We start from the raw sequence: 57,671 nt of genomic DNA on the forward strand, positions 1-57,671 counted from the left end.
AGGCCGAGGGTTTGCGAATCAGCCCACTGTAGAAAGACTGCGGCCTGCGGCGAAGCAAGCATTTCGACCTTGCTTATGCGCAAAACGAATGCCTGCCGACGAGACAGCAGCAGCAGCAGCAAGCGTCGTTCAAGACACCGCAGCACAGCGGCGAAATCAGGGCGCCGGCAACTCGCGTAGGTCGGCTTCGCGCAGCAGGACCGGCGGCCGCGAGCCCAGGGCAAGACGGCGGTGCACGGCGGCCTGCAGCTCGGGAATGTGGCTCAGATAGGTGGCCAGGGGCTCGTCATCGACCCGATGGGCCTGGTAGCGGTGATGCAAGGCCTCGCGGCTGACGCTGGCACCCACCTCGACGCCGGCAACCTCGACCCAGAAGCGCACGCAGCCGGAGTCGCTATGGAAAAACGCAGTTGTGCTCATGGGCTCAGCTTGGCGGCGGCCCGGGCGGACGTCTGTACGCCAGCGCACCAGGCACGGAGAGACTGAAGACGCTGCGCCCTGTCATCAATCGAGCCCACAATCCAGCCATCTTCCCAAGGAGGCTGCGATGACCGAATCTGACCCGAACGTCCACTCTGCAACGGCCCACCCCTTCGCCAGCACGGTGCGCCATTTCCAGTTCGGCAAGGCGCGCAGCGGCCGGCTCTACTCCCTGCCGGCCCTGGCCGAGCAATTCCCACAGATCGATCGCCTGCCGGTGAGCCTGCGCATCATGCTGGAGTCCTTGCTGCGCCACTGCGGCGAGCCGGGCGTGACGCCCGAGCATGTCGCCCAGTTGGCGCAGTGGCAGCCGGTGTCGACCGAGCCGCGCAGCCTGGAGATTCCCTTCCCTGTCGCCCGCGTGGTGCTGCAAGACTTCACCGGCGTGCCCTTGCTGGCCGACCTGGCCGCCATGCGCGATGTCGCCACTGGCCTCGGCCTGCCGGCCAAGAACATCGAGCCCCTGGTGCCGGTCGACCTGGTGGTGGACCACTCGGTCATGATCGACCACTACGGCAGCGCCGATTCGCTGGACCTGAACATGAAGCTGGAATTCCAGCGCAACCGCGAGCGCTACCAGTTCATGAAGTGGGGCATGCAGGCCTTTGACACCTTCCGGGTCGTGCCGCCGGGCTTTGGCATCGTCCACCAGGTGAATTTGGAGTACCTGGCACGCGGCGTGCACACGAGCGGCCCCAAGGACGCCGATGGCGCCAAGCTCTACTACCCCGACAGCCTGGTCGGCACCGACAGCCACACCACCATGATCAACGGCATCGGCGTGGTCGGCTGGGGCGTGGGCGGCATCGAGGCAGAAGCCGCCATGCTGGGCCAACCGGTCTATGTGCTAACGCCCGATGTGGTCGGCTTCGAGCTGCGCGGCGAGCTGCGCGAGGGCGTCACCGCCACCGACCTGGTGCTCAGCGTCACCGAGATCCTGCGGCGCGAGAAAGTGGTCGGACAGTTCGTCGAGTTCTACGGCCCCGGCGTGGCCCGCCTGAGCGTGCCTGACCGCGCCACCATCGCCAATATGGCGCCCGAGTACGGCGCCACCATGGGCTTCTTCCCGGTGGACGACAAGACCCTGGACTACTTCCGCGGCACCGGCCGAACCGGCCGCGAGATCGCCGCCTTCGAGGCTTACTTCCGCGCCCAGGGCCTGTTCGGCATCCCGGGCACGCCCGAGGCCTCGCCGCAGCTGCAGCAGATCGAATACACCCGTCGCATCGAGCTCGATCTGGGCCAGGTCACGCCCTCGCTGGCCGGCCCCAAGCGGCCGCAGGATCGCATCGAAATCACCCATCTGAGCCAGCGCTTTGCCGAACTCTTCAGCTCGACGGACAGCGCCAGCGGCTTCAACCAGCCGGCCGAGAAACTCACGCAGAGCTTCCCCACCCGCAGTGGCCTGGCCCTGCGCAACGGCGATGTGCTGATCGCCGCCATCACCTCCTGCACCAACACCTCCAACCCCAGCGTCATGCTGGCCGCCGGTCTGCTGGCCAAGAAGGCCGTGGAAGCCGGCCTGCGCGTGCCGGCCCATATCAAGACCTCGCTGGCGCCGGGCTCCCGCATCGTCACCGAGTACCTGCAAGTGACCGGTCTGCTGCCCTATCTGGAGCAGTTGGGCTTCAATGTGGCGGCCTATGGCTGCACCACCTGCATCGGCAATGCCGGCGACCTGACGGCCGAGATCAACGACACCATCATCGCCAATCAGCTGATCTGCGCCGCCGTGCTCTCGGGCAACCGCAATTTCGAGGCCCGCATCCACCCCAACCTCAAGGCCAACTTCCTGGCCTCGCCGCCCCTGGTGCTGGCCTATGCCTTGGCCGGCAATGTGCAGGTCGACCTGATGACCGAGCCGGTGGGCCGCAACGCCGAAGGCCGCGACATCTTCCTGGGCGACATCTGGCCGCACAGCGAGGAGGTGCAAGCCCTGCTCAGCCAGGCCATGAATCCCAAGGCCTTCCGTCGCAACTACGAACAGGTCCAGAGCAAGCCGGGCAAGCTCTGGAAGCAGATCGAAGGCGTCGTGGGCGACAGCTACGACTGGCCGGCCAGCAGCTATATCGCGCGGCCGCCTTTCTTCACCGGCTTCGCCCTGCCGGCGCCCGAGGTGTCTGACGGGCAGGCCAGCATCCAGGGCGCCCGCATCATGGCCTTGTTCGGCGACTCCATCACCACCGACCACATCTCGCCTGCGGGTTCCATCAAGGCCAGTTCACCGGCCGGGCTCTATCTGCAGGAGCAAGGTATCAAGGCCGTGGACTTCAACAGTTACGGAAGTCGGCGCGGGCACCATGAGGTGATGATGCGCGGCACCTTTGCCAATGTGCGCATCAAGAACCTGATGCTGCCGCCAGGGCCTGACGGCCAGCGCGTCGAAGGCGGCCTGACCCTGCTGCAACCCAGTGGCGAAACACACCCTATCTACGACGCGGCCATGAGCTATCTGAAGGCCGGCGTGCCCACGGTGGTCTTCGCCGGCGAGGAGTACGGCACCGGCTCCAGCCGCGATTGGGCCGCCAAGGGCACGGCCCTGCTGGGCATCAAGGCCGTAGTGGCGCGCTCCTTCGAACGCATCCACCGCGCCAATCTCGTCGGCATGGGCGTGCTGCCCCTGCAGTTCATGCCCGGCGACAGCTGGCAAAGCCTGGGCCTGCGCGGCGACGAGTTGATCGACCTCGTGATCGAAGGCGAGCTGGTTCCCCAGCGGCCGGTGCAGCTGCGCATTCACAGCAGCAGCGGTGATGTGTGCATATGCACAGTGCTGCTTCGCATCGACACGCCGATCGAGGTCAGCTACTACCGCCATGGCGGCATTCTTCCCTATGTACTGAGGGGTTTGCTGGCTGGCTGAGGGGCCTATCGAGATCGCACCAGCGAAGCCGAAAGGAGGCTCTCACCCTGCGCTTCGCAATAGCTTACAGATTGACCCCAGGTCAGTGCAGGCCATAGCATCAGCCGGCTCTTGCAACACGCCTCTGACCAGGGAACCGGAAATGACGCATCTCGCCACGGCCACCTGCCCGACTCCGTTCTGTCCCAGGGTGACAGAGCTGGCACGTCATCTCCATGATGAGCTGTCGCAATCTTTGGCCTTTGCCTTGCTTCGCCTCGACGAGGCTCAAGGCCGCGGCGATCTCAGCGCGCTCAGCAGCGCACGCAGCGCGGTGCGCCTCGCTCTGCAGGCCTCGCGGCAGCTGCTCCAAGGCCTGCCCACCGCAGGCGCAGGGCAGGACTTGGCCGCTGCCCTGCGCGTGGCCATGGACACACTGAGGCAAGAGCAAGAAGGCAGTCGCGAGCTGCACTTTGTGAACGAGGGCGTGGTACCTGAACTGAAGCCCGAAACCCATCAGGTGCTGCTGAGCGCCACGCGCGAGCTGCTGGTCAATGCCTGCAAGCATGGCGGCGACGGGGCGATCGAGGCGCGTGTGTCTGCCTGCGCGAACCGCCTGGCGATCACCGTCAGCAATGCCAGCGGCAGCGGCGGCGAACGAGCCGAGACCTGGATGTCCTCCGGCCGTGGCCTGAGCCTCACGCACACCCGCTTGCACAGCATCGGTGCACGCCTGCGCTGGCGCCAGGCGGCCAGCCAGGTGCAAGCCCGCATCACCTGGAGCTCATCATGAGAGTTCGCGTGATCATTGCCGACGACCATCACCTGGTTCGCGAAGGCTTGGTGGCACTGCTGGAACGCGAAGTCGACATTGAGGTCGTGGCGCAAGCTCGCGACGGCATGGAGCTGGTCCGGCTGGCTCGCACGCACAACCCCGATGTGGTGATTCTGGATGTCGCCATGCCGCGCATGAATGGCATCGAGGCGATCCGTCGCATTCGCGCCGAACCTTTGTCCTGCAAGCTGATCTGCTTGTCCGTGCATGCCGAGACCCAGCAGGTGGCGGCCGCCCTCGAAGCCGGCGCCAACGGCTATGTGCTCAAGGAAAACTCTTTTGACGAGCTCGCGCGTGGCGTCAGGCGCGTGATGGCCAATCAGCTCTTCCTCAGCGGTGAGCTGGTGGGCGAGATGCTTCAGCACCGCGCCGCCTCTGAGGCTGAGCCTGAGTCAGCCGGCCACAGCCACTCGATCTCCGCCCGGCTGACACCGCGCGAGCGCGAAATGGTGCAGCTGTTTTCCGAAGGCTACTCCGCCCAGGAGATTGCCTCCCAGCTGCACCTCAGCGCCAAGACTGTGGCCACCCATCGCGAGCATGTGTTTGCCAAGCTGCAAATCCAGGGCATCGCCGAGCTGACGCGCTTTGCGCTGCGCGAAGGGCTGAGCACGCTCGATGTGATGCGCAGCCGGGCTTGACGCAACGGGTCGGGGCGGGTCAGAACCCACCATTCGTCCGCTCCAACGGCTGCGCTCGCAGCCTGATGCTCAGCAAAATTCCTAGGAACAAACCCGCAGCAGGCAAGACCTGACCCCATGGCTGCCCGCCTGCCCGCATCCAGGCCAGGGTTTGCCCGATCGGCAAAAATCTGATGGCAAATCAGCTGCGCTCCGATGGTGGCGCCGCAGCCGCGGCACTACCCTTCTTCGAACCGGTGCCATGAGGGCGCCGCCTGGCCTGGACGCACCATGATCGATGCCGCACTGACACAGATTGCCGGTCAGCTGAACCAGCATCTGCGCCAGCGTTTCCAGGTCAGCGAGGACCTGGCGGTGCTGTCGAATCTGCATGAGCAGAACGGCAGTGCGGTGCCCATCGTCGCCAACAAGCTGGTGATCTTTCTGGCCGGCGTGGAACGCGACACCATGGCCCATCGCGCCACGCCCACGCGTGGCATGAGCAGCGAGCTGCGCCAGCAGGAGCCGGTGTTCCTGAACCTGCTGATGATGTGCGCGGCCAATTTCAGCGGCGCCAACTACCCCGAGGCGCTGAAGTTCCTGTCCGGCGCCATCGGCTACTTTCAGGCCACACCGGTCATCGATCACCACAATGCGCCCAACCTCGATGCCCGGCTGGAACGGCTGATTCTCAACATCGAGAACCTCAGCAGCTCGGAGATGCACAGCCTTTGGGGCATCCACAGCGGCCGCTACCTGCCCTCGGTGCTCTACCGGGTGCGCATGGTCAGCGTCGACGGCGAGCAGATCGTCGGCCGCGACACGCCGATCCGCGTCAGCGATGTGCGGGGTCTGTCATGAGCCTCAGCTTGAGCAGCGTCGCCGCCACCGATCATGGCCGCCAGCGCCTGCGCGAGCCGCGTGCTGCGGAGCAGTTCCAGCTGCTGCTGAGCGTCGGCCTGCAACATGACTACGGCGCCAGCGCCTTGAGGGGTCTGAGCCTGACGCCCAGCCAGGCCACCCGCGATCTGTGCAAGCAGCATGGCCTGCTCTTGCGCAGCGACGCCGGCGGCCTCAGCTTGATCGGCGCTCAAAGCGCCCTGCCCCAGCTCTGGCAGGCGCAGCGCGACGAGGGCTGCGACTACCTGCTCTCTTGGCGCCTGGACGGCAGCGCGCCGCTGTTCGCGCTGGCAAGCGACGAACACGCAGCACGCCACCTGCTTCTGCCGCTGACACCCCATTCGGCCCTGGACCAGGACTGCGAGACCTGGTGCGCCGGCCTGGGTCGTCGCGAACTGCTGCGCATCGCCACACGGCGCTGCCCATGGAAATACCTGCTGCTGGGCGACTGGGCCGAGCTCTGTGCCAGCGGCCAGATCGATGACCTGATGCTGAGCATGAGTCCGGCCCTGTCCTCCCTCTCCGAAGGCGGCGCCCCCCTGCGCTTCGAGCGCGACGCCGCCCAGGAAACCCTGCCGGACGGACGCCTCGCCTGGGTGTTCCGCAGCCCCGAGGCCTTGCCGCTGGCCGAGCGCAGCAGCCGCCGGGTCGCCTTGAGCGACGCCGGCAGCACCCCCGCGCGTGTCCTGATGGACGCGCTTCCCCATGGTGCCCCAGGCAGCCTTCGACGCGAAGTACGCGCCGGCAGCACGCAATGGGTGACCGAAATCTTCCTCACCCGATGACGACTCAACCAGGAGAATCGAGATGGCTGTAATGAAGACGCCGGGCGTCTATATCGTCGAGAAGAACGCCTTTCCCAACTCCGTGGTCGAGGTGGCCACGGCGGTGCCGGCCTTTGTCGGCCACACCGAGTTTGCCGACAACCACAACACGCCCTTGTCGCTGCGGCCCTGGCCGATCAGCTCCATGGCCGAGTACCACCAGTACTTCGGTGGCCCGCCGAAGCCACGCTTCGAGCTGAGCGAGGAAAGCGACCCGCTGAATGCGCAGTTCCAGGCCTTGAGTGAGCCCGACACGCCGACCAGCAAGAAGGGCTACAAGCTGGCCCAGGTCAAAGGTGTCAAGGGCGGAGACTTCGGCCTCTACAGCGCCCTGCGGCACTTCTTCCAGAACGGCGGCGGCCGCTGCTATGTGGTGTCCATCGGCAGCTACAAGCAGGAGCTCGACCCGGAGCTGTTTCAAAAAGGCATCGATGCCTTGAAGAAGGAGCAGGAGCCCACCATGGTGCTGGCCCCTGAGGCCGTGCGCTTCGAGGACGCCAACACCTGCAAGGACATTCAGCAGGCCATGCTGAACCACTGCGGCTACGAGATGAAGAACCGCGTGGCCATTCTTGACGTCTACAACGGCGACAAGCCGCGCGAGTACCCGCCTGGCGATCCGGTCGCGAAATTCCGCGACAGCCTGGGCATCAACTTCCTCGACTTCGCCAGCGCCTACTACCCCTGGCTCAACACCTCGGTGGTGAGCGAGAAAGAGATCGATTACCAGAACATCGACAGCAACAGCCTGGACCTGCTCATCACCCTGCTGCGTGCCGAACTCAATCTGCCCACGGCGCGCCCGGACGACAGCAAGCCCAAGCAGCAATCGTTGTGGGACGAAGTGGCCAAGCTGAAGACCGACTTCACACCCGTCGTCATCGACGAGGCTCGCAAGCAGCGTGACGAGGCGGCGGCCAAGGTGGCGGCCGCTGCGGCGGCCAAGGCCAAGGCGTCGGCCGAGGCCGCAGCCAAAGCCCGAACCGAGGCGCGCGCCAAGGTCGAGGCCGATGCCAAGGCCGCGAACAAGACCGCCGAAGAGATCAAGGAGGCCTTGGCCACTTTTGACAAGGCCAACCCCGCACCCCAGGCCGCACCAGCACCAGCACCAGCACCAGCGCCAGCGCCCGCCGACGCTGCTGCCGCCAAGGCAGAGAAAGAGCGCAGCGAGGCACGCGCCAAAGTGGAGGCCGATGCCAAGGCGGCCGGCAAGAGCGACGAGGAAGTCGGCGAAGCGTTGAAAGCCTTTGACGAGGCCAACCCCGCGCCCGCGCCCAAGCCAGCCGGCGATGCCGACGCCAAGAAAGCCGTCGACAACCCGCTCGGCAGCGAGGCCCTGGAAGCCGGCGTGAAGGCGCGCCGCGATCTACTGAACAAGACCTTGCTCAGCGTCAGCAATGTCTACAAGGCGGTGCTGACCGAGGTGCGCCGCCAGCTCAATGTGCTGCCGCCCAGCAGCGCCATGGCTGGCATCTACACCATGGTGGACAACACCCGGGGCGTCTGGAAGGCACCGGCCAATGTCAGCCTCAATGGCGTGATCTCACCGACCGTGAGCATCTCGCACGAGCAGCAGGAAGACCTGAACGTCAGTGCCCAGGGCAAGTCCATCAATGCCATCCGCAGCTTCATCGGCGAAGGCGTGCTGGTCTGGGGTGCTCGCACGCTGGACGGCAACAGCCTCGATTGGCGCTACATCAATGTCCGGCGCACCATGATCATGCTGGAGGAGAGCTGCCGCCTGGCCGCCAAGGCCATGGTCTTCGAGCCCAACACCGCCAACACCTGGGTCACCATCAAGAGCATGGTGGCCAACTTCCTGACCAGTGTCTGGAAGCGCGGCGGTTTGATGGGTGCGGTGCCCGAAGACGCGTTCAGCGTTCATGTGGGGCTGGGTGAAACCATGACGCCCAACGATGTGCTCGAAGGCATCTTGCGCGTCACCGTGCTGGTCGCCATGGTGCGCCCGGCCGAGTTCATCGAGATCACTTTCCAACAGCAAATGCCTAAATCTTGAGAGGCAGTGTCCTTTCTACTGCGCGACCGCCATGCATCGTTGGCCGGATGCTCGGAATCCTCACGTACAGCTCGTACGTTCCGGTTCCTGCGCTCCGTCCGCCTCGCCTGGCAGCCGCTCGCTACGAAAGTACCCAGCCTCTTGGCGGAACTACACGCACAGCAATTGAGTTAACGGAGAAACACCATGGCTGACGACGGCTCCAAGCAATCCACCAATGTCTGGCCACTGCCCAAATTCCACTTCCAGGTGAAGTGGGATTCGGCGGTGATGTCCTTCGAAGAGATCTCCGGCCTCGATGTCGAAGCCCAACCGATCGAGTACCGCCACGGCGACAGCCCGGTGTTCTCGGCGATCAAGATGCCGGGCTTGAAGAAGTACGGCAATGTCACGATGAAGAAAGGCGTCTTCAAGTCGGACAACAAGTTCTGGGACTGGTTCAACCAGATCAAGATGAACACCATCAAGCGTGTGCCGGTGACCATCAGCCTGCTCGACGAAGAAGGCAAGCCCACCATGGTGTGGACGCTGACCAATGCCTGGCCGACCAAGGTCACCGGCACCGACCTGAAGTCCGAGGGCAATGAAGTGGCGGTCGAGACCATCGAAATCGCCCATGAAGGCCTGACCATCGCCAACGGCTGAGGCCCATGAGCGCCCTTGCATCGACCCTGAACCAGGCGCTCGAAATGCTGCAGGCGCCACCTGTGGCCTTTCATTTCTCGGTCATTGTGGGCACCCAGCCCCAGTCCGTCGACAGCTCCTTCCAGGAGGTGTCGGGGCTGACGCAAAGCATGGAGACCGAGGAGCTGCGCGAAGGCGGTGAGAACCGCTTTTGCCACCAGCTGCCCCAGGGCATCAAGCAGGGCCGCTTGAGCCTGAAGCGCGGCGTCGCGCCGGACACCTCGCCGCTGATGCTGTGGTGCAAGGAAACACTGGAAGGCGGCTTGACACGCCCCATCCTGACCATGCCGGTGCTGGTGCGCTTGAAAGGTGCCGATGGTCTGCCCCTGCGGGCCTGGCTGCTCGACAACGCCTACCCGGTCAGCTGGGAGATCGAAGCGTTTTCCTCTACCAAGAACGAGCTGGCCATCGAGCAGATCGAGCTGGCCTACACCACGAGCATGCGACTGCTATGACGCTGGAAGTCCGACAACTGCTGCTCAAGTCCACCGTCAGCGACGATGAGGCGGACGACGAGGCCAGCCCTTCCAGCTCTGCGGCCAAGTCCGCGGCCGGCGGCTGCGGTGGTGGCGGCGCGGGCGAGGATTGCGAAGACCGCGAGCAGTTGAAGGAGGAGATCCTGGCCGAATGCCGGGTCTGGCTGCTGGCGCAGTTGCAAGCGCTGCGCGAGCGCTGAAACCGAGGCGCAGACCCACCATGTCCGTACCCTCTTCTGCGCTGTCCCTGTCCGGCACCAAGCAGGCCCTGTCCATCACCCGCTGCGAGATCGATGACAAGACCGGCATCGTCACGGTCGACTCGGGCAGCCAGTACAAGCTGGTGATCAATCCGTCCGAATTCAGCCACGAGCGCACGATTTGCTACAACACCAAGCGCAGCCTCGGTCAGTCCAGCAATCCGGTCAAATTCAGCGCCATCAACCCCGACAAGATCAGCTTCTCGGTGGTCTTCGACGGCACCGGTGTGGTACCTCTGCCCCTGGGCTCCAGCGCCCCGCGCGAGGTGGCCGACCAGCTCGATGCCCTGGGCAAGATCATCTACACCTACAACGGCGGCAAGCACGAACCCAACCATGTGCAGCTGCTTTGGGGCACCCTGATCTTCTACGGGCGGCTGCAGAGCATCTCGACCGCCTACAACTTGTTCAAGCCCAGCGGTGCGCCGCTGCGGGCCAAATCCGAGCTGGTCTTGCTGGGCTTTGTCTCGCAGCAGCTGGGGCGCTTGGCGGCCAATCGCTCCAGCCCCGACCTGAGCCATTCGGTCGAGGTGCGGGAGGGCGACACCCTGCCCCTGCTGTGCCAGCGCATCTATGGCGACAGCCGCTACTACACCGAGGTGGCCCGCTTCAATGGTCTGCGCGAGTTCCGCCGACTGAAGCCCGGCCTGCGCCTGCACTTTCCGCCGCTGGGCTGATGGGGGCGCCATGAGTGACAGTGACTCGAACGACGGCGTGCTGCGCCTGATCGTCAGCTGCGACGGCCAGGATCAGGAAGACCTGGCCATCATCAGCTGCAGCATTCGCCATGCGCTCAATGCCGTGCCCTGGGCCCGCCTCGTGATCGCCGACGGCGACATGCCCGAAAACAAAAGCCCGCTCAGCGACGGTGCCCTGTTCAAGCCCGGCGCCCAGATCGAGATCCGCGCCGGCTATGCCAATGATGATGCGCTGGTGTTCAGCGGCATCGTCGTGCGCCATGGCTACAAGATCACCGGCAACAACTACAGCCGGCTGCTGGTCGAATGCCGCGACAAGGCCTGCAAGCTGACCCTGGGCCGCAAGAGCGCGAACTATGTCGACCAGACCGACAGCGCCATCATCTCCAGCCTGATCAGCAATGCCGGGCTGACGGCCGATGTCGACAGCACCTCCATCACCCACAAGGAGCTGGTGCAGTACTACTGCAGCGACTGGGACTTCATGCTGGCGCGCGCCGAGCTGCTGGGTCTGGTCGTGAACGCGGCGGCCGGCAGCGTCGGCGTCAAGGCGCCTGAAGTGAGCGGGTCACCGGTGCTGACCCTGACCTGGGGCGACAACCTGTTCGAGCTGCATGCTGACATCGACGCCCGCAGCCAGTGGACGGCCGTCCAGGCTCAGGGCTGGGATCCGGCCCAGCAGGCCTTGATTCAAGGGGCATCGGCCGCACCGCCTACGCTGAACAGCCAAGGCGATCTGGACAGTGCCAGCTTGGCCGCCGTGGCCTCGCCCGAGACCTTGCTGCTGCAAAGCCCCGCCAGCAGCGACAGCGCCCTGCTCGACAGCTGGGCCAAGGCCGTGCAGCTCAAAGCCGGCCTGGCGCGCGTGCGCGGCCGCATGAGTTTTCAAGGCACGGCCGCCGCTCTGCCCGGCACGCTGATCACCTTGGCCGGCGTGGGCACGCGCTTCAACGGCGATGTCTACGTCAGCGCCGTGCAGCACGAGATGGTCGACGGCAACTGGGTCAGCGAAGCCGAGTTCGGGCTCGACCCGAGCTGGCATGTCGAGCGCCCCGATGTCGTGGCCCCCTTGGCCAGCGGCCAGCTGCCCGGTGTCAGCGGCCTGCAGATCGGCGTGGTCATGAAGCTCGACGCCGACCCCGCCGGCGAAAGCCGCATCCAGATCAAGCTGCCCAGCCTGAGGAATGCCACGGAAGGCATCTGGGCTCGTCTGCTGCAGTTCCACGCCTCCAACAGCTTCGGCGCCTTCTTCCTGCCCGAGGTGGGCGACGAGGTCCTGGTCGGTTATCTGAACGGCGACCCCAGCAGCCCGGTCGTTCTGGGCAGCCTCTACAGCAGCAAGCAAGTCAGCCCCTATGTGCTGGAGGCGGCCAATAACACCAAGGCCATCGTCACCCGCTGCAAGCACAAGATCGAGTTCAACGAAGAAGACAAGATCATCACCGTCACCACGCCGGCCAACAACAAGCTGGTGCTGGACGACAAGGACAAGAGCATCCTGATCCAGGACCAGAACGGCAACAGCATCAAGCTCAGTGAGAGTGGCATCGCCCTGGACAGCCCCAAGGACATCAAGCTGACGGCCAAGGGCGGCATCACCTTGGACGCCGTCAATGCGATCTCCATCACGTCCAAGGCCGACGTCAAGGCCGCCGGCCTGAACATTGCCTGCGAGGCCCAGGTCGGCTTCAGCGGCAAAGGCAGCGCCACGGCCGAACTCAGCGCCTCGGGCCAGACCACGGTCAAGGGCGCGATGGTGATGATCAACTGACCCGGAGCCACACCGACCATGCCGCCCGCCGCCCGCCTCACCGACATGCACACCTGCCCCATGGTCACACCGGGCTTGCCGCCGATTCCTCATGTCGGCGGCCCGGTCATCGGCCCCGGCGTGCCGACGGTGCTGATCGGCAAGCTGCCGGCCGCCGTGGTCGGCGACAACGCGGTCTGTGTCGGCCCACCGGACGCCATCGTCAAAGGCTCGGCCACCGTGCTGATCGGCGGCAAGCCGGCGGCCCGCATCGGCGACACGACCGCACACGGCGGCGCCATCGTGCTCGGTTGTTTCACCGTCATCATCGGAGGCTAGCCATGAGTTTTCTCGGTCGAGGCTGGAGCTTCCCGCCGCGCTTTGATGGCAGCAAGCGCCTGCTCATGGTGGAGAACGAGATCGACATCGAGGAGAGCTTGCGCCTGCTGCTGGCGACCCGCTGCGGCGAACGCGTGATGCAAGCCGCTTATGGCACCACCCTGCACCGCCTGGTCTTCGAAGGCGCCAGCGAGCAACTGCTGACGGAGCTCAAGGACATGCTCAAGAAGGCCGTCCTGTTCTTCGAACCGCGCGTCGAGGTGCTGCAGGTCGAGGCCCATATCTCCAGCGAGGACTGGGGCTGCTTGCAAGTGCTGCTGGACTACCGCATCCGCAGCACCAACACCCGCCACAACCTGGTCTACCCGCTCTATCTCGATCAAGCCAGCCACCCGGTCAGCGCAGGCTGAGCAGCAAGGCCCCACCATGCACCCCGGAACCCAACAGAACGAACGCCTGGCGCCGCCGCTCGATCCGGCGCTGTCGCCGCCGTTCCTGCGCCCCGACGAGCTGGACCTGGCGACCCGGCTGCGCCTGACCCTGGAGCTGGCGCGCCAGCTGCGCTTTGTCGACGACATGGCCCTGCACCAAGGTCATTGGGGCGAGGTGCTGGATCAGGATCTGAGCCTGCTCTTGGCCGAACTGGCCAGCACGCCCGGGCTTGCCGAGGAGGCCCGGGTGATGGGCGTCTGGCCGCGTCTGTCGGAGCGGCAGCAATGGCACTACTGCCGCCGCCTGGCCGAGCAGCTGGAGCGCTGGTGCGCGCGCATGGAGCTGCACGCCAAGGCCCAGGCCACCGAGCCCGGTGCCAGCCCGGCGGCAGCCCGCTTGTTGCAGCTCTTGCAATCCCAGCTCGACGGCGATCTGGGCCGCCTGCAGGTCCAGCTGCAACCCCATTTCAGCGTCGGAAGCGAGGCCCCGCTGCCGCTATTGGGCGCGCGGATTGGCCCCAGCACCACGGCCGCCAGCCCCACCTTGAGCGCCAGCGCCCTGGCCCGCGCCCTGCGCCAATTCTGGTTGGGCCTGTGCCGGACGCGCCGCCAGCTGGCCCTGCTGGCCGCCGAGCTGCTGCCGACCAGCTTGCAGCAAGGCGACCATGACCCGGCCATGGGTGCACTGCTGGCCTTCATCCAGCTCCTTCAGCTCAGCCGCTCGCCGCTGGACCGCTTCACCGACCGCCTGACTCAGTTCTACTACCGCGACAGCCTGGGCTTCCAGCCGGCCGTGGCCCGCGCCGATCGCGTCCATGTGCTGCTCGAGCGGGACCCGCGCCACGCACGGCCCGTCCTGCTGCCGCTAGGCTGCCTGCTGATTGGCGGCAAGAACGAGCGCGGCCAGGCCCTGCACTACCGCGCCGAACAGGAGCTGCTGCTGAGCACGCTGAAGGTCGAGCAGCTGCTGTCGCTGCGCCTGCACAGCGACGCCCGCATCTCACCCGAGCACCAGTTCGCCTTCGCCACCGAGGCCCATGCGCTGCAGCTGCCCGCCCCCACGCCCGAGCAGGCCGCGCTGCCGCGCGCACGGGCCTGGCCCCTGCTGGGCGGCGGCCCTTGCATCGGTTTCGGCGAGGCCCGCCAGGGCCTGGCCCTGGCCTCGCCGCTGCTGCAGCTGCGCGAAGGCGAGCGCGAGATCACGCTGGAGCTGCAGCTGAGCCATCCCCTGGGGCAGGACAGCCTCTTGCAGCAGGCCGTCGGCGCAGCGATCGCCGCGGACGCGACACTGGAGATTCATCAGGCGCACTGGCAGCGCATCTTTGAACGCCTGGCCCACTTCGAAGGCCTGCCCCTGCCCAGCGCCCCCAGCCAGGCCGAGCAAGCCGACTTGCACGCACAGCGCCTGCGCCAGCTCGGCCGCCGAACCGCCCGCCATGGCCGGCGCCAGGCCGCCTTGAACGCACGTCGCGAGAAGCCCGAGACCGTCACCGGCGCCTGGCTCAGCTTTTTGCTGGCCCTGTGCCTGGAAACCCACAAACCCGATACCTTGCGGCCCCGCATCGGCCGGCTGTTCGTCGTCTGGCTCAGTGTGGGCCAGGAGGATCTGAGCGCGCTGGACCTGCGGGCGCTGCGCCGCCATGCCCAGCGCGTGCTGGGCGACAACGCCGGCCCCACGGTGCAGGTCGACAACCCCTTGTCCCTGATCTACGGCAGCCAACCCATGGAACGCTCGCTGATCTTTGACCGCGTGTTTCGCGGACTGTGGTTGGCCCAGCTGAGCAGCCAGCAAGGCTGGCTGGCCATCCACGAGGTCTATGCCCAACGCAGCGACACGCGCAGCGATCAGGCCAAGGATGCAGGCGGCCGGCTGCAGCTGCGCATCTCGCTCGGCGCGGGCGCGCCGCCGGTGCAGGCCTGCACGCCGGCCCTGCACGGTGCCGGCTGGCCGGCCCTACCGGTGCTGCAGCTGCGCATGTCGGGCCAGACCCGGGTGTTCGGCTGCAGCCTGCTGCAACAGCTGGCACTGGAGTCCGCCCGGCTGCAGGTGCGTGTCAGCGGCGTGCGCGAAATGACGCTCTACAACCAGCTCGGGCGGCTGGACGCCAGCAAGCCGTTCCTGCCCTTCGGCCCCCTGCCCGACCGCTCCTCCTACCTGATGTTCTCCAACGCCGAACTGAGTGCCAAGCCCATCAGCGAACTGAGCCTGCAGCTGCAATGGGCCGGCCTGCCCAGCCAGGGCATGGCGGCACATTACGCGGTGTACGCGGCCTATGCGGACGCCGCCGGCAGCGGCAGCGTCAAGGAGCAGGGCGCGCGCGCGCAGCGCCGCTGGGACGAAAGCAGCTATGTGGTCCGGCCTGCCCTGCTGTCCGGCGGCCACTGGCAGGAGGGCGGCGAACTGCTGCGCTTGTTCGCCGAGCGCGGCCCTGAGCAAACCCTGAGCCTGGACGGCAAGGAGCTGCAGAGGCTGCACCAGCCGCTCAGCGTGCCTGGGGCCGCAGCCGACTACACCCTGAGCAGCCGCCAGGGCTTCTTCCGCCTGCAGCTGCAGGGTGCCGAAAGCGCCTTCGGCCACGCCCTCTATCCGCGCCTGCTCAGCGAACGCCTGACCCAGAACAGCCGCATCAAGCGGGCCGAGGACCAGCTGGCGCTGCCCCAGGAGCCCTACACACCGCGCCTGGAAAAGATCAGCCTCAGCTATGCCGCCGAGGAGCACATCGCCGCGCGCCAGGACCGCGGCACCTTGCCGGGTCAGAGCCATGCCAGCCAGCTGCTGCAGCTCTGCCCCTTTGGCTTGCAAGCGCTGCAGCGCGGCGGCGCCGATCAGCGCTACCACCTGCTCGGGCATTGGCCCTGCGGCGCCCAGCTCTACATCGGCCTGAGTGGCACGGCGAGCGCGGGCAGCCTGAGCCTGCTGTTCCAGCTGCAGGCGGAAAGCGCCGCCGAATCGCTGGGGCGCCCGCGGCCTCAGCTGAGCTGGGCGGCCTGGTGCGGCCAGCAATGGCGTGAACTGGAACCCTACCGCCTGCTGCTGGACGAGACCCAAGGCCTGCTGCGCACCGGCATCATGGTGCTGGACCTGCCCGAGGGCATGAGCGCCGACTGCCCGGAGCTGTCGGCGGCACCGGGCGGCCCTCTGCTGTGGCTGCGCCTCACAGCGAGCGGCGAGCTGGACCGGCTCGCCCCCTTGCAAGGCCTGTGGGCCCAGGCCATCAGCGCCCGCCGGGTGACCAGCCATGCGGCCGGCATGGCCGTGGAGCTGCCCGCCCAAAGCATCCACGCCACCCAGCCGGCCATTGCTGGCCTGGCCAGCGTGCGCCAGCCCCTGCCCTCCTTCGACCTGCGCGAGGCCGAGGACGAAGCCCAGCTGCGCACCCGCGTGGCCGAGCGCCTGCGCCACCGCGACCGCGCGCTGACGCCCTGGGACATCGAGCGCCTGGTGCTGCAGGAGTTTCCCCAGGTGCAGAAACTGAAATGCCTGCCCTTGGGCGCCCAGGGGCAAGGTCGGCAGCAGGTGCTGGTGGTGGTCGTACCGGCGCTGCCGCCGGGGCGCGAGATCGACGGCACCGAAGCGCCGCGCCTGGATGCCGCCATCCTGGATGAGATCACCGCCTTCCTGCGCCAGCGCGCCGTGCCGGACCTGCCCCTGCTGGTGCGCAATGCCGTCTACGACCGCATCCAAGTGCGCTGCCGGCTCAAGCTCAAAGCCGGCGTGGCGGCCGGCGAACGCCTGCGCCAGCTGCATCAGGCCTTGCGCGACTACCTCTCTCCCTGGCGCCCCGGCGGCATCACCACGCGCTTTGACTGGCAGGTCCGCGCCGACGAGATCGAAGCCCATCTGCGCGCCCAGGCCGGGGTCGACAGCGTCGGCGAGGTCTCGCTGCTGCACATCATTCGCAACGACCGCGGCCGCTACCGCCTGGCGGACAGCGCGCGCGGCTCGAACCCGAATTTGATCCGGCCCTCCAAGCCCTGGAGCCTGGCCCTGCCGACACGCAAGCACCTGCTTGAACTCAGCGACAGCGTGCCACGCACGGCGCCACGAACCACCGGCTTGGCGCGGCTGGCGCTCGGCAGCAGCTTCATCATTGGCGGGGCACAGGCATGAAGCAGCTGGAAAACCGCAAGACCCTGAAGAAGCTGTTCAGTGACGGCGCCCTGCCGACCGAGCATGACTTCGCGGCGCTGATTGACTCCATGCTCAATATGAGCGACGAGGGCTTCCGCAAGACGCCGGCCAATGGCGAGGAAATCTATGCGCCGGTTGGCCACCATGCCCTGCTGAGCTTCTATCGCGATCAGTTCCCGGAGACTGCACTCTGGCGCGTCGCCCTGAGCCCCGCCACCGACCGCCTGCAATTCAGCAGCGGCGACCAGGCCAAGCCCTTGCTCGGGCTGACGGCGCCCGAGTCGCCCAAGCCCGGCCTGCGCCAGCCCAAGGACGGCGAGGTGGACCTGGACAACCGCCGGGGTCGCGTCGGCATTGCCTGTGGGGACCCGCGCGACACGCTCGAGGTGGCCGGTGTCATCGCCAGCACCGGGCGGCGTGGTCGGCACGCCACCGCCAAACGCATCGCCGCCGATGGCGAATGGCATGAGGTGATCGGCGGCCTGCAAGGCTGCCAGGGCTTTGAAGTCGTCGCCGGAGCGGGCGGCTCGCAGGGCAAGGGCCACTTCGGCCTGCTGCACGCGATCGCGCTGAGCGCCTTCAACCCCAGCTTCGGCCTGCTGGCCTGGTGGCGCCGGCGCCGCGGCATCCGCCAGACGCAGGCCTGGTGGGGCCGGCGCTGCGACCGTCTGGAGCTGCGTTGGCATGGCGGCAGCGGCCGTGGCGGCAGCTACAGCCTGCAGATCCGCACCGGCTGCGATTTCGGCCCGGATCAGGTCATCCAGGTGCAGCTGACGCAACTCTGGTTCGATCAAGAAATGGCCCAGTGCCGGCAGCCCAAAGACAGTGGCGACGCTGAGGCGGACACAGCACAGGACAAGCCATGAGCATGCCGGCACCTCTGCTGCAAGCCCTGACCCCGCTGGCCCAGGGCGTATTGCCGCAAGAGCGGGCCCTGGAGGCACCGCAGCGCCTGCCGCGCCTGCCCAGCAGCCGTGAGCAGCGCGACCCTTTGGGTTTTGATGCCCTGCGCGAGGCGGTGATCCAGCTGGCCCAGGGCGCCAGCCGCTCGCAATGGACCGACTTCAATCTGCACGACCCCGGCGTGACCCTGCTCGAGGCTTTCTGCTTCGGACTCAGCGAAGACATCTACGCCAGCCGGCAAAGCGTGCCCGAACTGCTCGGTCTGCTGCCGGACATGGACCCGGGCAGCAACAAGGAACCGGGCCGCCCCGCCGATCTGTCGGCCATCAGCCCGAACGCGCTGGCCCGCCATGCGCTCTACGGCCCGCGCGAGGCCCTGCCATGCCGGCCGACCAGCGCCAGCGACTACCAGCGCTGGCTCTACGACCTCTGGCCCGAAGCCCGCCATCTGCGCATGACGCCGCTGCGCGACCGGCACGGTCGCCGTAGCGGGCTCTGGCATCTCTCGCGCCAGGCCCAAGTGGCCGATCAAGACGACCGCGAGCAAGCCATGGCGCAAACGCGCAGCTACTGGGCCCAGCGCAATCTGGGCGAGGACCTGCTGGACGCCCAGCAATTGCTCAAGCCGCGTTGGGTCCGGCTGCGCTGCCGCGTGCGCAGCGACGGCCGGCGCGATCTGGCCGAGCTGCTGGCCGAGCTGCTGGCCCGCTGCGACGACTACATCGCCGCCCGGCCGCTGCGCCACGCGCTCGATGAGCTGCCCGACGCCGAGCACAGCGGCCCACTGATGAGCCAGGGCTGGGTCAACAGCGTGGAACTCGAACGCTGCCAGGCCGAGGAGCTGAAGTTCAATGACCTGACCCTCTGCCTGCGCGAGATTCCCGGCCTAGCCGACATCGATGAGCTGCGCCTGGAAGAAAGCGCCGAGCTGCGCGAGCACAGCGCACTCAGCAGCCAGGACTTCGGCCTGGCGGACGGAGCCCCGCTGCCGGCGCTGCTGCAGGACCCCGACAGCCTGCCCATGCGTGGCCCGGGCTGGGCGCTGCGCCTGGCCTGGCCGGCCTCGGCCCAGGACCTGGAAGGCTGGAACGTCAGCGGTCAGGGCAGCAGCGATCAGCTGCCTTTGCAGCAGCTGTGGCAACAGCTGGAGGACGTGCGCCGCACGCCGCGCCGCCAAGCCCTGCCCGGCCTCCCGGCCGCGCCGACCCGGGCCGCGCGTGAGCCCAGTGAAGCCGAAGCCGCCGCCTATGTGCCCGCCAGCAGCCACCTGCCCGAGGTTTACCGCCAGCCGGGTCGGCAGGGCGCCAGCCTGGAGCTGCAGGCTGGAGGCAGCGGCCAACAGCAGCAATGGCAGGCCTATCTGAGCCTGATGGAGCAGTGGCTGGCGCACAGCCGGGCGCAGCGCCAGCATCTCGGCGAACTGTTCGACATCGGTCGCGCCAAGGGGCCCAGCTACTGGTGGGACCTGCCGGGCAATGCCCAGCTGTCCGCACTCGAAGCCGTCGCCCTCGATCCGCACGCCACCGCCGCGCGGCCGCAATCGCCGGCAGCTCAAGAGGGCCTGTACCTGCAGCCACGCGAACAGATCGAACGCGATGTGTTCGCCGCGGCCGATGAGGCCGTCGAGCGGCGCTCCCGCGTGCTCGATCAATTGCTCGCCCTGCACGGGGAGCAGCTGGACTTCCAGCCACTGCAAGGCCTGCCCTGCTACTGGTCGGGGCCCAGTTGGCAGCGCCACCTGCTGCGCTGCAAGCAGCGCTATGCCCGCCAGCTGCTGGCTCGAACCCGCGACCGCCAGGCGGCCTTCGACTACAGCCAAGCCCTGCTCGGCCAGCGCAAGAACCGCTGCGCCCTGGCGGAGCGCCTGGCCTTGCAGCTGGGCATGGCGCACCCATTCCCGCGGCGCCTGACGCAGACGCTGCGCGCGCTCGAACTGCAGCTGCTGCCCGAAGACCGGCGGCCCGAGGGCGAGGTGCCCGCTCTGGCGGCTGACGGCGAATACCAGGCGCTGCATCTGCTGCCGGGCAGCCGGCCACCGCGCCGGGGTGCCGAGCTGCGCGAGTTGTGGCAAATGCTGCGCAGCCGCCTGCCCGGCTTGCGCCAGGCCCTGCCGCCGGCCCTGCTGCGCAGCGCCGTTCAAGCCGATCGCTTCATCTTGCGACGCCAGCCGTCTCAACTCTGCCTCTGCCTGGGTGGCGAGCGGCGTGACCAGCGCTGGACCTTGGCCCGGGTCGCCTCGGAGGCGCAAGCGCTGCAGCTGGCCACCGATCTCCATCTGCTGGCCTGCGCGCTGCAGCGCCACGCCGAAGGCCTGCATCTGGTCGAACACCTGCTGCTGCGGCCCCCGGGCCAAGCGGCCGCCACCTTGGCCGCCTTTCACCGCCAGAAGATCAGCCTGATCCTGCCCGGCTGGACGGCTCGCGGCGCCGACCCGCGCTTTCAATCGCTCTGTCAGGAGGCCTTGCTGATGGCGGCCCCGGCCCATCTCGAAAGTCGCAGCCTGTTTCTTGACGCCCAGGAGATGGAGCGCTTTGAGCAGCTTTACGAAGAGTGGCTGGACGCGCGCCGGGCGCATTGCGAGGCGCAGACGAAGCCAGGCCAGAACCTTGACCGCGGCCACGAGAACAAGACCACAGGCACCCAGCTCAGCGCCTGTGCCGCGGCCCTGAGCGGTTTTCTGCAGCCCTTCTGGGTCAGCCACTGAAGCGACACGGGCCCGCCATGAACCACAGCCATCGCATCGAGACGCTCAGCTGGGAGGCCCGATTCAGCCATGCCCGCTTGGCCCATGCGCAGCAAGATCGCCTGAGCGAGTTCATCCACAAGCACGCCCTGCCGCGCATGGCGGAGCGCTTCGATGCCCTCAGCCCGCCGGGCGAGGTCTGGGCCCTGGAGCGGTTGGAGGTCGACATCGGCCGCCTTCGCATCCAAGACAGCCCCAGCCAATGGCTGCGCCAATTCGACCTGGCGCTGCAGCGCAGCCTGGCCAGGCTGAGCGAGCAAATCCCGCCCAGGGCCGCGCTCGCACCGTGGGCCGACAGCAGCCTGGACAGCGAGCCGACCCGCCGGCTGAGCAGCGCCGGCCATGAGCTCGGGCAGTTCCTCCATTTTCTGCAGCATGGGCTGCTGCCCTGGGGCATGCCGCTGCGCTCGGCGCGCGACCTCGCCGGCTGGCTGGAGCGCCTGGCCTTGCACCATGGGCCACGGCTGTGGCAAGCCTTGCAGCAGCTGATGCCGCCCGAGCCTGTGCTGGCCCGACTGAGCCTGATCGCGCCGCATGCCGGCCTGCAGGCCTTGCTGAGCGTGCGCCACCGCGAGCTGGCCGAGGCCATGCTGCTTTTGGACGACAACTGGCTGCTGCCGCTGCAGCGGCGCGGCCGGCTCAGTGCCTACCAGGTGCAAAGCCTGCAACAGCGCCTGCGCGTCGCCGGCCTGCATGCGCTCTGGGGCTTGAGTGGCGGTGCCCTCGGCGGCGCCCGCCAGCGTCGCCTGCTGGCCGCCTTGCAAGCCAGCCATGCCGAACTCTTGGGCCCCGGCTGGATGTCGCTGCGACGGGCGCTGCGGGGTCAGGTCTTGCCCCGCCCGGCAGGCTCGGAGCTCGCAGCTGCCATGCTCGCGGCCCTGTTGGGCGCCCCGGATCAGGCCGACGCACAGACGCAGGCGGACGCTGACTCCGTCGACTCAGCCAGCGGGCCGGGCCGGCCGCCCTCGCGCCTGGGCCTGGCCGCCTTGCGCCGCATGCAAGAGCAGGTCCAGGCCTGGGCCACAGGGCGGCCGTCGGCAGGCAGCTCGGCCCATATCGGCCGCAGCCTGGCCGAGCTGCACCGCCTGGCCCCTGCCGCCCTGCGCCAGGCCTTGCTGGAACAGCTGCGCCCACGCAGCGGCCGGCGCGCCTGGAGCCTGGCCCTGCCGGTCGAGCACAGCTGGCCCTTGCTGGCTTTGCTGGCCGGCCCAACAGGAGCAATTAGGCCGACGAGCAGGCCCCGCGCTGACGAGGCACTCGCGGGCCCGGAGCCACTTACGCGGCCAGCCCCGCCGCAATGGGCCGACTCTTTGCGCCAGACCGCACTGCAGCTGCTCAAGGCCTGCCCGGCGGCCGAACGACCGGGGCTCAGCGCCATGCAATCGCTGTTGATGGAAGCCAGCCTGGCCCACCTGCTGGAGCATGGACGCCTGCCGGCCACGCACAGCGCCTGGCTGAGCCTCTGGCAAGGCGCCTGGGCGCGCTGGCAAGGTTCGGGTGACGCTGACACGCCAGCACCTCAAGCGCGCGATCGGTTCAAGCGCGCGGCCGGGCCGGCCTTGCAAGCCGCGGCCAGCTTGCCCCTGGCTTCCGATGGCCCTAACTCCACAACACCGCTGAGCCGTCTGCAGGCCCTGCCCTGGCTGCCGACGCTGATCGCGCGCTGGCAAGCACCCAAGACCCAGCCTTCAGACGAAGCGGCGGCACCGCCCTGGCCGGCTGCGGCCTTGCGCCGTTGGCTCTGGCAGGAGGCCGAGGCGCTGAGCGCGGCAGCATCGCCCCAAGCCACTGTGGCCCCCATCCAGCCCGCCAGCCTGGAAGCCCATTGGCGCCGCCGCTGGCAGCAGTTGCATGACAGCTGCCTCCAGACGAACGCAGCGAAGGAAGCGGCCGCCACGGCCCACTCGAAACCCGGGCTTGAAAACCAGCTGCAGCAGCTCTGGCTGCAATGCCAGAGCAAGGCCTATGGCACGGCGCAGCGCCTGCGTCTGGCTGAATTGCTGGAGCAGCCGGCGGCCTGCCAGCAATGGTGTGCCCAGTTCGAGCCCGCTCAGCGCTGGCAATGGCTGGCGGCCCAATTCGGTTCTGGAGCGGCGACGTCCTTGAAGGACTGCATGGCGACGATGCGCACAGAGGCGGCAGCACCGGCGCCAGAGCTGGCTCGCGACGCTGTTCCAGCAATGGCTCCAAGCGCCACAGCAGCACCGGCCGCGGAACCGCTCTGGCCGCTGCTTTGTGAGCATCTGTTCGTGCTCGCCGGGGCTCCGAACGCGGCAGGCTTTCGCCGCCATGTGCAAGAGGCCAGTCGGGCCGCTCCCGAGCAGCAGCGCACTCAGCGCCCCAGCGAAGCACTCCCTGCGCTTCATCCAGACCACGCAGGCCAGGCCGGAGCGGCGAACAAGACTCAGAGCTCAAGCGCCCCGGCCACCAGCACCAAGGCGACCACACCAGCGCCTGTACGCCCAGCCCCGCCAGCAAGGCCTGCGCCTGCCACGGCGCCGCCCGGCCCCTTGGCCGCGCCGATCTGGGTCGAGGACGCCGGCCAGGTGCTGCTCGCCGCCTATGCCGAGCGGCTGTTCAAACACCTGGGTTTGACCGAAGGCGGGCAGTTCGTCGATGCCCCGGCCCAAGCGCGTGCGGTCCTGTGCCTGCAAGCCTTGGTGCGCGGTGATGCGCCCAGCAGCGAGCCGCTGTGGCCGCTGTCCAAGCTGCTTTGCGGCCTCGCGCCCACCGACTTGCTGCCGGCCTGCGATCCGCTGACGGCCCAAGAGCGGGCGCTGCTGAACGACTTGCTGACCGCGGTCATCAGCCATTGGAAGGCCATCGGCAACACCTCGGTCGCCGGCCTGCGCGAGAGCTTTCTGCAGCGCGAGGGTCGGCTCGAGCGCCAGCGCGCCGAGCACGGCGAACCCGCCCCCTGGCGGCTGAAGGTGCAGCCGCGTGCTTTCGATATGCTGCTCGACCGCCTGCCCTGGGGCTTTTCGATCATCAAACTGCCCTGGATGCAAGGAGTGCTGCATGTGGAATGGCGCTGACACCGCCCATGCTCAAGCTCTGAGCATGGAACTGGACTGGCTGGACACGCTGCTCGCGCAGCGCTTGGACCAGTTCTTCAAGCAGACCCCGCTGGAGCTCGGCGAGCCCGCGCCGACCCTGCCGGCGGACAGCGAGCTGGCCCGCGTGCACGCCGAGTTGGCCGCGCTGCAAGGCCTGCCGTCCCTGAGCCGCGAGGAGCGGCTGCTGCTCGCCCTGGCCCTGGTGCCCCATCTGCGCCCGGCTGCACTCGACCTGCTGTACATGCGCAACCAGAACCTGGAGCGCGGCTTCACCGAGTTCGGCGGCATCAAGAGCCAGAACCATGGCGGCTTCATGCCCACCGGCGAGACGGCGGCCTTCCTGATCGCGGGCGAATCGCTGGCCCGGCGCTTTGCCCTGCTGGCCCTCTTCGACCCCGGCCACGGCTTTGCCCGCCGCGGCCTGCTGCGCCTGGAGCCGCCCCCAGCCGGCGAGCCCCAGCTCAGCGGCTTGCTGGCCGCCAGCCCCGAGGCCCTGCAAAGGCTCAGCACCGGCGTCTGGCACAAGCCGGACTACAACGCCCAGTTCCCGGCCAAGCTGATCCACAGCAGCCTGACTTGGGACGATCTGGTGCTGGCGCCCGAGGTGCTCGATGACATCCGCCAGCTCAGCGCCTGGCTGACGCATGGCCGCACGCTGATGCAGGACTGGGGCCTGGCGCGCAGCCTCAAGCCCGGCTACCGCACCCTGTTCTATGGGCCACCGGGCACCGGTAAGACACTCACCGCCACGCTGATCGGCCTGCAGGCGAAGCTCGACGTCTACCGCATCGACCTGTCCATGGTGGTGTCCAAGTACATCGGCGAGACCGAGAAGAACTTGGCCCGGGTGTTCGACCAGGCCGAGACCCGCAACTGGGTGCTGTTCTTCGACGAAGCCGACGCCTTGTTCGGCAAACGCAGCGCCGCGAGCAATGCCAACGACCACCACGCCAACCAGGAAATCGCCTACCTGCTGCAGCGGGTGGAAGACTTTCCCGGCGTCGTCATCCTGGCCAGCAATCTGCGTGGCAACCTCGACGAAGCCTTCTCGCGACGCTTTCAGTCCATGGTCTATTTCCCCATGCCCGACCCCGAGCAACGCTTGCGCCTGTGGCGCGGCATGCTGGCCGGGCAACACCTGGCCCCCGATGTGCGCCTGGACGAGATCGCCCAGCGCTATGAACTCTCCGGCGGCTCGATCGCCAATGTGATCCGCCACGCCGCCTTGAGCGCCATGCGACAAGGCCGCCAGCAGGTGCGGGCCAGCGAGCTGCGCACCGGTCTGGCCAAGGAACTTCGCAAGGAAGGAAGAACGCTGTGAACCCCGCCCACCTGAATGCCCCGGCCAAGGCCACGTTCCCGGCCACGGCACGCCGCGGCCTGCGCCTGCTCGGGGCGGCACTGCTGGGCCTGTGCTGCCTGGGCAGCGCTGCACGCTTGGCCACCGAGGCCGATAGCAACACCCCGGCCGCTGCCGCCAAGCCGGCCAGCGCCGCCGACAGCGCCGCCACCAGCAGCCCGGTCAGCCCGCAAGCCGAGAGCCACAGCCAGCCACTGCCCGCCGTGGCCAGCGCCCAGTGCAAGGCCAGCAGCCCGGACGCGAACTGCTGCTGCGCCGGACAGCCGGCACTGCAGCTGGACCTGCCCCCAGTGCGCCTGCCCGCCGCCGTCGTCGGCAAGACCTACAAGCACGTCTTGAAAGCCAGCGGCGGCCAGCTGCCCTACCGCTACCGGCTCACGGGCGGCACGCTGCCCGAGGGCATCAAGCTGGACGAACAAGGCCTGCTGTCCGGCACCGCCCTCAGCGCACAGCGCCATCCCCTGAACATCAGCGTCAGCGACGCCCAGCAGCGCCAGGGTCAGCAAAGCTACATCCTGAGCGTCATCACCGCGCCCACGCACGCAAGCAAGCCGGCAGCGGCCGCCTCAGCTGCTTCCGCGTCCAGCCCCGCCGCCTTGAAGGCACTCTCGCTCAACGATGCCCAGGCCAAGGTGCCCGCGCCGCGCCGGCCCCAGGTCGAGGTCTTCAAGCTGGCCCAAGCGACGCTGGACCTGCTGCTGCCCACACCCGGCCCGGAGGAAGAGGAACTGCTGAAGCTGGAGGCCGCCAAGCCCAGCGAAGACGGAGGGGGCGACGGCATGCGGGTAGAAGCCGCAGCCGCGCCGGCAGCAGCGGCCGCCTCCGAGCCAGCCGCCGACACGGGCCCGCCGGCCCCCGGGCCGCTCACCGAATCGCAAATTGAGCAGCTCAAGCAGCTGCTGACGCCCCTGATCCAGGTCGAATTCCCGAATCGGCAGCTGTTCGAGGCGGCGCTCGATGCCCAGCTCTGCCAGTTTGTGGCGGAGCTGACGCGCGTCAGTGCCAGCAAGCAGGGCATCAAGCCGCCACCCACGGCCGACTTCGCCCGGGCCTGCCCGCCCAACAACTGGCCGCAACGGCTGGAAGAAGCTCAGAAACACCGGGCCTGGGTGGCCGCCGAACCGGCCAAAGCCCTGGCCGCCGCCAGCCGCAAAGCCGCCACCTCCGACATCAGCTGGCAGGAGCTGGCCCCGACCATCATGCCGCCGGAGCTGCGGGCCTGGCTGGTCGAGCGCAGCGGCCGCAAATACCCGCTCAGCTTCGACAAGAAGATCAATTGGGACGGCGCGGGCTGCGGCTGCGTACAGGACGAGATCGGCAGCCAGATCTACGGCTTTTTCCCCGAATGGTGGTCTGGCGACAAAGCCCAGCAGGTCGACTTCAGCCGCCTGCACCGGATCAGCGTGTTCGGCCTGGCCATCAACGACGACGGCAGCCTCGCCGTGCCCGAGCATGCCATGCAAGGCGCCACCGACTTCGTCCGGCAGGCCCGCGTTCACGGCACCGCGCTGGACCTGACCCTGTACCGCAATGATTGGCTGTTCCTGAAGAACGCCGACAGCAACGAGCGCGCCAACACCATCGAACGCATGATTCGCGAGGCGCCCGGCCGCGCTATGGCCGTGATTGACCGGCCGCTGAACGACTGGCGCTCGCGCATCTACGGCGTGCTGCCCGGCCTCGGCCATGCCACGCGCATGGGCGACGGCCTGACCCTGTTCCTGGACGAGCTGCCACCGCGCGAGGACCTGGTCTGGCGCGGCCGCTTCGATGCCTATTACAAAAAGCTGGTCGAAGCGCTGATCGCGGCCCTGCGCCAGGGTTCGCGTGACTACACCCTGAACCTGGTGATCAGCGACCGCGAGCTGGCCCGCCCCGGTGCCTTCGAGCTGAACAATCTGTTCGACTATCTGCGCCAGGCCGAGGAGCCGTCGCTGCTGCGCGGCCGCATCCACTCGGACACGGCCGAGTACAAGAGCAACACCAACCTGACGCTGCGCTTCATCGTGCTGCTGTCCGAGCCGACCAGCGACAGCAAGAAAGCCTTGCGCGTCAAGCTGGATCAATCGACCGCCATCAAAGGCGGCGACCGCCGCATCTTTCTTCGCAAGCTGATCCCCCTGGTTTCGCCGCGCAGCAAAGGCGGCCAGCAGTTCGCCGATGACCTGATCTACTTCGACGACAACTACGGCGGAGTCGCCTTCTGGCCCCTGCCCATCAAGGAAGTCTCGACACCGGTCGACTTCAGCCAGAACTTCGACACCGCCTTTCTGACCGGCTCGATCAGCGACTTCAAGCTGGCCCTGCGCGGCTGGGTCTGCGAACACCGCTGGCCACTGCGGGCCGTCTTCGAGTTGCTCTTGTTGATCGGCGCAGCCTGCGGTGTGGCCATGGCCCTGAACTGCGCCTGGCGGGCCCGCTGGGGCCGCTACATGCCGCTGGGCGCACTGCCGCCGCTGGCCGTGGGCAGCCTGCTGTTTGCTTTCGACCCCGGCCTCAAGCCCCTGCGCGAGAGCCCCTTCCTGCTTTGGACCCTGCTCGTCGCCGTGACGATCTGGGCGGTGTTGGCGATGCGAAGAACCCAGGTGGAGAAACCATGACAAACCCAGGCAAACAAAGACTCAGCAGCCCGGTCCGCGCGGCTGCGCCTCTGCAGGCCGCCGCTGCCCATGCGGGCGGGCTGAACGCCGATGCCAGCAGCCCGCGCCAGTTGGCTCAGGGCGCACAGATTGCGCAACTCGAGCGCAAGACCAAGGGCCATTCGCGCGGCGCCTCCCATTCCAAAACCGGAGCGAATGGCAAGACCACCTCGCACCAGCCGGGCAAGGCGCGCACCGAAGACCCTCGCAAAAGCGCCGCCAAGAACCGCAAACGCGACCGCATGATGCAGGCCAATGTGGCGAACTCGATTGCCAAGGGCGGCGGCAAATAGCCAGTCCGCGCGCTCACCTCACCCCATGACCAGGAGCTCCGAGCATGAGCAGCAACGCCCCGCGTCAACTTCGCGCCAGCGAGCCGGCAGGCCCGCTGCGTGCCCCGGCAGCCGATGTCGACACCGGGCTCGCCCAAAGCGCCGGCAGCACCCTGCCCGCTTGGTCGGACAGCCCGCGGCAGTTGAAGCAAGGCGCGCAGCTGGCGCAGTTGCAGGCGGCGGAGGCGTCCGCCACGCCGGCCCAAGGCGGCCTGCCCCAAGGCTTGCGCCAGGGCATTGAATCGCTGTCGGGCTTGGACATGTCCGGCGTGCGCGTGCATCGCAACTCCAGCAAGCCGGCAGCGCTGCAAGCCCATGCCTATGCGCAGGGTCAGGACATTCACCTGGGGCCGGGGCAGGAGAAGCATCTGCCGCATGAAGCCTGGCATGTGGTGCAGCAGGCGCAGGGGCGGGTGAGGCCGACGGTGCAGATGAAGCAGGGACGCGTGGCAGTCAACGACGATGCGGGACTGGAACGCGAGGCCGACATCAGGGGAGCGCAAGCGCTTCAGCACAAAACAATCACAACACAACGACGGCCCAAGACTGGAAGCCTCACGGGCGACAGCCAAAACCTTCTGTTGTCAACACAGGCCAGCAGTGAATCCGTTGCCCAGCTGAATCCGATGAACAAGATGCGTCAGGGCTTCGGCAAGGCCTCGTCCTCGATCGGTGTTGCAACTGCAGCGGTGCTGCTGGCGTCCAATCCGCTTGGTTGGGGTGTGGGCGCGGCCATGCTGGGCGGACTGCTGGCAACTGCGGGCTCGAGCTATCTTCTTTCGCCTGCAGATCCTGAGGCGATCACCGTCAAGGGCAGCTTCATCGATGGGGCGATCCAATGGGACTACAGCTATGACGTCGCCTTCGCCTTCCCGACAGCCACGATCCATTTGGACTTCTACATCGCAGGCGGCCGAGTGTCAGAACTCGACAGGCAGTCCTATGTCGAACGCCTGAAGGACAAAGTTTCAGAAGTCTTCGACAACAAGATTCGCATCGAGCTGAATGACACTCGGTATGACACCATCGTCTCTGTCAACGTTGCTTTTGACGACAACCAAGCGCGCATCAACTTCGATGAAAGTGTTCCGATACGTAAGCTTTCCCTGCATGACACGCTCGGCAGATCGGACGCGCTGAACCTTCATGTCGCCTCCGATTCAAGCGGCTACGTGGGCGCCCATGAGGTCGGCCATCACCTCGGCTTGGTCGACGAATACAGCGACCTTGACTTGTCCCCCCATCGCAGGGTGTTCCACGACAACGGAATCATGACGGGTCCGCCGACCAACCCAATCCTGCCGCAGCGCAACATCGAAAAAATCAAGAACGAGATTGAGCACGCTGTCGAAGAGCGAACACGACGTCAACGGCGAGAGGAGCAATATGCCAACGATGCCCGAAATGGCTCGCTACCGATCTGATGGGAACTGAAGCGGAATGCCCGTCCGCATGAGGTCAAAGTGGCTAGAGCTATTCGCCCGTCAAACCTACGCAGCCACATCCATCTGACTCTTGCCCAAGGAGCCTCAACGATGCGCACCGACCCTTGCCAACTCCGCGCCGCCGAGCCAGTCGGTCGCTTGCGTTCACCCGCTGCGGATGCCAACAACAGCCGCACCTCGAGTGGCGCGCCCACTTGGTCAGACAGCCCGCGACAGCTGAAGCAAGGTGCACTGTTGGCGCAGATGAAGGCCGCTGCAGCGCCCACAACGGCAGCGCAAGGCGGAGTTCCACATGGCTTACGAAGTGGCATCGAGGCCATGTCCGGCTTCGACATGTCAGGCGTCCGCGTCCATCGCAATTCCAGCAAGCCGGCAGCTTTGCAGGCCCACGCCTACGCCCACGGGCAGGACATCCACTTGGCAGCTGGGCAGGAGAAACATCTACCGCATGAGGCCTGGCATGTCGTACAGCAGGCCCAAGGGCGAGTGAAGCCGACCCTACAAATGAAGTCAGGGCTCGCGGTGAACCATGACACCAAGCTCGAGTCAGAAGCGGATGCCATGGGCGCAAAGGCGACAGCGAACACCGAGCTTGGTGTGCAGCACAGCCTCAAAGCCATCCATGCCGAGCCGATAGTCCAGCTTTACCGCATCGGGTATGCGCCAAACTTGACCGGGCTGACAGTGCCTGGCGGCGGTGGCGGAGCTTACAGCCAGGAAACTTTTGGCCGGCCTGCAGGCTGGTATGAAGGAACCTTGGACAGGCTGTTCGCCAGAGCGGTCGACAGCGGCCGCGTGCGCAGGGTGGAAGAACTGAGCATCACCTTGGTCCAATGCGAATCAGCGGGTAGCTGGCACAACATCAACGACATGCAAATCGGCCACAGCCAGAATTGGGAGGCGTATGTGGCCGCAACCGTGCCAGCCAATGTCCGCGAAGCGACCAGTGCCTACAACGATCTGAACAATCTGCGCCTTGAAGGAGCGACGCCCAACGCATCTCATGATTTCGAGGCGGGGAGGGAGAGTGAAGACGACGACTCTGACTTGGATGACGATGATTTCATTGACCGCAGCGACGGCGGCAAGATGGACCCTGTGGCAAGAAAAATGCTCGACGAATACAAATCAAGTCAATCAAGCTATTACAGAGTTTGAACAGCAGCTTTGCCACAAGTGCATTGCATGCTTCAGTCAGCGCAGTGCCTTCGATGGTCACCCCCTCACCACCACCGTCACCAACAAGCTGCTGTCCATCTCGGCCACGACGGCATGCGCCTGCCCTGCGGCCAGCAGGGTCATCTGCCCAGCGCTCAGCGGCAGATGCGTTCCAGGCATGTCCAGACGCACACGGCCGGCCAGACAGTGGATGCAGAGTTCGCCAGCCAGCTTGTGTTCGTGAAGGCGCTGGCCGGACGGCAGCAACAGGTGCAGCAGTTGCAACTGCTCGGCCTTGATCAGGCTGGTGCTTTGACCTTCGGGGTTGAATTCGGCCAGGGCCTGAAGGTCAATCAGTTGGCCGGGGCTGGCGTGTTGCAGAGCCATGAGCGTCTCCTGCTGCGCAGCCTGGGCCGGGTCGGCCGCTCGGCGCGAGTAGCTCTCATTGTCGGCTTGCGATCGTCAGCCGAGGGCTCTTTTCTTCAGGTGCTTGGCAGATAACACTTGGCTTGGCCGGATCCGCCGCCAAGCTGCCCCGTTCACCCGAACTCGCGCAGCAAGTGCGGCGGGCCACGTGCAAACTCAAGCCTTGCTCGTGCCGCCGCCCAAGACCCCATCCAGGCTCTGCCCTTGCGAGGCCATCCAAGCCTCCAGCGCCGGCAGCAGCGGCCCCAAACGCTCATCCACAGCGGCGCGCACCGTGTCCACCATCACCTGGGTCTGGCGCTCGATCTCGATGTGCAGGGCAGCGCCCACGCCCTTCTCAGCGAAGGTGGTCATACGCAGGGTTTCGGGGATCAGCCAGACCTCGAACCAGCCCGAGCCGTCGCGCTCGCGGCCGGCTTCGGCCACGGTCAGGCTGGCGCCATTCACTGCGATGTAACCCTTGGCGAAGATGTAGCGCATCCAGGGCGCGGGGACGCCGATGCGGATGACATGGTTGTTCTCGGGCTGGCGGATGGCCTGCACCGTGGCCATGAAATCGACATGGCCGGACAGCGGGTGGCCGCCGATTTCAGCCCCGTCGCGCGCGGCGCGCTCGACATTGAGCCGGCTGCCCGGCTGCAGCGCGCCCAGCGTGGTGAGGTTCAGGCTCTGCTGCATCACATCGAAGTCGGCGCGATCAGCCGCCTCGTCCAGCGCCGTCACCGTCAGGCACACGCCGTCCGAGGCGACGCTGGCGCCGATCTCCAGGCCTTGGCAGAAGCCGGGCGGGAACTGCAGGGTGAAGCTGCGCAGACCGGGACGGTCTTGCAGGGCGGCCACCTGGGCCACGGCTTGAACAATGCCAGTGAACATCGCGAATGAAGTGCTGAAAGAAGACGAAGAGCCTGGGCCCAAAACACCGCCACCGCCCGAGGGCGGTGGAAGGCAGGAACTGAAGCCCAATTGAAAGGCTGAACCTGAGCTTACCAGCTGACCTCGCGCTCCGGCGTGGCACCGATTTTGTGGATAGACAGGTCGGCGCCGTCGAACTCTTCTTCCTGGCTCAGGCGCAGGCCGACAAAGCGCTTGAGCAGGCCGTAGACCACAAAGCCACCGGCCAGGGCCCAGGCCACGCCGGCCAGGGTGCCGATCAGCTGCGACCAGAAACTCACACCACCCAAGCCGCCGCCGGCCTGGCTGCCGAAGATGCCGCAGGCGATGCCACCCCAGGCACCGCAGAGGCCATGCAGAGGCCACACGCCCAGCACATCGTCGATCTTCCAGCGGTTCTGCGTCAGGGTGAACATCTTGACGAAGATGTAGCCGGCCACCGCGCCCGTGATCAGCGCGCCATGCGGGTGCATCACGTCCGAGCCAGCGCACACGGCCACCAAGCCGGCCAGCGGGCCGTTGTAGGCAAAGCCGGGGTCGTTGCGGCCGGCCAGCACAGCGGCCAGGGTGCCGCCCACCATGGCCATCAGCGAATTGACGGCCACCAGGCCCGAGATCTTGTCCAGGGTCTGCGCGCTCATCACATTGAAGCCGAACCAACCCACCGCCAGCACCCAGGCGCCCAGGGCCAGGAAGGGAATGCTGGACGGCGGATGCGCGCTGATGGCGCCGTCCTTGCGGTAGCGGTTCATGCGCGGGCCGAGCAAAAGCACGGCGGCCAGCGCGATCCAGCCACCCACCGCGTGCACGACCACCGAGCCGGCGAAGTCATGGAACTCGGCGCCGAACTGGGCTTTGAGCCAAGCCTGGAAACCAAAGCCCTGGTTCCAGACCAGGCCCTCGAACAGCGGGTAGATCAGGCCCACGATCACGGCCGTGGCCGCCAGCTGCGGGCCGAAGCGGGCCCGCTCGGCAATGCCGCCGCTGATGATGGCCGGAATCGCCGCAGCAAAGGTCAGCAGGAAGAAGAACTTCACCAGCTCATAGCCATTGCGCGCAGCCAGGCTTTCGGCCCCGGTGAAGAAGTGCACGCCGTAGGCCACGGTGTAGCCCACCAGAAAGTAAGCCACCGTGGACACCGCGAAATCCACCAGGATCTTGACCAGGGCATTGACCTGGTTCTTCTTGCGCACCGTGCCCAACTCCAGAAAGGCAAAGCCCGCGTGCATGGCCAGCACCATGATGGCGCCGAGCAAGATGAAAAGCGCGTCTGCGCCCTGCTTGAGTGAAGAAAGGGAGGAAGAGTCCATCGGGCTGGCTGGGTTGGGGTTGTTCTGCTTGCTTGCTTGCTGGATTGCTTGCTTGTCTCTTGACCTGGCCTCTTTCGCACCACCGGAGGGCCAGGCGCACCAGATCAGCAAGAACAGTGCCCAAATTGGCGCAGGCCAAGCCCGCGGAGTGCGCACCAAATGGAGGCGTCAAGCGTCATTTCGGGGCGGTAGCGCACCAGAGATGAGCGCGAGCGATGAATGAGGGGATGGGGCGAAGGCTGCGGCTGAGCCGGTGATAGCGGCAGAACCTTCAGGCCTGTGCAGCCCGGCTCTTCAGCAGACCAGTCTGAGCAAGAAACCGCGAGCGGCCCTGTGCCACGCCAGCGGGAAGCCGGGCAAGCCTCACGGCGTGCCCACTGAGGACGTCTACGCAGCGCACTACTTGTTTACTTATTGCTTGCTCGCGGACCAATACGACAAAAAGTCTCGCCCGGTGGAATGGGTCAGCCCTTCCAGGCGCCCGCCCGACAGCACCGCGGAGTGGTTGTAGGGGCCGGAGCCATCGGCGGTGACAAACGCGATTCGCACGGCGCCCCAGTCGCTGTTCAAACGCCCCTGGCTGATCGGCGAGCCGTAAAACGTCCCACTGAAGGTCTTGCCTTCCACCTTGCAGACCACGAACTCCTGAAAGTAGGGGTCCGCATCCGGTGTGGGGCGAAGGTCGACCTTCCAGGTACCTAGCAGCTCCAAGGGCTGTGGCTTGGAGGCCGGCTGAACTGTGGAGCAGGCGATCAGCGCTGCAGCTGCCAGACCGACCATCAAGATGGAAGTACGCATGAGTAGCCCTTGAAATGAAGCAGGTGGGGTGCGGAAGGCCTAGTGCTTGCAGCGACCGGCTAAAGCGCTGACCGAGCGGCCGACACGAGCTCCTTGGTCAGCAAGCAAAGAGTCCATCTACTGACTTGGCAATACAACTTCATTGATGCTCCTCCTGTGATGGAGAGCTGAACGTTCGAGCTAAGCGGGCGACAACGGCAGGCCACCAGGCCCGGGCTGGCGAAAATTTACCGCGTACCGCCAGACCGTGCCTGGTGGCCTGCCGTTGGAGATCCGCTTGAGCGATCGGTTATGCGTCAGCGCACATTCGTTCATGTGGATTGCCGAGTATCGGCTGCAGGTTGTGATGGCGGCTCGTTGACCATGTACTTTCGGGACTCCTTTGGCGCGAACACGCTCTGAACCTGACCGTGCGCCTCCAGTCGTCCTATTGCATCCAGCCAGACGAGTACCGCCCGGTAGCGGTATTTGTAGAACTCAACTACCGTCGTGCTGCCACCATCTGCCGCATAGCGGCCCAAGGTCCAAGCCAATGCTTCCAGTTCAATACAAAGAACGGTCAGTTGGCCGCTAATCGCCTTCTCCAGTTCTTGTAGTCGTGTCTCGATGGCATGTGTACGCAACCAGTCAGTATCGTCTTTGGGCGGGCGATTCAAGTGCAACGTACCTAGTGCGGACACAAGTTCAAAGACGGACTGGGGAGGCGAGGAAAGGTCTTGGATTCCTCGGGTTGTCAACGTAGGGCCCGCTGATAGAAGGGAGTCGACTCGTGCCGACAAGCTAGAAAGGACTCGCTGAATCTCTTCGAAGTTTGCCTGGTCCCGTGCGATATCCAGTTGCTTTGCCTGCAGTACGACCGTGATGACTACGCCAATGAAAGCTAGAAAGGAGAAGAACGGATTGAGTATGCCGCCGACGTAGTCTCCGAACACACCCCAGTCATCCGGCTTTGCCGACAAAGTGAACCAGCTTCCAGGCGCAAAGTTATAGATGTAAACGCCATAAACCACCCAAGCGGCGAGTACTCCTATCCACATTAGACGGAGCAACGGCTTTGCAATCGACTTGGAGAGTGGAGCGGTCATTGGTTTGTACTGCCGTGAGGTCGCAGTGAGGTTGATTCTGACGCCTAACGTGAAAGTGAGCGGACGCCGAAGGCGGTCCGCTCGAATGTAAGGTTATAGGTCAGCATGCGCGAGTACTCTTAGTTTCGCGAGCCGGATTGTGGGGCCAGCACCATCCAGTGGACGAAGCTTGGTACTTCCGAGCACGATCATCGACAAGCACAGCCTGACAGTGAAATGGACGACACCCAGCATGCTTACCAAGGAACTCTGGCATGGCAGTAGCGGACTCGAACTGGACATCTACCGCAGCCGATGAAACCCAGCAGTAAGGCAGATGCAACTTGACCAAAAGTAGTCCTAGGAACTCCCGATACGATCTGACGACCGACGCTACGGGTTCGTCGATTTGCTTGTCTTCGTGTGGCATCAGGTGAATTGATACTTGAAGCGATCCAACCTCGATTGCTCGTCGATAGAGCTGACCGATCGCCCAGTATCCGTTGACGTCGTTGTTCCTGCTCGAGAAAGAACCGACGATGGCGTTAGCAACTACGATCAGCTCACGTCGACGAGGCATGGGTTCGATGACCTATAACTTTTTTATCGAGCGACTGTAGTGCTGCGTATCGGTTCCGGCTGTCGCCGTAACCCAACTATTCCAAAGCACAAAAGTTCACTCCAAATCATGGGCTGGCAATGCCCTATGGACGTTCGAATTCAGTGTATCCAAACAACAAAAAGGGGCAAACCAAGTCCGCTCAGTTTGGGTGTCCAACACGAGGCATTTGTGTGCCCAAGAGCCTCCCAAAAACACACAAACGCCCTCACCCGCTCTTCGCCACCTTCTCCCCAAACACCTCCACCCCAAACCCCACCGTGAAGCTGCCATCCGACCAGCGCACCAGCGGGCGCTTGATGACGCTGGGCTGGGCCAGGGCGAGTTGGGTGGCGCTGGTGGCGTCGACGACGGCGGCTTTGGCCGCCTCGTCGAGCTTGCGCCAGGTGGTGCCGGCACGGTTGATCACCTTGTCCCAGCCCAGGGCCGCCATCCAGAGGGGCAGCTGGTCGGTGGGGACGCCGGCTTTCTTGAAGTCGTGGAATTCAAACGTCAGACCGGGCTGTTCTTGCAGCCAGGTGCGGGCGCGTTTGACGCTGTCGCAGTTGGGGATGCCATAAACGGTAATCATGGTGGCACGCTACCATGAAGCCATGATCGATTGGCTGGACGAACGCACCCTGGACTTCCCCCCGACGCAACGCGCGCTGGGGCCCGAGTCCGACGCCCCGGGCCTGCTGGCCGCCGGCGGCGACCTCAGCCCCGAGCGCCTGGCTGCCGCCTACGCGCGCGGCATCTTTCCCTGGTTTGGCCCGAACCAGCCGCCGCTGTGGTGGGCGCCGGACCCGCGCATGGTGCTGCAGACCGACCATTTCAAGCTCTCGCGCTCGCTGCGCAAGACCTTGCAACACTTCATCCGCACGCCGGGCTGCGAGATCCGGGTGGACAGCGCCCTGCCCGAGGTCCTGCGCGCCTGCGCCCAGGCGCCGCGCGAGGGCCAGAGCGGCACCTGGATCCTGCCCGAGATGCAAGCCGCCTACCTGGCCTGGTCACGGGCGCAAGGCGCCGTGCACAGCATCGAGACCTGGATGGACGGCGAGCTGGCGGGCGGGCTCTACGGCGTCAACCTGGGCGGCATGTTTTTCGGGGAATCGATGTTCATGCGCCGCACGGATGCCTCCAAGATCGCCCTGGCCGCCCTGGTCTGCCTGTGCCGACGGCATGGCATCCCCTGGATCGACTGCCAGCAAAACACCCGCCACCTGGCCTCGCTGGGCGCCGCCGAAGTGCCGCGTCAGCAGTTCGAGGCCCACATCCAGCAAGCCTTGCAGCGGCCGACGCCTCTGGATTGGACCTATCATCCGGCGCTGTGGGCACAGCTGGGCCCGGCCTTCGACCGCGATGCCGGGCTGGACCTCTGACCCTCACCGCCCACCCCTTCTTTTCCCACCAACATTCTTGACGCCACTGAGCTGAAGACCGTGACCCATCTGAAAGAGCTTCCGCTGGCCCAGCTGCAGTTCTACGCCACGGCCGCCTACCCTTGCAGCTACCTGGCCGACCGCCAGGCGCGCTCCCAGGTGGCCACGCCCAGCCATCTGATCCACGCCGACGCCTACTCGACTCTGGTGGCCGCAGGCTTTCGGCGCAGCGGCCTGTTCACCTACCGGCCTTTGTGCGATGGCTGCAAAGCTTGCGTGCCCATGCGCATCCCGGTGGCCAGCTTCAAGCCCAGCCGCAGCCAGCGCCGCGCCCAGCGCCAGCACCAACACTTGCAGGCCAAGGTCATGCGCCTGGGCTACAGCCAGGAGCATTACGAGCTCTACCTGCGCTACCAAGCCGCGCGCCACTCGGGCGGCGGCATGGACCACGACAGCGTCGAGCAGTACAGCCAGTTCCTGCTGCAAAGCCGCATCAACTCGCGCCTGGTCGAGTTCCGCGAACGCCGCGCCGATGGCGAGATGGTGCTCAAGATGGTGTCCATCCTGGACATCCTCAACGATGGGCTGTCGGCCGTCTACACCTTCTACGAGCCCGAGGAACACTGCAGCTACGGCACCTACAACGTGCTCTGGCAGATCCAGCAGACGCGCGATCTGCAGCTGGCCCACCTCTACCTGGGCTACTGGATCGCCGAGAGCGGCAAGATGGCCTACAAGGCCGATTTCCGGCCGCACCAGCTGCTGCAACAGGGGCAATGGGACTGGGCGGCCGAGCCGGCGGGATCGGGGTCGCGAGCGCTTCCGCAGCCAGAGTCCCCGCCCCTCGCCCCGACCCTCAACCCGCCTCAGTCGCTCGAAAGCTGCGCTTCCGGCAGCAGCTGATCGGCCGGCAGCGGCCGGCCGAGCCAGTAGCCCTGGAAGGCCTGGCAACCGAGGGCCAGGAGCTGCTGATGCTGTCCGGCCGTCTCCACACCCTCGGCCACCACTTGCAGACCCAGGCTTTCGCCGAGCGCCAGGATGGTGCGGGCGATCGCCGCATCGTGACCATCGGTCAAGAGGTCGGCCACAAAGCTGCGGTCGATCTTGAGCTGGTCGAGCGGCAAGCGCTTGAGGTAGGACAGGGAGGAATAGCCGGTGCCGAAGTCGTCGAGCGCAAAGCCGACACCGCGGTCCTTGAGCGCCCGCATCTTGGCCACCACATCATCGACGTCACCGACCAGCATGCTCTCGGTCAGCTCGAGCTTGAGCCGGGCCGGGTCGGCGCCGCTTCGCTGCAGGGCATCGAGCACGCTGGTCACGAAATCGGCCTGCGCGAACTGCCGGGCGCTGACATTGACGGCCAGGCTCCAGCCCGCCGTCGCCGGCTGCGCCGCCCAGGCGCGCAGCTGGTGGCAGGCGGCGCCCAAGACCCATTCGCCCAGCGGCAGGATCAGCGCCGATTCCTCGGCCACGGCAATGAACTGGACCGGCGCCACCAGGCCGCGCTGCGGATGGCGCCAGCGCACCAGGGCCTCGGCGCCGAGCACACGTGACTGCGCGTCGAACTGCAGCTGGTAGTGCAGCTCGAACTCCTCGGCCTGCAGGGCGCGACGCAGATCGGCCTCCAGCTCGTTGCGGGCCTCGGCGGCGGCCTGCATCTCGGGGTCGTAGAAGCGCGCCGTGTTGCGCCCGGCCGCCTTGGCCTGGTACATGGCCATATCGGCCTTGCGCAGCAGCTCCTCGACGCTGGTGTCGCCCTGCATGAAGAGCACGATGCCGATGCTGGGCGTGCAGCTGTAGCTCTGCCCGCGCAGGTCATAGGGCTGGGCCAGGGCTGCGAGAACGCGTGCGGCCACCTGCTCGGCCAGGCCGGCCGCTTCCTGCGCCAGGGCGCAGCGGGCGTCGAGCAGGAGCACGAACTCGTCGCCACCGAGCCGGCCGACGCTGTCGCCGACGGCGACACAGGCGGCCAGGCGCGCGGCCACTTGCTGCAACAGCAGGTAGCCAACCTCATGGCCGCGGGTGTCGTTGAGCAGCTTGAAATGGTCGAGGTCCAGGAACATCAGCGCGCCATGTTGGCTGCTGCGTGCCGAGGCGGCCATGGCCTGCTTGAGGCGGTCCAGCAAGAGCCGGCGGTTGGGCAGGCCGGTCAGCGGGTCGTAGAAGGCCAAACGGTGAATTTCCTCGGTGCGCTGGCGTTCCAGCGTGATGTCACGCACCAGGGCGACAAAGGTGCGGCGGCCGGCACGGTGGATCTCTGACAGCGAGAGCTGCAGCGGGAACTGCTCGCCATTGAGGCGCAAGCCCGTCATCTCACGCGCCAGGCCTTGCTGGCCGGCTTGCACCGAGCCGGCCGTCAGGGCCTGGATCAGCTCGGCCGAGCTCGCCTGCTTCGGGCCCGCCGGAAACAGGCACTGCAGCGGCTGCCCGATCATCTGCTCGGGCGCCTGGCCAAAGATGTCACCGGCCGTGCGGCTGAAAGATTCGATGCGGCCCTGCTCGTCAAAGGTGAGCACGCCGTCCACCATATTGTCGAGAATCGCGCGCAGATGTTCGGCGGCCTCGTTGAGGCGGGCCTGGCTGTCCAGCACGGCCTGCTCGGCCAGCTTCTGCTCGGTGATGTCGCAGACCTGGGTGACCAGGCAGCGCGCCTGGCCCGTCGCATCGAGCACCGGCGCCACGGTCAGCAAGCCCCAGACGATGTGCCCGTCCTTGTGCAGATAGCGCTTGACCAGGGAATAGGCCGACAGCGCACCCTGCACGGTGCGGGCCATCTGTTGCAGGTCATCGGCCAGGTCTTCTGGGTGGGTGATGTCTGCAAAGCTCTTGCGCAGCAGCTCGGTCTCGCTGTAGCCGAACATGGAGCAGGCGCGCGCGTTGACCATCAGCCAGTCGCCCTCGCAGCTGACCAGGCTCATGCCCACGGCAGAGGATTCGAAGGCACTCTTGAACAACTGCTCGCTGTCCATCAAGGCCTGCTCGGAGGCCTTGAGCCGGCTGATGTCGATGTGGCTGCCCATCATGCGCAAGGCCTGACCCTGGGCGTCGCGCGTCACCTCGGCGCGTGAATAGATCCAGCGCCAGCTGCCGTCGCGGTGGCGCATGCGGAACTCGCGATCCTCGGGGCCGGGCAGGCCCGCCAGACTGTCCTCGACCGACTGCACGGTCGCCGCAGCATCATCGGGGTGCAGGCGCTCCCGCCAGGTTTCGACGAGATTGGGCAGCTCATGGTCGGCATAGCCGAGCTGCTGCTTCCATTCGGGCGAGAAATAGACCTCCTGGCGGCGCAAGTCCCAGTCCCAGAGGCCCACCTTCGCGGCCCGCACCAGCAGGCCCAAGCGCAGTTCGCTCTCGCGCAGCGCCATCTCCGCCTGCTTGCGGGCCCGCGCCTGCTGGCGGCTGAGCAGCGCCCAGCTCGGCAAGCGCCGCAGCCAGCGGCCCGCCCAGGAAGCCAGGGCCTGCCGCCAGTGAACTGAGCCCGTATCTGAATCCGGCATCGTTACTCCCCGAAGCCTTGAATGTACGCTGGCTCCGCGCGGCCCTGCGCTCAGCTGAGCAGTTCGATGGCCCTTTCTGCCACAGCCAGGCAGCTGCTCAGACCGGGCGACTCCATGCCCAGCAGCTGCACCAAGCCGGGCAGGCCATGCTCGGCCGGCCCCTCAATGTGGAAGTCGGCCGCCGCCTCGCCCGGGCCGCTGAGCTTGGGTCGCACACCGCTGTAGGCCGGCTGCAGGGCGCCCTCGGGCAGGCCGGGCCAGTAGCGGCGCACCTCGGCCGCAAAGGCCGGCGCCCGCTGCGCATCCACGCGGTAGTCCAGCTGCTCCGGGCTCAGCCCGGGCGCCAGCCACTCCACATCGGGCCCGAAGCGGGCCTGGCCCGCCAGGTCCAGGGTCAGGTGCACGCCCAGGCCACCGACCTGAGGCATGGGGTAAATCAGGTGGCGAAACGGCGCCCGGCCGCTAAGGGCAAAGTAGCTGCCCTTGCAATAGCGCAGCTCGGGCCGGTGGGCGGGGGTCAAGTCTTGCGTCTGCTGCGCCAACTCGGCGGCCCAGAGGCCGGCCGCATTGATCACGCGCGCGGCTGCCAGTGCGACCGGGCCCGCGTCCGTCTGCACCTCCAGCCGCCACGGCGCCGCTGCGCCGGCCGGGTGGTGCAGCGCCGTGACCTGGCTGTTCAAGACCACCTGGCCGCCGGCGGCCTCCAGATCGCCCTGCAAGGCCAGCATCAAGCCATGGCTGTCGACGATGCCGGTGCTCGGTGACAGCAGGGCCGCGTGGCAGCGCAAGGCCGGCTCCAGGGCTTGGGCCTGGTCGCCGCTGAGCCATTGCAGATCGTGCACGCCATTGGCTTCGGCCTGCGCGGCCAGGGCCTGCAGCTGGGGCAACTGCGCCGGCTCGCTGGCCACCAGCAGCTTGCCGCAGGCCCGGTGCGCGACGCCGCGGCTGCGGCAGTAGTCGTACAGCAAGGCCTTGCCGCGCACGCACAGCTGCGCTTTGAGAGAGCCGGCCGGGTAGTAAAGACCGGCGTGGATGACCTCGCTGCTGCGCGAGCTGATGCCGCTGCCGATCTGCCCACTGCGCTCCAGCACCAGGGTTTCCAGGCCGCGCAAAGCCAGGGCCCGCGCAGCCGCCAGACCGATCACGCCGGCGCCAACCACCACAGCATCCACCTGCCCCAAGTCCTCCATCGCGCCGCCTCCTTTGTTCGTGCTTGCCCCTGCCATGGCCTGATTGTGCGTTGCCGGCAACAAGCTGCCGGTGCCAGGGCACGCGCCGGGCATCCTAGTTTGGATCGCTGCTCGCCCGGAACGCGCCGCCACGCCAGATCTGAACCGGTTTCGCACCCTTGTTCGGCGCATTGCCGGCGCACGGCCGCGACGACACTCCGCATCCAACAAGCCCGGCAGTCAAGGGCAAACGGACCGGCCCCAAGGCACGGCCCAGGGAGCTCAAGACATGCAAGCCGAGGGTGCGCCACAGCGCCCCGGCCGAGAGGGACGTCGATGACTGCGCCCGCGCACACCGGCCAGAGCCAGGGCAACAACCTTACGGGCGGCAAGAAAGTGCTGATCGTCGACGACAGTCGTGCGATCCAAGCCATCATTCGCCGCGCGCTCGAATGCGAGGAGCTGGGCGAGCTGCACATCCAGACCGCCCGCGACGGTGCCGAGGCCCTGGACAAGGTGGCTGCCTTTCGGCCCGACCTGGTCCTATCGGACTGGCATATGCCGAGGGTGTCCGGCATCGAGATGCTGCAGACCCTGAGGCAGACCGGCTTTCATGATGTGGCCGTGGGCTTTGTCACCACCGACCGCGCCAGCGATTGCCAGACCCTGGCTCGCAGCAACGGCGCCCTCTTCCTCTTGCACAAGCCCTTCGACGACCAGGCCTTGCGCAACGCTGTGGCCCTGGGGCTGGGGCGCAGCGACATACAAGTCACGGCCCCGGTCCAGCCTCCGGCAGCGCCCGCCTGAGCAGCCAGCCCATGGACCAGCTGGCCAGCCTGCTGGAGACCCACAAGGGCCGCAGCGACTTTGTGCTGCCCGCGCCAGCCCAAGCGCCCCATGGCGACGGCCGCCTAAGCTTCTTGCTCGCCTGAGCCCGGGCCAGGCAAAGAGAGCGCGACCTCCATGGCGCTCGTGATCGACGACCCGGCCAGCGTCGGCGTGCTGATCGCTCATGCGGTGTTCATCGTCGTATCGGTGAACGCGCGAGGAGCCTGAACCCGAACTGGCCCGGCCGAGGCCATGCAGCAGGCGGCCTAGAATGCCGGCCCTGCTCCGTTTTGCCTGCCCCCGAAGAATTGCTCCCCATGAACATCACCGTCCTCGACGAACTGCGCGCCTACATCGACCCGCTGACCCCTGAAGAACACCAGGCATTGGAACGCAGCATCCTGGCCGAGGGCTGCCGCGACGCGCTGGTGCTCTGGGGCGAGATCCTGGTCGACGGGCACAACCGCTACGGCATCTGCCAAAAGCATGGCCTGCCCTTCCAGACCATGCAGAACACGCGCTTCAAGTCCATGGAGGACGTGCATCTGTGGATGATCGACCAGCACCTGGGCCGGCGTAGCGTGTCGGACTTCCAGCGCGGCATCCTGGCCCTGCGCAAGAAGGAGATCGTCTCGGCCCGCGCCAAGGAAGCGGTGGCTCGCCTGGCCGAAGCCGGCTCGGGCGGCGCGGTCGAGTTCCCGGCCGAGCTGGCCGACGGCCTTCCCACAGGCCCCGACAGCAGCGCCCTGCCCCCGCCCGAGCCGCTGACCAGCCGCGAGGCCATCGCCAAGGCCGCGCGCATCAGCAGCAACACCGTGGTGCAGATCGAGAAGATCCAGAAAAGCGCCGCGCCCGAGCTGGTCGAAGCGGTCAAGGCCGGCACCATCTCCATCAATGCGGCGGCCGCCGTGGCCAGCCTGGCCCCCGAGGAACAGATTGCCGCCGTGGCCGGCGGCAAGAAGGAGCTGCAGCAGGCCGCCAAGCGCGTGCGTGAGGGCAAGAGCGGTGGCCGCGCACCCAAGGCCGAGGCCAGCGCCGAGGGAACCGAGGGTGCAGCCAGCAGTGCGGGCGAGGACAGCGCCAGTGACGCCGACCTGCGCAACCGCGAAGCCCAGCTCAAGCTCTTGCAGGACACCGTGGCCGAGCTGACAGCCGAGAACAAGCAGCTCAAGGACGAGGTGCTGCGCTTGAAAGACCAGCTGGCGCTGCTGCAACAGTCCTGAAACTGAACCGCCGCTTGGCGCGGAGCGGCTACAGTGAGGGCCACAGCGGCCCACCCCCAGCAGCGAACCGATGGACAGCGAACTCCAGGCAGACCTTCAGGCAGAAAATCAGGCCCTGCGCCGACAGCTGGAAAGCCTGTTACGCGAGGCCCGCAACAACGAAGAGAAGATCCGTCGCTTCGACCAGCTGGAGCACCGCCTGATCGGCGCGCGCTCCATGGCCGAGCTGCTCAGCCTGCTGCTCAATGACTACCGCCAGGCCTTCGGCATCGACGCCGTGTCCATGGTGCTGCTGGACCGCGACGACGAAGCCTGCCGCATGCTGGACGCCGAGCGCCACCGCCACGAGGGCCCGGCCGGAGCCCAGGGGCAGGAGCCGGCCCTGCTCGACGGCCTGACCCTGCTGCCGACGATCGCGCCGATCGCGCCGCTGTTTCAAGGCCAGCTGAACAAACCCTGGCTGGGGGCCTTCGACGAGCTGCGCCACCGCCCCCTGTTCGGCACCCCCCATATCGCCCGCAGCCAGACCCTGGCCTCGGTGGCCCTGCTGCCGCTGGCCCGCCATGGCGAGCTGATCGGCAGCCTGCATTTCGGCAGCAGCGACCCGGCCCGCTACGAGCGCGGCGCCGGCACCCAGCTGTTAGAGCGCCTGTGCGCCATCGTCTCGGTCTGCCTGGACAGCGCGCTCAACCAGGAGCGGCTCAAGCTGGCCGGCCTGACCGATATGTTGACGGGCGTGCACAACCGCCGCTACTTCGAACACCGCTGCCTGATCGAGATCGCCCAAGCGCGCCGCTACCGCCACGAGCTGGCCTGCCTGTTCCTGGACCTCGACCATTTCAAGCGGATCAACGACCGCCACGGCCACCCCGCCGGCGACGAAGTGCTGCGCAGCATCGGCCACCTGATCCAGTCGCAGCTGCGCCTGGGCGACACCATCGCCCGCTTTGGCGGCGAGGAGTTTGTGGTGCTGCTGCCGCAAGCCCCGGCGCAAGCCGCGCGCGAGATTGCCGAGCGCATACGCGCCAGCATCGCCGCCCGCGCCCTGCTGCTGCCCAGCGGCGAATTCATTCCGGCCACCGTGTCGGTGGGCTTGGCCATGCTGGCCGCCGACAGCGCCGCCGAAGACCCGCAGGCCCAGGCCCTGCGCCTGGTGGACGCGGCCGACCAGGCGCTCTACCGCGCCAAATCGAGCGGGCGCAACCGGGTGGAGTGTGGGCCGGCGGCGGTGGCTGCGGTGGTAGTGAACAAGTGAACGGGTGAGCGGTGCGACGCACCTGGTGAACAAGCGCCCGATTCACGATTCACCTGTTCACCCCCCTGGCGGAGTGAAACGCAGCGCGCCGGCAATGCGATTCCAGGCATTGATGGCGGCAATGGCCGCAGTCAGGTTAGCAATCTCGCCTTCGCTGAACTGGGCTTGCAAATCCGAGTACAGCGCGCTGTCCACCGGCGCTGCGGCCATGAGCGTCAAAGCCTCGGTCCAGGCCAGGGCGGCGCGCTCGCGGGCGCTAAAGACATGCGAATCACGCCAGGCGGCCAGTTGGTCGAGTTGGCGCTGCGGCAGGCCCAGCTTGCGGGCCAGGTTCAGGTGGAACTGCAGGCAGAAGGCACAGCCATTGATCTGCGAGGCGCGCAGCTTGAGCAGCTCGACCAGGCCCTTGTCCAGGCCAGAGGCGTCGACCGCACGGCTGTAGTCGCGCAGGGCGCTGACCACGCCACCGGCATGCTGTTCAAACTGGGCCCAGTCCTGGTGAGGCTGGCGAGTAGAGGCTTCGGATGCAGGTGAGGTGTCGGTCATGGTGAACATCGAAAAGGCAGTCTGGTAGGCAAGCGCAGTTTCGCAGAAGCGTCTCAGGCCGATGGCGCCCTGCGCACAGGACTTTGGAACACCTGCACCACCCCCTGCCAAGGTCCGCTGCGCAGCACATGCTCCTGGTACTGGCCGCCCGCAACTTCGGCGACCACCTGGCGCCAGAAGCCCTGGGCGGCGTAGTTCAGGCTCATCTGCCCGACTTCCCAAGGGCCGGGCAGCGCCTCGAACACCGCGCGCGCCAATTGCCGGCCCAGGCCCAGGCGCCGGTATTTCTTCAGCACGAAGAACTGGTTCATCCAGTGGCCGCCCGGGCCCGCGTTGCCAACACGGCTGGAGCCATCGACCAGGGCCAAGCCGGCATAGCAGCCGGCGACCGTGGCCACAAAGGCATGGCAGGCCGGGTCGCGCCAGAAGCGGTCCAGCTCATAACCATATTCGCCATGGGCATCGAGGTCCTGGTCCCAGATGTCGGACAGCTCGTACTGGTAGAGCTCCAGCATGCGCGCGAGCGGCAGGCGGTCGGCCGGCGTGGCGCGGCGAATGTCCGCAGCGCACAGGCCTGGAGGCGAATCTGACCCTGGCGGCAAAAACTTGGAAACCTGCATGACCCGCCCACTCCCCGCTGATGAACCCATTGACGCAGGGCGCCGCTGCAGCAAGCCCATGGCCCGATTCTGACCGAGCCCGGGCGGAACCCGTACGGCCGTTGCTCCGTGGGGCCGGCCTCGAAGTTCTCGCGCCAGGAATTGCAGACCCAGCCTTGCTTGGCGGCCAGGCGGGCATGCTCGCAAGCTCCATCGGGCGGATCCATGCCGTGATGAACGCCGGGGTGAATACAAGCGGGTTTCCATTCACCAGCCTGCCGCACAGGGGCCGCTATGCTGCGCGGCTGTTCTCCGCGAGACCCTGTCCATCATGAGCACTCCGGCTTCCACGTCTGCGCCCGCTGCCTCTGCCTCTCCCCCGGCGCCGCGCCGCGCCACCCGCGACATTTCCATCGGCCTGGAGGTGCTGCTGAGCGAACGCCAGGATCAGACGGACAGTGCCGCTCAAGATGCGGCAGATGCGGAGCTGGATTTCGACATCCTGATCATCGGCAGTGGCTACGGCGGTGCCGCCGCCGCCGAATACCTGTCGCGCTGCGTGGCCGCCGAGGGTCAGCCGGATCAAGCCCTGCGCATCGCCGTACTCGAACGCGGCCAGGAGTACCTGCCCGGCGCTTTTCCTCGCCGCATGGCCGATCTGCCCGGTCATATTCGCTTCGCCACTTCGGGCAGCGGCGAGGTTAAGGGCTACCGCAAAGCCTTGTTCGACTTCCGGCTTGGGCCCGATATGTGCGTGGCCCTGGCCAATGGCCTGGGCGGCGGTTCGCTGATCAATGCCGGCGTGATGGAGCCGGCCCTGCCCTCGGTGTTCGAGGGCGAGCGCTGGCCCCAAGCCCTGCGCCGGGACCCGGGCCAGATGCAGGCCTGGTACGAGCAGGCCGGCCGAGCCCTGGGCAGCCTCGATGCGCAAGGCCAGCCCAACACCATCGCCCGGCTGGCCGGCCACAGACCGCGCCGCGCCGACTTTCTGGCCCAGCTGGGCGCCGAGGGAGCCGTGCCCGCTCGCCAGGTTCCCATCACCGTGGCCCTGGACGCCGCACCGCGCAGCGCCGCTGGCCTGCCGCTGGAACGCTGCATCGCCTGCGGCGACTGCGCCACCGGCTGCAACCAGGGCGCCAAGGAATCGCTGGACACCAATTTGCTGCGCCAGGCCCAAGCCCAGGGCGCGCGCTTGGTGACGGGGGCCACGGTGCGCCATCTGGAGCGCAGCGCGGGCGATGAACCCGTCTGGATCGTGCACCTGTCCCACACCGACGAAAAGCTGAACGCCCGCGAGCCAAGCGATCTGCAGCTGCGCGCCCGGCATGTGGTGCTGGCCGCGGGCAGCCTGGGCTCCACCGAGATCTTGATGCGCTCGCGCGAGCAAGGCCTGAGCTTGTCCGACCGTTTAGGCGAGCAGTTCAGCGGCAATGGCGATGTGCTGGCCCTGGCGGTCGATGCGCCGAGCGAGCTGAACGCTCTGGCGGACGAAGACCAGGCACCTGGGCAGCGCGGCATCGGCCCCACCATCACCGGCCTGATCGATGTGCGCGCGGCCGGCGGCTTTGTGGTCGAGGACCTGGCCATCCCGGGACCGATGCGCTGGGCGTTTGAAGAGAGCTTCGCCATGGCCGAGACTCTGCACGGCCTGGCCCGGCCGGACCACAGCGAGCATGGCAGCAGCCTCAGCTTCGACGATCCCTATGCCATCCCGGTGGCGCGGCGCCCACGCATGTTGCCTGTGGCCTTGATGGGCCTGGATGCGGCCATCGGCCGCTTGCAAAGCCCGAAGGACACGACAAAGCAAACACCCGAGCCGGGCACCCTCAGCGTGCACTGGCCCGAGGCGCGCAAGGACCCCGCCGTGCAGGCCCGCCACGACTGGCTGAACCTGCGCCTGGCTCGCCAGGGCGCACGCCTGCTGGCCAACCCCATGTGGCGGCTGCTGCCGGCCGAGATGAGCTTTCTGATCAATGACCAACTCGGCCCCATGCTGACCGTGCACCCGCTGGGCGGCTGCGCCATGGGCGACGAAGCCAGCCGAGGCGTGGTCAATGAATGGGGCCAGGTTTTCAGCGGCCGCTTCGGCGAGGCCGTGCACCCGGGTCTGGCCGTGCTGGACGGCGCCATCGTGCCGGCCGCCGTGGGCATCAACCCGGCACTGACCATCACCGCTTTGAGCCTGCGCGCCCTGGCCAGCTTGCGCCAGCGCTGGGGCTTGCTCGAGCGCGGCCCACGCCAAGCGCAAGACCTGGCCCCTCGGCCGGTCTACCGAGTGATCAAGCCCGAGCAGGCGCCGCACAGCCAGCCCACCCTGGCCGAATTCCGCGAACGCATGAGCGGCTATGTGCGCCTGCCCGGCGCGCCGGGCGGTGAGCTCAAATACCTGGAGCTGAGCTTAGTCTTCGAGCCGGTGGCCCTGCAAGACCTGCTGCAGCCCGGCCCGCAGCGCCGCTTGCAGAGCGGCCCCGGCAGCACAAGCCGGCTGCGCCTTTTCGACACCGCCGCCGACCCCGACTCGCCCGGCCGGCCCATGATCGTCAGCGCCGACCCGCAGCGCCAGGGCGCCAAGCTCTGGATGCATGCCGAGCGCGAGGACCGCGATGCGCGCTGGCTGGCGCCGCTGGAACAAGCGCAGCTGCAGGTCTTCCACCGCGCCCGCAGCAGCCACCGCCAGCGCCGCTGCAGCGCGCTGAAAGCCTGGTTCATGAACCGCGGCTGGCGCGACAGCATGTTTGCGCTGATGGACTTGGCCCAACAGAGCGAAGCGGCCAAGCCGCGCATGGGGGCCCGCTCAAGTCCACTGGGCGACCGGGTCCGCAATGCACTGGCCCTGGCCAGCCATGGCGGCCAGGTGCGTTTGATGGAGTACCAGGTGAGCATCCAGGAACCCGAGCGGGGTCAGGTCTTGCCTGCCTGGTTGCAGCCGCTCTATGCCCAGCCCCTGCACGGCGTGAAGCGCATCAGCTACACCCGGCGCGCCAACCCCTGGACTCAGCTCAGCCGCATGGTGCTGGAGGCGCCGCAGCTGCAAGGCCTGGACGGCGGCACGCCGCAGCTGGACCTGGATCTCTTCTACCTGGCCCGCCAAGGCCAGCCCCTGCTGCGCATCACCCAGCAGCAGGACCTGGCCAGCGCCATGCGCGATGTCGGCTCCCTGCTCAGCTATGTGCTGCGTCTGCTGGTGGGCGTGCATGTCTGGAGCTTCCGCAAGCCCGATGCCGCGCCGCCGCGCGAGCCCCAGCGCCTGCCGGCCGAGGTGCCTGGGCTGCCGGCGCCCGAGATCTGCGAGCTGGCCGTGGGCCGGCGCGGCGAAGCCGGCCTGTCACGCCAGCCGGTGCAAGCGCGCAAGGCAAAGGACGACGATCAGCCCGTGCACCTGCGCCTGACCCGCTACCGCGCGCGACCGGGCGGCCATGGCCAGCCGGTGCTGATGTTGCACGGCTACAGCGCCAGCGGCACGACCTTTGCCCACCACTCGGTGCAGCCGGGCCCAGCCAAGCTCTTGTGGGACGCCGGCTTCGACATCTGGATCGCCGACATGCGCACCAGCGCCGGCATGCCCTCGGCCCGCCTGCCCTGGACCTTCGAGGAATGCGCGCTCAACGACATTCCGGTGGCGGTGGACCATGTGCTGCGCGCCAGCGGCAAGCCCCAGATCGACGTGCTGGCGCACTGCATGGGCTCGGTGATGCTGCATATGGCCTTGCTGCAGCCTCAAGCCCAGCCCTTTGAGCATTTCTACCCCTTGCGCCAAAAGCTGATGGCCGGCGGGCTGATCCGCCGGCTGGTGATCTCGCAGGTCACGCCCAAGATGATCTTCTCGCCGACCAACAGCTTGCGGGCACATCTGATGCAGTACATCCGGCCCTATCTGCCGATGGATGACTACAGTTTCCGCCCGAGCGAACCGGCGGGCCTGACGGACCAGCTGATCGACCGCCTGTTGTCCAGCCTGCCCTACCCAGAGGCTGAGTTCGACATCGAGAACCCGCCCTTCCCCAGCCTGCGCAAAACGCCGTGGACGGCCACCCGTCACCGCATGGACCTGCTCTACGGGCGCGACTTTGCCATCGGCAATGTCGGTCAGCCAGTCTTCGATTTCATCGACGACCATTTCGGCCCGCTGAACATGGACACCGTGGCGCAGGCCATCAACTTCGCGCGCAGCAACGAGATCACCGACTGGAGCGGCGCCAGCCTCTACCTCGACGACATGGCCAAGACCCTGGCCCATTTGCAGCAGTTCCCGGTGCTGTCCATCCATGGCCAGGACAACGGCCTGTGCCAGGCCGAAAGCGCCGAACTGACGGCCGACCTCTACGAGCAGGTGGCGCCGGGCCGCTACCGTTTCCGGGTGATCGCCGAGCACGGACACCAGGACTGCCTGATCGGCCGCCACATCGAACAGCGCGTCTTCCCCCACATCATCGGCTTCCTGAAGGAGGGCTTGTCGTGATGCCCCAGCGTCTCACTCCCTCCGATGCGCAGAGGCTCGACCCGGAGCTGCGCAGCGCCCATCCGCCCCTGCACCGCTTGGAGGTGCGCCACCGTGCGGCGCCAGCCGCCCTGCCCGATACCGATGCGCCGGCCGCGCAAGACCTGGCCCTGGTGTTGACCGCCCTGCAACCGGAGCTGGGCTGGCCGCGGCTCTGGGCCTGGCTGCCGATGCGGCGCGTGGGGCTTGACCACTGGCAGCCGCTGCAGCCCGATGCGCCGCTGGCCAGCCAGGCGCGGCTGCAAGCCTTTGAGAAGCCGGCCGGCGATGGCACGCGCGAGCCCCTGCCCGGCGAGCCGCTGCGCCACGCCCTTCCCATGGACTTCTTCGAGGGCCTGCCCGAGGAGGAATGTGCCCTGCTCTGCCTCTTCGTCTACGCCGATGCGCGCACGCCGCGCCGCGAGGGCGAACGGCCGCTGCCGGGCCTGGAGGACGCCCTGCGCGACGCCCTGGCCCAGCCCCCGCTAAGCTGGCGCCACGCACTGCTGCAGCGGCCCGACGCCCAGCCCGAGCAGCTCATCCCCGGCCAGGCCCTGAGCCTGGTGCTGGCCGCCTGCCAGTACCCGCCCGGCGTGCTCGACCCCAGCCGCCCGGCCGACACCCCGCCCGAACTGGCGGGCCCGGCGCAGGCCTCGCTGGCCCGCCTGCTGGCCTACAGCCGCGGCCACGCGCGCGGGGCCGAGCTGTCCCTGCTGCTGCTGGCCGGCGATCAAATCTATGCCGATGCCAGCGGCGGCCTGGCCGATGCGGGCACGCGAATCGAGCGTTATGCCAAGCCCTACCAGCACTTCAAGGCCGGCCTGGTTCGTCATCTGCCGCCCAGCCTGGCGCGCATCGTCCACGCACCTGACGACCACGAGATCGAAGACAACTGGGAGCCCATCGCCGCCCCCTCGGCGCCCGGCGGCCTGCGCCGCGGCCCGTTCTTCGACAGCGCCGTGGCGGCCGCCTGGGCGGCGCGCTGGGAGCCCGGTGATGAGCAGGAGCGCCCGGGGCTGTTCCAGCATTTCTGGCACGACTTCGTCTGGCAGGGCGCGGCGTTCTTCATCGGCGACACCCGCACCGAGCGAGAGCCCCGGCACAGCGGCAACTGGCGCGAGGCCCGCATCTTCAGCCGGGAGCAGGAAGCGGCATTTGCGCACTGGCTGCGCAGCCATCGCGAGCTCCCCCGCCTGGTGCTGACCGGCTCATTGCTGCTGCCGCGCCGCCGCGCCTGCCAGGAACATGCCGCCAGCGCCCTGCACTCCGACGCCTGGTGCGGCTACCCGGCCAGCCTGAAATCTTTGCTGGCCGAGCTCTGGGCCCAGCAGGCCGATGGCGTGGTCTTTCTCTCCGGCGACGAGCACCGCTCGGGCTTCGTCAGCGCCGAGATCTGCGCGTTGGACGAGAACGGGCAAGCCCAGGGCCAGCCCATCCGCCTGCACAGCATCCACAGCTCGGCCCTCTACGCCCCCTGGCCTTTTGCCGTCACCGATGTCGAAACCCTGGCCGAGCCCGACGAGTTCACCTTCCCCGGCCCCGTCGAGGGTCAGGTCTTGCGCTGCCGCGTCAGCGCCTGGCAGGATTTCCCGGGCGACGGCTTCGCGCTGCTGCGTGTGGAAGGGAAAGAGCTACAGCTCTGGTACGACCGGGCCGAGCGGCCGCTCTATCGCCTCGACGGGCCGGACTTGCCGGCGCCGGATGGGAGCTTCTCGCTGGGTCTGTAAGCTGAACGCTCAGGGCTTGGCAGCAGGCTCGGCGGCTTCGGTCAGGTGCTTGCGGTAGCTGTCGAGCACGCGGGGGCTGCGGCCGGCGGCCTCGGCCAGGCTCAGGGCGCGAGCGAACTCGGCGCGCGCTTCGGCGCGACGGCCCAGCTTGAGCAAGACCTCGCCGTGGCTGTCGGCGGCGTTGTCTGACTTGGGGTAGAGCCGCGCATTGGCGCCCAGCACCAGGGCCGCCAGCTGTGCCCGTGGCGCCTGCTTGCCATCGCCAAGAATGGCGTAGCCGGCGTTGTTGACATCGGCTTCGCTCAGGCCCGGTGCACGGATCGCCTGCTCCACCGCCACTTGCGGATCAGCGGCCGCAGCCGCGGCCTGCAGGTCGCCGCCCAGCTTGGCACGCGCCGCTTCCAGCGCGCGGCGCTGCGCCTGCTCCTGGCTCAGGCGGATGACCTGGTCCACCGCCGCCACCACGAGATGCGGCTCGTCGAACTGGATGTGGTGGCTGCTGACCGGGGTCAGCACATGGGCGCCATTGCTGAACTGGGCGAAGAACTCGCTGTGCAGCTGCCGCCAGGCGGCCATGCCGGCCGGCGTGTGCAAAAGCACCTCGGGCTTGGCATAGCGGCGCGTGGATGTCAGCACCACGGCCGGCACATCGGGCAAGGGGCCGCCCGCATCGGGCAGCTTGCCGGCGTCCATGATGGACTGGATGTAGCGCACATCGGCGCGGAAGCGCTCGGGCGCCCCGCGCTCCAGATGCGCTTGCTCGGCGGCCAGACGAGCGGCGTCCAGCGGCTTGAGCACCTGGTCATAGCGCTCATGCGCCGGGTCCACAAAGACCAAGCCGGCAATCTGCTCGGGATGGCGGCTGGCGAAATCGCGAATCAAGAAGGCACCGTAGGAATGGCCGACCAGCACATAAGGCGGCGGCAGCTGCGCCGCTTTGAGCACGGCCGACAGATCACGGCCCGATTGCTGCAGGCTGACCGGCGCCGGGCTGGGCTCGCTCTGGCCATAGCCGGCACGCGAGTAGATGAGAACCTTGGTCCGTGGAGCCAGCTGCGGCGCCACCCGCCGCCAGGCGCTCAGGTCCATGCTGAAGCCCGACTCGAACACCACCGTGGCCTGCGCCTTCTCGTCACCCATGCGAATGGCGTGCAGCTTGCGGCCGCCGACGTCGAGCATTTGTTCGTTCATGGCAGCCGGAGCTGCGCTCGGCGCTTGGGGCTGGGCTTGGGCCAAGCTCGTGAGGCCGAGGCCGGTCAGCAGAACCAGCAAAGCTGCGCCAGGGACTAGAGAGAAGGTACGGCTTGCGCGCTGGCGCCCGGTGATGGCGGAGGAGGAGGAAAAGGAATTCATGAAGCTGGAGCCCGGAGGTCAGTGGCAGGGAAAATCGTGGTCGGACTGTAGGCAGTGAGCACCCAAGCCGCCAGTGCCCCGCGCTGCGCGGGCGGACGCTGCGGACAGATCGTTGAAAACCGGGGATGAAGCGTTGGGCGCGCAACGCTTGCTGATTTATGACTTGGCCCTATGCCACTCTGGCCTGTGGCGCCGCGTATTGCTCGAACCACACTGAGGTTTCTCAGCCCTGAGGCCTGGACAGCCCATGCGGTTCACTCGGCTGGCGGTTCCATCGACTGGACGAATCCCGTATACCAGCCGAGGTAATTCGCAGTCCAGGTCCGGTCATTCAGGCGCCCTGATTGAGCGGCAGCAAGGTGCCCAAAGCCGACGCCCAAATACATGGCTGGATGTCGGCACCGAAGCGGTCGCTGCCTGCCTTGGCAAAGGCGCAAACCGTCTGGAGGCGGCCAGTAGCAGGCGTAGTCGAAGGTCAGCTATACGGCTGGCCATTGCTGCGGCGGTCTACCTGCCGATTGAAGGCTCAATGAATCCATCGGACTGCGCACGCCTGCGCCGCCCATCTTGAGCACATGTGTGTAGATCATGGTTGTTGCGACGTCGGAATGGCCCAGCAACTCCTGAACGGTGCGGATGTCATAGCCCGCTTGCAGCAGGTGGGTCGCAAATGCGTGACGCAGGGTGTGTGGCGTCGCCGGCTTGGGGATGCCGGCGGCAGCAGTCGCCCGTTTGAACGCACGCTGGAAGGTTTGGTCGTACAGATGATGCCGTCTGACCACGCCGCTCTGCGGATCAGTGGAGTGATCGGCCTGAGGAAAAACCCAGAACCACACCCATGAGGCACCGGCCCTCGGATACTTGCGCTCCAGCGCATCCGGCATGAAGACGCCACCCCGCCCGGCCTCTTGATCTTGCATCCATATCGAACGAGCCGCATTGAGTTGCCACCGCAAGCCCTGGGCCAGGCTCTGCGGCAACATGACCACCCGATCCTTGCCGCCTTTGCCCTCACGAACGATGACCGCCCCGTGGTCAAAGTCCAGATCCTTCACCCGAAGCTGCAGGGCCTCAGTGATCCGCATGCCAGTGCCATAGAGCAACTGGGCCAGCAGGCGATGGGTCCCCTCCAAATGATCCAACACAGCCAACACTTCGGCTTGGCTCAAGACCACCGGCAGGCGTCGCTTCACCTGAGGGCGCCCTATGTCCGTCATCCACGGCAAAGAAAGGCCCAACACCTTGCCGTAGAGAAACAGCAGGGCCGACAAGGCCTGGCGGTGGGTTGAAACCGCCACTTCCCGTTCGTTCGAGAGCCAACTCAGATAAGCCTCGACCTCCGGACCTCCCATCTCTGCCGGGTGCCGAATGCCGTGGAAGCGTATGAAGGCCCGACACCAGTGGACATAAGCCTCCTCGGTGCGGCGGCTGTAATGCAGGTAGCGGATCCGCTCACGGACCTGGTCGAGCAGCTTGACCGACTGCAGCGGAGGCAGTTGAGACGGGGGCGGGCGAAGAAGGCCGCGGGCAACTGACCGAGCTCCCCCTGCAAGAGTGATTGACGGACTGAGCATGCTTGCCTCCAATCAACGGCACGCAGTCCGTCGTCGGGCTAACCACAAGGATCTGGCCCGTTAGGAATGGCAAACTGAAGATAGCGCTGTTGCCGGACTTCATGGCACTGTATAAATATACATATATGCAACGCAGACCCAGACTTTGTGCGCCTTGCTGGCGGGTTGGGGGTGCGGTATTCGGGAGACAGCTGACCGTGATGAACACACACACCTGTCTCCCTGCAACACGTTAGGCATCGCAAATAACATGAGTACTCCCGCCACCTTCTCTCAACGCTTCGCTGCGTCACTGATCGACTTCGCTGTGTTCCTTCCAGTGCTCGCTGCCCAAGCGCTCGTCTTCAAGCACTCGAAGGCGGTGGCGATAGCACTAGTCATCCCCCTGTCCTTTTGCTTTCTTGCCTACGTGATCTACTGCCATGGCCGCTACGGGCAGACTATCGGTAAGCGCGTGATGAGAATCCGCGTCTTGCAACTGTCGGGAGAGAGGCTGGCCTGGAGCAACGCCTGGGCTCGAAGCTCAGTGGACATCGGTCTCACTACCCTTTCCACACTGTCATTCTTCATCGCCCTTCTTCACGTACCTGACTCGCTGTACTACGCTGCCTCGTACATTGAACGAATCAATAACTTGCAGGCATATGAGCCTTCCTGGGCGTCCTGGTCGGCCACCGCGACTCAGGTTTGGGCATGGGGAGAATTGGTGACAATGCTTTTCAACAAGCAACGTCGTGCTCTTCACGATTTCATTGGTGGAACCGTCGTTGTGTCGGAACGAACCACCTTCTCGCCGTCGGCGCTTAGCGATGTCTAACCTGGCGTTCGAGCCGACTCGCAACGGCTGGTCACTTCAGGCCCCCATTTCATTCTGGGCCTTCCGTGCCCAGCCGCTGCTCGCGGCTCAGCTTCAACGTTGAGGCTGTAAAAAAACTCCCCACCGGGTCCTCCCCGATTCATTGCGCAGCCCCTGACGCGTCAAATACGCAGACCCGTCCAGGAGTCCGCCATGCCGCGCTACAAGCCCAGTGATTGCCACGCGATGATGCTGCCCGTGGTGCTGTCGGAGCAGATCGTGCCAGGCAGTTTTGCCTTTGCGCTGAGCTACCTGGTCGATCACGAGCTGGATCTGAGCGCCCTGGATGCGCGCTTCAGTAACGACATCACGGGCGCCAGCGCCTACGACCCGCGCGTGATGCTCAAGATCGTCTTGCTGGCCTACAGCCAAGGTCTGATCTCCAGCCGCAGCATCGCAGCCGCCTGCTCACGTAACGTGCAGTTCATCGCCATCAGTGGTGACAGCCAGCCCGGCCACGCGCACATTGCCAAGTTCGTGATCTCGCTGAGCGATCAGATCAAGCCTCTCTTTGCCCAGGTGCTGATGACTTGTGACGCCCAGGGCCTGATCGGCCGGGAGATGTTCGCCATCGACGGCGTCAAGCTGCCCAGCAACGCCAGCAAGGAGCGCAGCGGCACGCAGGAGGAACTGCGCCACCGAGCCGAGCGCCTGGACAAGGCGGCCGACAAGATCCTGGCGCTGCACCAGGCGCAGGACAAGGCAGGCGCTCAGGAGCCCTTGGAAGCCAAACGGCAAGCCCGCGTGGAAGCCTTGCGCGAGGAGGCCGCACGCACCCGGGCTTTTGTCGCCCAGAACCCCAAGCGACTGAATGCCAAGGGCCGAGAGCTCAAGTCCAACATCACCGACCCCGACAGCGCCAAGATGGCCACCAACAAAGGCGTGATCCAGGGCTACGCAGTGCAAGCGGCGGTGGACAGCGCCAACCAGGTCATCATCGCCGCCGATGTGGTGGGCTCGGGCTCGGAGCAGGCCATGCTCGCGCCCATGATCGAGCAGGCCCAAGCGTGGACGGATGAGAACACCCTGGTCACCGCCGATGCGGGCTATCACAGCGATGCCAATGTGAAGCAGCTGCACGACAACAACACGCCAGCCCTGATTGCGGACGGCCAGATGCGCAAGCGCGATGAGCGCTTTGCGGATCAGGCCAAGCACAAGGCAAAGCCTGACCCCTTGC

General features: G+C 66.8%; 44 protein-coding genes and 1 other RNA gene (1 of these 45 cut by a window edge). 32 read left to right on the top strand and 13 right to left on the bottom strand.

All coding sequences use genetic code 11. The annotated features are described in order from the left end of the window. Positions 1–156 precede the first annotated feature (156 nt). A complete protein-coding gene (locus ACQY39_RS17705; protein WP_428508442.1) occupies positions 157–420 on the bottom strand; it encodes a DUF1488 family protein in 264 nt (87 codons plus the stop codon). Positions 421–547: 127 nt separating this feature from the next. Here ACQY39_RS17705 and acnA point away from each other — a divergent pair, with 127 nt between their 5' ends. The 23 genes from acnA to ACQY39_RS17820 all read left to right on the top strand — a co-directional run bounded on the left by acnA (position 548) and on the right by ACQY39_RS17820 (position 30,918). Next, positions 548–3,340 (top strand): aconitate hydratase AcnA, encoded by a 2,793-nt coding sequence (gene acnA, locus ACQY39_RS17710; RefSeq protein ID WP_428508444.1) that lies wholly within the window; start codon positions 548–550, stop codon positions 3,338–3,340. 142 nt (positions 3,341–3,482) lie between these two features. After that, positions 3,483–4,112 (top strand): sensor histidine kinase, encoded by a 630-nt coding sequence (locus ACQY39_RS17715; protein WP_428508446.1) that lies wholly within the window; start codon positions 3,483–3,485, stop codon positions 4,110–4,112. Beyond that, positions 4,109–4,792, top strand: a complete 684-nt coding sequence (locus ACQY39_RS17720) for a response regulator transcription factor (RefSeq protein ID WP_428508448.1) — start codon at positions 4,109–4,111, stop codon at positions 4,790–4,792. Before ACQY39_RS17715 ends, ACQY39_RS17720 begins: the two co-directional genes overlap by 4 nt. A 270-nt stretch (positions 4,793–5,062) precedes the next feature. After that, positions 5,063–5,632: a DUF4255 domain-containing protein gene (locus tag ACQY39_RS17725; RefSeq protein ID WP_263563001.1), complete on the top strand. Its 570-nt coding sequence runs from the start codon at positions 5,063–5,065 to the stop codon at positions 5,630–5,632. Then, positions 5,629–6,456, top strand: coding sequence for a hypothetical protein (locus tag ACQY39_RS17730; RefSeq protein WP_428508450.1), 828 nt, complete (start codon positions 5,629–5,631; stop codon positions 6,454–6,456). Before ACQY39_RS17725 ends, ACQY39_RS17730 begins: the two co-directional genes overlap by 4 nt. A gap of 22 nt (positions 6,457–6,478) precedes the next feature. Beyond that, a complete protein-coding gene (locus ACQY39_RS17735; RefSeq protein WP_428508452.1) occupies positions 6,479–8,512 on the top strand; it encodes a phage tail sheath family protein in 2,034 nt (677 codons plus the stop codon). A 62-nt stretch (positions 8,513–8,574) separates the two neighbouring features. Continuing rightward, a non-coding RNA gene (locus ACQY39_RS17740) (sX9 sRNA) lies at positions 8,575–8,651 on the top strand. A gap of 47 nt (positions 8,652–8,698) precedes the next feature. Next, positions 8,699–9,157, top strand: coding sequence for a phage tail protein (locus tag ACQY39_RS17745; protein WP_428508454.1), 459 nt, complete (start codon positions 8,699–8,701; stop codon positions 9,155–9,157). Positions 9,158–9,162: 5 nt separating this feature from the next. Continuing rightward, positions 9,163–9,651, top strand: a complete 489-nt coding sequence (locus ACQY39_RS17750; RefSeq protein ID WP_428508456.1) for a phage tail protein — start codon at positions 9,163–9,165, stop codon at positions 9,649–9,651. Then, a complete protein-coding gene (locus ACQY39_RS17755) occupies positions 9,648–9,872 on the top strand; it encodes a DUF5908 family protein (protein WP_428508458.1) in 225 nt (74 codons plus the stop codon). Before ACQY39_RS17750 ends, ACQY39_RS17755 begins: the two co-directional genes overlap by 4 nt. Positions 9,873–9,892: 20 nt before the next feature. Next, positions 9,893–10,609: a CIS tube protein gene (locus tag ACQY39_RS17760; RefSeq protein ID WP_428508460.1), complete on the top strand. Its 717-nt coding sequence runs from the start codon at positions 9,893–9,895 to the stop codon at positions 10,607–10,609. A gap of 10 nt (positions 10,610–10,619) precedes the next feature. Then, complete coding sequence (vgrG, locus tag ACQY39_RS17765) at positions 10,620–12,401, top strand: type VI secretion system tip protein VgrG (RefSeq protein ID WP_428508462.1); 1,782 nt, start codon at positions 10,620–10,622, stop codon at positions 12,399–12,401. 18 nt (positions 12,402–12,419) lie between these two features. Continuing rightward, positions 12,420–12,719, top strand: a complete 300-nt coding sequence (locus ACQY39_RS17770) for a PAAR domain-containing protein (RefSeq protein WP_263520795.1) — start codon at positions 12,420–12,422, stop codon at positions 12,717–12,719. A gap of 2 nt (positions 12,720–12,721) precedes the next feature. Then, positions 12,722–13,129, top strand: a complete 408-nt coding sequence (locus tag ACQY39_RS17775) for a GPW/gp25 family protein (RefSeq protein WP_428508464.1) — start codon at positions 12,722–12,724, stop codon at positions 13,127–13,129. Between the two features lie 16 nt (positions 13,130–13,145). Next, positions 13,146–17,261, top strand: a complete 4,116-nt coding sequence (locus ACQY39_RS17780; protein WP_428508466.1) for a hypothetical protein — start codon at positions 13,146–13,148, stop codon at positions 17,259–17,261. Further along, the gene (locus ACQY39_RS17785) at positions 17,258–18,148 is read left to right on the top strand and encodes a hypothetical protein (RefSeq protein ID WP_428508468.1); all 891 of its coding nucleotides are present in this window, start codon (positions 17,258–17,260) and stop codon (positions 18,146–18,148) included. The genes ACQY39_RS17780 and ACQY39_RS17785 overlap by 4 nt, the downstream gene beginning before the upstream one ends. Next, positions 18,145–20,889 carry a hypothetical protein gene (locus tag ACQY39_RS17790; RefSeq protein WP_428508470.1) on the top strand — a complete coding sequence of 915 codons (2,745 nt, stop codon included), beginning with the start codon at positions 18,145–18,147 and terminating at the stop codon, positions 20,887–20,889. The genes ACQY39_RS17785 and ACQY39_RS17790 overlap by 4 nt, the downstream gene beginning before the upstream one ends. A 17-nt stretch (positions 20,890–20,906) precedes the next feature. Then, positions 20,907–23,963 carry a contractile injection system tape measure protein gene (locus ACQY39_RS17795; RefSeq protein WP_428508472.1) on the top strand — a complete coding sequence of 1,019 codons (3,057 nt, stop codon included), beginning with the start codon at positions 20,907–20,909 and terminating at the stop codon, positions 23,961–23,963. Continuing rightward, a complete protein-coding gene (locus ACQY39_RS17800) occupies positions 23,947–25,305 on the top strand; it encodes an ATP-binding protein (RefSeq protein WP_428508474.1) in 1,359 nt (452 codons plus the stop codon). The genes ACQY39_RS17795 and ACQY39_RS17800 overlap by 17 nt, the downstream gene beginning before the upstream one ends. Continuing rightward, positions 25,302–27,944, top strand: coding sequence for a putative Ig domain-containing protein (locus ACQY39_RS17805; RefSeq protein ID WP_428508476.1), 2,643 nt, complete (start codon positions 25,302–25,304; stop codon positions 27,942–27,944). Before ACQY39_RS17800 ends, ACQY39_RS17805 begins: the two co-directional genes overlap by 4 nt. Further along, positions 27,941–28,276: a hypothetical protein gene (locus ACQY39_RS17810; RefSeq protein WP_428508478.1), complete on the top strand. Its 336-nt coding sequence runs from the start codon at positions 27,941–27,943 to the stop codon at positions 28,274–28,276. The genes ACQY39_RS17805 and ACQY39_RS17810 overlap by 4 nt, the downstream gene beginning before the upstream one ends. A 44-nt stretch (positions 28,277–28,320) precedes the next feature. Continuing rightward, positions 28,321–29,739, top strand: coding sequence for a DUF4157 domain-containing protein (locus ACQY39_RS17815; protein ID WP_428508480.1), 1,419 nt, complete (start codon positions 28,321–28,323; stop codon positions 29,737–29,739). 111 nt (positions 29,740–29,850) lie between these two features. Next, positions 29,851–30,918 (top strand): DUF4157 domain-containing protein, encoded by a 1,068-nt coding sequence (locus ACQY39_RS17820; protein ID WP_428508482.1) that lies wholly within the window; start codon positions 29,851–29,853, stop codon positions 30,916–30,918. A 57-nt stretch (positions 30,919–30,975) separates the two neighbouring features. Here the strand turns inward: ACQY39_RS17820 and ACQY39_RS17825 are convergent, their stop codons facing one another. From ACQY39_RS17825 to ACQY39_RS17850, 6 genes are all read right to left on the bottom strand, one after another. Further along, positions 30,976–31,305 (bottom strand): hypothetical protein, encoded by a 330-nt coding sequence (locus tag ACQY39_RS17825; RefSeq protein ID WP_428508484.1) that lies wholly within the window; start codon positions 31,303–31,305, stop codon positions 30,976–30,978. A gap of 195 nt (positions 31,306–31,500) precedes the next feature. Further along, complete coding sequence (locus ACQY39_RS17830) at positions 31,501–32,217, bottom strand: riboflavin synthase subunit alpha (RefSeq protein ID WP_428508486.1); 717 nt, start codon at positions 32,215–32,217, stop codon at positions 31,501–31,503. A 110-nt stretch (positions 32,218–32,327) separates the two neighbouring features. After that, positions 32,328–33,545: an ammonium transporter gene (locus tag ACQY39_RS17835; RefSeq protein WP_428508488.1), complete on the bottom strand. Its 1,218-nt coding sequence runs from the start codon at positions 33,543–33,545 to the stop codon at positions 32,328–32,330. A gap of 411 nt (positions 33,546–33,956) precedes the next feature. Next, the gene (locus ACQY39_RS17840) at positions 33,957–34,343 is read right to left on the bottom strand and encodes a hypothetical protein (RefSeq protein WP_428508490.1); all 387 of its coding nucleotides are present in this window, start codon (positions 34,341–34,343) and stop codon (positions 33,957–33,959) included. Positions 34,344–34,654: 311 nt separating this feature from the next. Continuing rightward, positions 34,655–35,428 (bottom strand): hypothetical protein, encoded by a 774-nt coding sequence (locus ACQY39_RS17845; protein WP_428508492.1) that lies wholly within the window; start codon positions 35,426–35,428, stop codon positions 34,655–34,657. An 806-nt stretch (positions 35,429–36,234) separates the two neighbouring features. Next, the gene (locus tag ACQY39_RS17850) at positions 36,235–36,597 is read right to left on the bottom strand and encodes a Spx/MgsR family RNA polymerase-binding regulatory protein (protein WP_428508494.1); all 363 of its coding nucleotides are present in this window, start codon (positions 36,595–36,597) and stop codon (positions 36,235–36,237) included. Between ACQY39_RS17850 and aat the strand changes: the two genes are divergently transcribed. Together aat and ACQY39_RS17860 are read left to right on the top strand one after the other, a co-directional pair. Next, on the top strand, positions 36,596–37,387 hold the full coding sequence (gene aat / locus ACQY39_RS17855) for a leucyl/phenylalanyl-tRNA--protein transferase (protein WP_428508496.1): 792 nt from the start codon (positions 36,596–36,598) through the stop codon (positions 37,385–37,387). The two genes, ACQY39_RS17850 and aat, sit on opposite strands and share 2 nt — an antisense overlap. A 60-nt stretch (positions 37,388–37,447) precedes the next feature. Next, the gene (locus ACQY39_RS17860; protein WP_428508498.1) at positions 37,448–38,290 is read left to right on the top strand and encodes an arginyltransferase; all 843 of its coding nucleotides are present in this window, start codon (positions 37,448–37,450) and stop codon (positions 38,288–38,290) included. Here the strand turns inward: ACQY39_RS17860 and ACQY39_RS17865 are convergent. Together ACQY39_RS17865 and ACQY39_RS17870 are read right to left on the bottom strand one after the other, a co-directional pair. Then, positions 38,254–40,884 (bottom strand): sensor domain-containing protein, encoded by a 2,631-nt coding sequence (locus tag ACQY39_RS17865; protein WP_428508500.1) that lies wholly within the window; start codon positions 40,882–40,884, stop codon positions 38,254–38,256. The genes ACQY39_RS17860 and ACQY39_RS17865 overlap by 37 nt on opposite strands. Before the next feature lie 50 nt (positions 40,885–40,934). Continuing rightward, entirely contained in the window at positions 40,935–42,074 is a 1,140-nt protein-coding gene (locus ACQY39_RS17870) for an NAD(P)/FAD-dependent oxidoreductase (protein ID WP_428508502.1), read from the bottom strand. A 315-nt stretch (positions 42,075–42,389) separates the two neighbouring features. Between ACQY39_RS17870 and ACQY39_RS17875 the strand changes: the two genes are divergently transcribed. From ACQY39_RS17875 to ACQY39_RS17885, 3 genes are all read left to right on the top strand, one after another. Beyond that, a complete protein-coding gene (locus ACQY39_RS17875; protein WP_428508504.1) occupies positions 42,390–42,860 on the top strand; it encodes a response regulator in 471 nt (156 codons plus the stop codon). A gap of 338 nt (positions 42,861–43,198) precedes the next feature. Beyond that, positions 43,199–44,104, top strand: a complete 906-nt coding sequence (locus ACQY39_RS17880) for a plasmid replication/partition related protein (RefSeq protein ID WP_428508506.1) — start codon at positions 43,199–43,201, stop codon at positions 44,102–44,104. A gap of 70 nt (positions 44,105–44,174) precedes the next feature. Continuing rightward, a complete protein-coding gene (locus ACQY39_RS17885; RefSeq protein ID WP_428508508.1) occupies positions 44,175–45,359 on the top strand; it encodes a diguanylate cyclase in 1,185 nt (394 codons plus the stop codon). A 57-nt stretch (positions 45,360–45,416) separates the two neighbouring features. On the opposite strand, the gene ACQY39_RS17890 is transcribed toward ACQY39_RS17885, so the two are convergent. Then, positions 45,417–45,905, bottom strand: a complete 489-nt coding sequence (locus ACQY39_RS17890; RefSeq protein ID WP_428508510.1) for a carboxymuconolactone decarboxylase family protein — start codon at positions 45,903–45,905, stop codon at positions 45,417–45,419. A gap of 53 nt (positions 45,906–45,958) precedes the next feature. After that, complete coding sequence (locus ACQY39_RS17895) at positions 45,959–46,525, bottom strand: GNAT family N-acetyltransferase (protein ID WP_428508512.1); 567 nt, start codon at positions 46,523–46,525, stop codon at positions 45,959–45,961. Between the two features lie 310 nt (positions 46,526–46,835). On the opposite strand from ACQY39_RS17895, the gene ACQY39_RS17900 reads away from it, so the two are divergent. Continuing rightward, on the top strand, positions 46,836–50,963 hold the full coding sequence (locus ACQY39_RS17900; RefSeq protein WP_428508514.1) for a GMC family oxidoreductase N-terminal domain-containing protein: 4,128 nt from the start codon (positions 46,836–46,838) through the stop codon (positions 50,961–50,963). Continuing rightward, positions 50,963–52,708 (top strand): alkaline phosphatase D family protein, encoded by a 1,746-nt coding sequence (locus ACQY39_RS17905; RefSeq protein ID WP_428508516.1) that lies wholly within the window; start codon positions 50,963–50,965, stop codon positions 52,706–52,708. The genes ACQY39_RS17900 and ACQY39_RS17905 overlap by 1 nt, the downstream gene beginning before the upstream one ends. A 9-nt stretch (positions 52,709–52,717) precedes the next feature. Here the strand turns inward: ACQY39_RS17905 and ACQY39_RS17910 are convergent, their stop codons facing one another. After that, positions 52,718–54,061, bottom strand: coding sequence for an alpha/beta fold hydrolase (locus tag ACQY39_RS17910; RefSeq protein ID WP_428508518.1), 1,344 nt, complete (start codon positions 54,059–54,061; stop codon positions 52,718–52,720). A gap of 479 nt (positions 54,062–54,540) precedes the next feature. Next, positions 54,541–55,635: an integron integrase gene (locus ACQY39_RS17915; protein ID WP_428508520.1), complete on the bottom strand. Its 1,095-nt coding sequence runs from the start codon at positions 55,633–55,635 to the stop codon at positions 54,541–54,543. Positions 55,636–55,885: 250 nt separating this feature from the next. On the opposite strand from ACQY39_RS17915, the gene ACQY39_RS17920 reads away from it, so the two are divergent. Both ACQY39_RS17920 and ACQY39_RS17925 read left to right on the top strand, forming a co-directional pair. Beyond that, positions 55,886–56,452 carry an RDD family protein gene (locus ACQY39_RS17920; RefSeq protein ID WP_428508522.1) on the top strand — a complete coding sequence of 189 codons (567 nt, stop codon included), beginning with the start codon at positions 55,886–55,888 and terminating at the stop codon, positions 56,450–56,452. 192 nt (positions 56,453–56,644) lie between these two features. Then, positions 56,645–57,671 carry the 5' portion of an IS1182 family transposase gene (locus tag ACQY39_RS17925; RefSeq protein ID WP_428508524.1) on the top strand. Its footprint extends 536 nt past the window's final position, so the window shows 1,027 of its 1,563 coding nt (coding positions 1–1,027); it begins with the start codon at positions 56,645–56,647; its stop codon lies off the right edge, out of view.

It is taken from the genome of Roseateles sp. (assembly GCF_965262435.1).
Lineage (GTDB): Bacteria > Pseudomonadota > Gammaproteobacteria > Burkholderiales > Burkholderiaceae_C > Paucibacter_A.

What these genes read in the sequence shown, in the direction of transcription:
- ACQY39_RS17775 (WP_428508464.1), top strand. Translation starts at nt 12,722, where the DNA reads ATGAGTTTTCTCGGTCGAGGCTGGAGCTTCCCGCCGCGCTTTGATGGC.
- aat (WP_428508496.1), top strand. Translation starts at nt 36,596, where the DNA reads ATGGTGGCACGCTACCATGAAGCCATGATCGATTGGCTGGACGAACGC.
- ACQY39_RS17870 (WP_428508502.1), bottom strand. Translation starts at nt 42,074, where the DNA reads ATGGAGGACTTGGGGCAGGTGGATGCTGTGGTGGTTGGCGCCGGCGTG.
- ACQY39_RS17830 (WP_428508486.1), bottom strand. Translation starts at nt 32,217, where the DNA reads ATGTTCACTGGCATTGTTCAAGCCGTGGCCCAGGTGGCCGCCCTGCAA.
- ACQY39_RS17785 (WP_428508468.1), top strand. Translation starts at nt 17,258, where the DNA reads ATGAAGCAGCTGGAAAACCGCAAGACCCTGAAGAAGCTGTTCAGTGAC.
- ACQY39_RS17875 (WP_428508504.1), top strand. Translation starts at nt 42,390, where the DNA reads ATGACTGCGCCCGCGCACACCGGCCAGAGCCAGGGCAACAACCTTACG.
- ACQY39_RS17845 (WP_428508492.1), bottom strand. Translation starts at nt 35,428, where the DNA reads ATGACCGCTCCACTCTCCAAGTCGATTGCAAAGCCGTTGCTCCGTCTA.
- ACQY39_RS17800 (WP_428508474.1), top strand. Translation starts at nt 23,947, where the DNA reads ATGTGGAATGGCGCTGACACCGCCCATGCTCAAGCTCTGAGCATGGAA.
- ACQY39_RS17900 (WP_428508514.1), top strand. Translation starts at nt 46,836, where the DNA reads ATGAGCACTCCGGCTTCCACGTCTGCGCCCGCTGCCTCTGCCTCTCCC.
- ACQY39_RS17890 (WP_428508510.1), bottom strand. Translation starts at nt 45,905, where the DNA reads ATGACCGACACCTCACCTGCATCCGAAGCCTCTACTCGCCAGCCTCAC.
- ACQY39_RS17815 (WP_428508480.1), top strand. Translation starts at nt 28,321, where the DNA reads ATGAGCAGCAACGCCCCGCGTCAACTTCGCGCCAGCGAGCCGGCAGGC.
- ACQY39_RS17825 (WP_428508484.1), bottom strand. Translation starts at nt 31,305, where the DNA reads ATGGCTCTGCAACACGCCAGCCCCGGCCAACTGATTGACCTTCAGGCC.
- ACQY39_RS17795 (WP_428508472.1), top strand. Translation starts at nt 20,907, where the DNA reads ATGAACCACAGCCATCGCATCGAGACGCTCAGCTGGGAGGCCCGATTC.
- ACQY39_RS17910 (WP_428508518.1), bottom strand. Translation starts at nt 54,061, where the DNA reads ATGAATTCCTTTTCCTCCTCCTCCGCCATCACCGGGCGCCAGCGCGCA.
- ACQY39_RS17780 (WP_428508466.1), top strand. Translation starts at nt 13,146, where the DNA reads ATGCACCCCGGAACCCAACAGAACGAACGCCTGGCGCCGCCGCTCGAT.
- ACQY39_RS17810 (WP_428508478.1), top strand. Translation starts at nt 27,941, where the DNA reads ATGACAAACCCAGGCAAACAAAGACTCAGCAGCCCGGTCCGCGCGGCT.
- ACQY39_RS17790 (WP_428508470.1), top strand. Translation starts at nt 18,145, where the DNA reads ATGAGCATGCCGGCACCTCTGCTGCAAGCCCTGACCCCGCTGGCCCAG.
- ACQY39_RS17920 (WP_428508522.1), top strand. Translation starts at nt 55,886, where the DNA reads ATGAGTACTCCCGCCACCTTCTCTCAACGCTTCGCTGCGTCACTGATC.
- ACQY39_RS17705 (WP_428508442.1), bottom strand. Translation starts at nt 420, where the DNA reads ATGAGCACAACTGCGTTTTTCCATAGCGACTCCGGCTGCGTGCGCTTC.
- ACQY39_RS17840 (WP_428508490.1), bottom strand. Translation starts at nt 34,343, where the DNA reads ATGCGTACTTCCATCTTGATGGTCGGTCTGGCAGCTGCAGCGCTGATC.
- ACQY39_RS17725 (WP_263563001.1), top strand. Translation starts at nt 5,063, where the DNA reads ATGATCGATGCCGCACTGACACAGATTGCCGGTCAGCTGAACCAGCAT.
- ACQY39_RS17755 (WP_428508458.1), top strand. Translation starts at nt 9,648, where the DNA reads ATGACGCTGGAAGTCCGACAACTGCTGCTCAAGTCCACCGTCAGCGAC.
- ACQY39_RS17730 (WP_428508450.1), top strand. Translation starts at nt 5,629, where the DNA reads ATGAGCCTCAGCTTGAGCAGCGTCGCCGCCACCGATCATGGCCGCCAG.
- ACQY39_RS17750 (WP_428508456.1), top strand. Translation starts at nt 9,163, where the DNA reads ATGAGCGCCCTTGCATCGACCCTGAACCAGGCGCTCGAAATGCTGCAG.
- ACQY39_RS17770 (WP_263520795.1), top strand. Translation starts at nt 12,420, where the DNA reads ATGCCGCCCGCCGCCCGCCTCACCGACATGCACACCTGCCCCATGGTC.
- acnA (WP_428508444.1), top strand. Translation starts at nt 548, where the DNA reads ATGACCGAATCTGACCCGAACGTCCACTCTGCAACGGCCCACCCCTTC.
- ACQY39_RS17895 (WP_428508512.1), bottom strand. Translation starts at nt 46,525, where the DNA reads ATGCAGGTTTCCAAGTTTTTGCCGCCAGGGTCAGATTCGCCTCCAGGC.
- ACQY39_RS17715 (WP_428508446.1), top strand. Translation starts at nt 3,483, where the DNA reads ATGACGCATCTCGCCACGGCCACCTGCCCGACTCCGTTCTGTCCCAGG.
- ACQY39_RS17735 (WP_428508452.1), top strand. Translation starts at nt 6,479, where the DNA reads ATGGCTGTAATGAAGACGCCGGGCGTCTATATCGTCGAGAAGAACGCC.
- ACQY39_RS17745 (WP_428508454.1), top strand. Translation starts at nt 8,699, where the DNA reads ATGGCTGACGACGGCTCCAAGCAATCCACCAATGTCTGGCCACTGCCC.
- ACQY39_RS17850 (WP_428508494.1), bottom strand. Translation starts at nt 36,597, where the DNA reads ATGATTACCGTTTATGGCATCCCCAACTGCGACAGCGTCAAACGCGCC.
- ACQY39_RS17820 (WP_428508482.1), top strand. Translation starts at nt 29,851, where the DNA reads ATGCGCACCGACCCTTGCCAACTCCGCGCCGCCGAGCCAGTCGGTCGC.
- ACQY39_RS17915 (WP_428508520.1), bottom strand. Translation starts at nt 55,635, where the DNA reads ATGCTCAGTCCGTCAATCACTCTTGCAGGGGGAGCTCGGTCAGTTGCC.
- ACQY39_RS17885 (WP_428508508.1), top strand. Translation starts at nt 44,175, where the DNA reads ATGGACAGCGAACTCCAGGCAGACCTTCAGGCAGAAAATCAGGCCCTG.
- ACQY39_RS17835 (WP_428508488.1), bottom strand. Translation starts at nt 33,545, where the DNA reads ATGGACTCTTCCTCCCTTTCTTCACTCAAGCAGGGCGCAGACGCGCTT.
- ACQY39_RS17880 (WP_428508506.1), top strand. Translation starts at nt 43,199, where the DNA reads ATGAACATCACCGTCCTCGACGAACTGCGCGCCTACATCGACCCGCTG.
- vgrG (WP_428508462.1), top strand. Translation starts at nt 10,620, where the DNA reads ATGAGTGACAGTGACTCGAACGACGGCGTGCTGCGCCTGATCGTCAGC.
- ACQY39_RS17760 (WP_428508460.1), top strand. Translation starts at nt 9,893, where the DNA reads ATGTCCGTACCCTCTTCTGCGCTGTCCCTGTCCGGCACCAAGCAGGCC.
- ACQY39_RS17865 (WP_428508500.1), bottom strand. Translation starts at nt 40,884, where the DNA reads ATGCCGGATTCAGATACGGGCTCAGTTCACTGGCGGCAGGCCCTGGCT.
- ACQY39_RS17905 (WP_428508516.1), top strand. Translation starts at nt 50,963, where the DNA reads ATGCCCCAGCGTCTCACTCCCTCCGATGCGCAGAGGCTCGACCCGGAG.
- ACQY39_RS17720 (WP_428508448.1), top strand. Translation starts at nt 4,109, where the DNA reads ATGAGAGTTCGCGTGATCATTGCCGACGACCATCACCTGGTTCGCGAA.